This is a genomic window from Halorubrum orientale (genome assembly GCF_059623105.1).
This window is the reverse complement of record NZ_JBSPSR010000003.1, coordinates 55816-112185: the sequence shown is the minus strand read 5'-3', so window position 1 is coordinate 112185 and position 56370 is coordinate 55816. Positions and strand designations below refer to the sequence as shown.

The following is a 56370-nucleotide window of genomic DNA, read 5'->3' as shown; positions in this document are numbered from 1 at the left end:
CGCGACGCCGTGTTGGGTGTCTCGGCTCTCGGTCTCCATACACATCGATACGCAGGCATCGCGGAAAGTCGTGCTGATCTGTACAGTGAGGGTATCCACCGAGGCCATCGGGCTCGGGCTCAGCAAACGGGCTTTGGATTGATCCCGAGTGACTCGAGTTCGTCTGTGTACGACGCGTAGGCGACCTCGAGTGCCCCACTCGCGGCTTCTGCAGCGCGTTCGTACGCTACATCGTCGTCACACACGTCGTCGAGACACGAACGCGCCCGAGCAAGTTGTGCGTCGAGGTCGTCGCCCATCTCGCGAAACAGGCTCGCCGTTTGTGGATCGGCGTTCCCGACGAAGAAGCCGGTTATCTGCGTCTTCGACCCCTCGGCGGCGAGGGTACGACCGATGAACCCCCCGAGTCGTTCGATAGTCTCCTCGCGGTCCCGGAGGTACGACTGTATCGGGGGTACCGGTCCCGGCTCGTGTGCGTCGAGTTCGGCCGTCACGCGCTCGTAGTGGGAGCGCTCCTCTGCCGCCGTGGTGGCGAACGCCTCGGCGACGGTCCCCGTCTCCGTCTCGGCCCACGAGTCGTACGTCGCTGCGGCGTGATACTCGGCGGTCGCCGCAGCGTCGAGGACCGCCGTGGACTCCATTTCCCCGCCGGTGTCGGCGAATAGTGACTTCGAGGAACCCAACCTGGAGAGTTCGGTCTCGTTCATCTCCCGAATCGTCTGTATACACGCGTTTGCGTCCATCGGTAGGTTCTCTTTGGTGTGCTGTCGTACTTGATGATCGGGGTTGTCTACACTCCCGTTCGATTCTCAAGGCCTCGCTCGTCCCTCACTCGGCCTCGCCTGTCTCCACCGGCGCACCAACCAAATTCCCCCACTCGGTCCAGGATCCGTCGTAGTTGACCGTGTCGTCGTAGCCCAACAACTCGTGGAGGGCGAACCACGCGACTGACGACCGCTCGCCGATCCGACAGTACGCAACTGTCGTTTCCTCGCCGTCGATGCCGTACCCCGCGTAGAGCTCACTGAGCTCGTCGGCTGTTTTGAACGTACCATCGTTGTTCGTGACGGCCGCCCACGAGACGTTCTGTGCGCCTGGAATATGTCCGCCGCGCTGTGCGGTCTCGTTGAGTCCCGGCGGAGCGAGTACCTCACCGCGGAACTCCTCCGGCGAGCGGACGTCAACGAGCGGGAGTCCACGGTCGATCGCGTTCTCCACGTCGTCGCGATACGCGCGGATCGACTCGCGCGGACCCGACGCCTCGTACGTGACCGAGGACGGCTCCGGTACCGCTTCGGTGGTCGGGTAGTCGTTGTCCAACCAGTACTCGCGACCGCCGTCGAGCAGCCGGACGTCGTCGTGTCCGTAGTATTTGAACTGCCAGTAGGTGTAGGCCGCAAACCAGTTGGCGTTGTCTCCGTACAATACGACCGTCGAGTCCTCAGTGATGCCGTGTGCGCCGAGCAGCGCCTCGAAATCGGCCTTCGCGAGAACGTCTCGCGTCTGTTGATCTTGGAGGTCAGTCTCCCAGTTGAAGCCGATAGCACCCGGTGCGTGTTCGTCGTCGTACGCCTCGGTGTCGACGTCGACCTCAACGAGCCGATGGTCGGGGTCGTCGCGCTCGAACTCGTCGAGTCGGTCCGCAACCCAGTCGGCGTCGACGAGCACGTCATTCGCGTACTCAGAGTCAGGTTCACTCATGCATCCACGTCTACACCCGGTGACGGTATAACGGCGGTTCTCACGGCACAGTCGGCCGCTCCTCTCTCGTGCCGGCAACATCTGCGTGAGTCGATGAGCAGGGGCGGGCGTTGACGGAACCCGAGTGGACACGACCGGTGCCGTGGTCGTACCGGTATGAACGACCGACTCGTAGCTGTCCACTGGCTCGCGGACCGGCTCGGGGAACCCGACGTCGTCGTGGTCGACGTGCGTGACGCTTGGGAGTACGACGGCATCGGCCACGTTCCAGGGGCGGTCTCCGTCCCGTTCGACTCGTTTCGGGCAGACGAGCCGGCCGCCGGCGAGGCCGGGATGCTCCCCGGCGCGGACACGTTCGCCCGGCTCGCCGACGAGGCTGGTATCGGCCCCGCTGACCACGTCGTCGCGTACGACGACACTCACGGCGTCTTCGCCGCCCGATTCCTCGTCACGGCCGAGTTGTACGGCCACGACCCGTCGCGGCTCCACCTCCTCGACGGCGACTACTCAGTCTGGAGTCGTACCCAGCAGACGACACGGTCGACCACCGCGTCCGACGAGGCGAGTCGCACGTCGAGTGTGACCTACCCCGCGTCGTTTCGTGGAGGCGGTCCGCTCGTCGACCGCGAGATCGTGTCAGCCGCGGTCGACGACCCCGAAACAACCCTCGTCGACACGCGTACACCCGACGAGTACGCAACCGGCCACCTCCCGGGGGCCGTACAGTTGAACTGGCGAGCGCTCGTCGACACCGACTCCCGAACCGTCCGCCCGGTAGCCGAGCTGCGCTCGATCCTCGCCGAACGAGGAATCGACGCGAGTCGACGCGTGATCCTTTACTGTAACACCGCGCGTCGGATAAGTCACACGTACGTGCTGCTCAGAGCCCTTGAGTACGCCGACGTCGGATTCTACGAGGGAAGTCTCACCGAGTGGCGCCGAGCCGGCGGGCCAGTCGCGACGAATGTAGACGCCGAGGAATCACCGAGTGGTGACGCCGCAGACGACCAGCGACCGCCGTGATCGACCGTGGCCATCCCAGCGAGTAAGCGTGAGTATCGGCTCTTCGCGAGTGATCCTTATACTGATCGTATCGCCTTGGATGGTATCGAGTGTTGATACGGAGGTTTCAAATACGTATTTCCACTAATTAAGGACAAGATGTCGAAGATGAACACTTACACCGTTGTTTCCGAACAGAACGATCACAATCACACCGCAGTACGTGCACATCCACGCAACGAGACGTTCCACATCGTCGACTACGCCGACGGCACCGCCCGCGAACGGCTCGGTGCGGTCCCCGCTGGCTGTGTCGTTCAGCTAGAACTCTCACGGGCTGGCCGTCGGAGCAACGTCTGGTGTGCCGAGTCCGTCCACGTCACAGAGACCGAAGGCGTCGACGCGACCGAGGTAGACTCGTCCTCGGCCGCCTAACGCAGCGCGTTACTCGTCTGGAGTGAGTCGCGGGTTCGTCACCGCACCGATCGCAGCCGACGAGAAGTCGCGGGCGTACTTCGCGAAGACCCCGCCCTCGTACTGCGGTGCGGGCGGCTCCCATCCGTCTGCACGGTTCTCGAGTTCCTCGTCGGCGAGGTCGACGAAAAGCTCGCGGTTAGGAATGTCGACCGTGATCTCGTCACCGTCTTCGATGAGCCCGATCGGGCCGCCGACGGCCGCCTCCGGTGCGATGTGTCCGATCATCGGTCCGCGGGTCCCTCCCGAGAACCGCCCGTCGGTGAGCAGCGCGACGTCTTCTTCGTGGCCCGCGCCGACGACGGCCGCGGTCACTCCGAGCATCTCGCGCATGCCAGGCCCGCCGACGGGACCCTCGTTTCGAATGACGATGACGTCCCCGGACTCGATCCGCCCGGACTGTACGTACGCCATCGCATCCTCCTCGTTCTCGAAGACCCGCGCGGGTCCCTCGTGATAGAATGCGTCGTCACCGGTCACCTTCAACACCGCGCCGTCGGGCGCGAGGTTCCCCTCGAGGACCTTGATCGCGCCCTCGTCTTCTTTCGGCTCGTCGACTGCGTACAGGAAGTCGGCCTCGATCGAGTCGTCGTCCGGAAGCACGCCCTGCACTTCGAGCTCTGCGAGCTCTTCCGCCACGGTCCGGCCGGTCACGGTCATCGCGTCGCCGTGGAACAACCCGGCGTCAAGCAGCCGACGGATCACGACCGGGACACCACCGATCTCGTGGAGGTCGTTCATCACCCGGGAGCCACCGGGCTGGAGGTTGGCGATTTTCGGCGTTCGCTTCGAGATCGCATCGAAGTCTTCGATCGCGAGGTCGACGTCCGCCTCAGCCGCCAGCGCGAGCAGGTGTAACACCGCGTTCGTCGATCCGCCCATCGCGGTCTGTGCGGCGATGGCGTTCTCGAAGGACTTCCGTGAGAGAATGTCGGACGGACGCCGGTCGTTCTCGATGCAGTCGAGGACCAACTCGCCGGCGCGTGCAGCGACGTCGTACCGCTCCGGGTCCTCCGCGGGTGCCGACGCAGAGCCGAGCGGGGCGAGCCCGAGCGCCTCGGAGATCGACGCCATCGTGTTGGCCGTGAACATGCCACCGCACGAGCCGGCACCAGGACACGCGTGGCGTTCGAGCTCGTCGAGCTCGTCGCCGCTCATATCGCCTTCGGCGTAGGCGCCGACGCCTTCGAACACCTGCACGATGGTGACGTCTCGTCCCTCGTGGTGGCCGGGCATGATAGAGCCACCGTAGAGGAAGACAGAGGGGAGATCCGTCCGGATAGCCGCCATCATCATCCCTGGTAGGTTCTTATCACAGCCCGCGACCGTAACCAGCGCGTCCATCCGCTCGCCGAAGGAGACGAGCTCGACGGAGTCGGCGATAACCTCACGAGAGACGAGCGAGGCCTTCATTCCCTCCGTCCCCATCGAGATGGCGTCCGAGATAGTGACCGTCCCGAACTCTATCGGCATCCCGCCTGCGGCGTCGATTCCGTCGATCGCGGCGTTCGCGACGTCGTCGAGGTGGACGTTACAAGGAGTGATGTCTGCTGCAGGATTCGGCACACCGACGAGCGGCGAGGAAAGGTCGTCGTCGTCGAACCCCATCGCGCGGAACATCGAGCGGTGTGGCGCCCGGTCTGCGCCCTCGGTCACGTCCCGACTCCGGAGGTCCGAGTCTTTGGTTCCGGCGAATCGGTCGGCGTTTCCACCCCGGCGGTGCCCCGCGTCCGCGTCGGACGACGGTGGCTGCTGCTCACTCATACCCGTACCTGTCGCTCGGGGGTCTTAAGCGACCCCACCGACGCCACGTCGTTGGAACGCCCACCCCAGATGCGACCCTGCTCACGCGACGGTCTTCAGTTCGACTCGATACCCGAACGGGTCACGAACGTAGACGGCTCCTGCGCGACCGGTCGCCCCCACTGGCGCATCGAGCGTGCGCTCGACGTCGGCGTCGGCACGCTCGAGTTCGCGTTCGACCGCCTCGAGAGACTCCTCAACGACGACACAGATGTGGTCGTAGCTCGCGTCGCTCGGCGAGTCGAACGCCGTGGTCGGCCGCAGGTGGACGACCGCGGTCGGTGTTAGCCGGACGTCGAAGAACGGTGTCTCGCCGGCGCGGTAGGATGCGTCTTCGATCGGGAAGCCGAGCGTCTCACCGTAGAACGCCCGTGCCGCATCTTCGCCGTCGTCTGGAATCCGAAGCGTGAGGTGGTCGAGGTGGCGTGCGTTCACAAGGGATCGTTTACGCTGATCGGGCAAAAATCGTCGGCTGCCGTGACGGTCGATCAGTATATATGCGATGACGAGCCCACCATTCAGGTATGGAGGCACTCGAACGACGGGACCTGGTCGTCGCGGCAGTGGGTATCGTCACACTCGTCGTCGGGCTCGTCTCGTTGGTCCTCGTTGGCGTGCCAGCGACCAGCACGATGGAGTCGGCGATGAGCGGGCACGGCGGGATGGGCGGTGGGCCGGTGAGCACGACACCGATGGTTTGGCCCGCGGCGCTCGCACTCGTCGGTGCTGCGGTCGCGTTCGGGTACGTCGGTCGTCGGTGGTGGCACACGGACCGACCGGACCGCGCATCGAGTGAACCACCCGACACCGAAACGGACAGGATCGAAGCGATCCGGTCGGCGTACGCACGAGGTGATCTCACCGAGGCAGCACTCGAATCGGCGCTCGAGCGCGAACTTGGCGGGACTGACGAGGGGTGTGGGCGAGACAGACCGACTGAGACGATCCGGGAGCGTACCGGCGAGGAGGCGGTCGAGCGCGAGTGAGCCCGTTCCGCCCGACTGTTCATCCTACAGAGAAACAAGGAGAGGGTCCACGACGTTGGTCGTGGGAAGAACTCAAGCGAACGCCTTGAGGATCCCGGCGCCGTCGGTACTCCTCGCGACGTCGGGAAGCGTCGCCCGCTCCGGGTGCGGCATAAGCACGGCGACCGTCTCGCGCTCGCCGAGCACACCGGCCACGTTGCCGGTCGACCCGTTCGGGTTCGCCGCGTCTGTGACGGCTCCGTCGGCGTCGCAGTAGCGGAAGAGCACTCGGTCGTCGTCGACGAGATCGTCGTACGCCTCGTCGTCGACCTCGAAGCGACCCTCGCCGTGTGCGATCGGGATCGATATCACGTCACCCGGCTCGTATGCGGCGGTCCACGGGGTGTCCGCGCGTTCGACACGGAGGTGGACCGACTCACACTGAAACCGCGCGGAGGCGTTGGTGGTGAACGCGCCGGGCGTGAGTCCGGATTCACAGCCGACCTGAGCACCGTTACAGACGCCGAGGACGGGGACGCCGTCGGCGGCCGCCGACCGAACAGACTCGAGAATCGGCGCTCGAGCGGCCATCGCGCCTGCCCTAAGGTAGTCGCCGTACGAGAAGCCGCCAGGAAGCACGATCCCGTCGAGGTCGGCGCGGTCCGTCGGGAGCCCCTCTTCGTACCATCGGCGCTCGGCGTCGATACCGAGATACTCGAGCGCGCGGACGGCGTCGCGGTCACAGTTAGATCCCCCAAATTGCACGACGACGACCGTCATCGCTCTGCGACCGCGACCTCGTAGTCGTGGATCGTCGGGTTCGCGAGCAGTCGCTCGGCCATCTCGTCGGCCCGCGACTCGGCGGCCCCGGCGTCTGTCGCCTCAAGGTCGAGTTCGAACCGGTCGGCGACGCGCAGCGCGTCGAGCTCGAACCCGAGCCGCTCGAGCGCCTGCTTCGTCGTCTCGGCCTCCGGGTCGAGCACCCCCCGCTTCAGCCGGACGGTCACGGTCGCAGTGAATTCGGTCATCGTTCGAGCGTGCGGGGTTGTGCCTAAAAACCGTTTTGGAACCGCGTGTTTGTCCACGTTTGTGGATCTATTTTGATCTGTCGCCCGTGTGACCCAGTGTCGAGTGGTGCAGAGACACACGGTCCGGACGGAACGAAAGGGGCAAACCCCTCCGGAGACTGCACACCTCTGTATGCAGACGTTCGAACCTGCGGAGGTGATCGGTGCGTGACCCGCGAACTGACCGAAATTACGGTCATCGGGGGAGACGAGACCGGACTCATCGCGCGGGTCACCTCGCTGTTGTTCGAACGCGGCATCAACATCGAAGGGCTCGATCAGGCGGTTCGCGACGGCGTCTTCCGGATGACAACGCAGGTCGATACGGCCGAGATGACGACGTCCCGCGGTGAACTCCGCAAGGCGCTCGCTGAGCTCGCGCGTGAGCTTGACGTCGACATCCAGGTTCGGTTCCCGAGTGACCGTGACGCCAGTCGGGTCGCGCTGCTCGTCACGAAAGAGACGCACGCGCCCGAAGCGTTGCTCGAGGCCGAAGCAAACGGTGACCTCGCCGCGGACGGCGACGCCGAGATACCAGTCGTGATCGGGAACCGCGGTGACCTCCGATCGCTTGCAGCGCGGTACGACAAGCCGTTCTACGACGTGGGCGACGGCAACGGCAACACCGACGAGACGCGGCTGCTCGACCTGCTGGCGGAGTACGACGTGGACCTGATCGCGCTAGCGCGATACATGCGTATCCTCTCGCCGGAGGTCGTCTTCCGGTACGAAGGTCGAATCATCAACGTCCACCCGTCGTTGTTACCGGCGTTTCCGGGTGCGGAGGCGTACCGCCAGGCAAAAGACGCAGGTGTCCGCATCGCAGGTGTCACTGCCCACTACGTCACGACGGATCTCGACCAAGGGCCAGTCATCGCCCAGCGCGCCTTCGATGTCCCCGATGGGGCAGATGTCGAGGCGATAAAGCGCCGCGGACAGCCACTCGAGGCCGACGTGTTGTTGACGGCCGTACGGCTCCACTTGGCCGACGCGATCGTGGTTCACCGTGGTACGGTCCACGTGCGCGACGAGGCCGACGCCGACGCAACCCTCGGGCTCTCATCGGCGGCAATCGCGGCGAATCCGGACGAACCGGTCGACGGCGAGCCGCTGTCGCGGTCGTCGATCGCCACCTCCGAGTAGCGGAGACCGAGTCGACAACGAGGGATATCGCGTCGTCTCAGTCTTCTACAGTCGTCGCGCTTGCATACATCCTCGATAAGACCTGTTCACCGCTCTCCGGCAACACGCTGTCACTCGTCCGTCTCAATAGCCGTCATAACGCGGTCGTGGAACTCCTGGAGCACGGCCGACTCATCGTCGGCGAGTACGACGTCCGAATCGGCGAGCGTCGCGAGTCCGAACGAGAGCGGACTCGGCGAATCGACCACGTGATGGGCCACGTCGGTCGTCCCGTCGGCGACACCCTCGAGAACGGCATGTATCTCGCTGACCGCGAGGTCGTCTTCAAGCAGCTGCCGGTACGTTTCTTCTATTGGAGCGAAATCTTCGAGGTCGGTTGCAAACGAGAGCAACATCTCTGCAGATACTTGTTGTTGGGCGGCAGACTTCTCGTACCCCTTGTACCGTTTCAGTATCATGAGCGCCCGCTCGGCGTTCACGCGAAAGCCACGTTTCAGGAGGTCGGTCCCTTGAATAGCCGCCCGGAGATCTTCACGAATTGTTGATGGATCGAGATTACCGAGAACGGCCGGGAGGTCGACCTTTCGGTTTAGCGGAAGCGAGAGACTGAATCCGACATCCGCAACCGCAACCGCTACGTTGGCGTCGGTTCGGTCGGCGCAGACGGCCGCGACGAGTCGAGAGAGACCGTCATTAACGCGTCGGCCATAGAGTGTGTGGACGTAGAATCGGCGCCTGTACGAGCCACGGTCGAGCACCTCTTCGACGACGATTCGGTTCGTCGTCGAGACGCCATCGACCCCGACGTACGTGACCTGTTCGTCGTAAATCCGCGTGATTGCCCGTACCGCGTTCTCATCGAGCGGGAGCGACCGGAGCCACTCTCGAGCGGCGGGCGGCCCACCGTCTTCGAGACACTCGAGTACCCGTTCACGGACACCGAGCACTTCACGAGCAAGGTCGACAGAGAGGGGCAGCCGTTCTGCGTACCAACTCGGGACGGTGGCCCGCTCTGCGGTGCGGTCGACGTACACCTTCGAGCCGCGTCGATACCGGAACGCGAATCGCTCTCCGCCCAGCGTGAAGACGTCACCCGACTCGATCGTATCGAGGTACGTCTCATCGAGCGTGCCGACCCACTCGTCGTCGCGGGTGTAGACGTCACAGCTGAACGAGTCGGGGATGGTACCGATATTAGTCATGTAGATGACCCGCGCGAGCCGACCGCGTTTGCCGACCAGCGTCTCCCCGACCGGGAACGACTCGTGGTGGTGCTCGCCATCGGGCGGGTCGTTATCGTCGCGCCACACCTTCGGGTAGACGTTTTTGTCGGTGAGTCCGTCGTAGTCGGCGGTGAGGTAGCGCAGCAACGACTCGTACTTCTTGATGCCAAATTCGCGGTACGGCCAGGCTCGCCGGAGCACCTCGCGTACCTCGCGGTCGGGACGGATCCGCGCGATCGCCATCCCGTACACGTGCTGGGAGGCGACGTCGGCCGCGTTCTCGGGGACGAACACGCGGTCGACGAACCCTGACTCCGCCCGTGCCAGCGTCGCCGCACACTCGAGGAGTTCGTCGCGATCGAGCGCGAACACACGCCCTTCGACGGTCTCACCCGGACTGTGGCCGGCGCGACCGACCCGCTGTAACAGCGCCGCGACCGACTTCGGCGACCCGACCTGGACGACGAGGTCGAGATGGGGCATGTCGATGCCGAGCTCTAGGCTCGTTGAGGTGGTGACGACGTCGAGGTCGCCGGATTTGAGCCCTTCCTCGATGCGAATCCGCTGGCGCTCGCCGAGGCTTCCGTGATGACAGCCCGAGTTCGACTCATCGTAGCCGAACCGCTCTCTAAGTCCCTGTAACACCCGCTCTGCGCCCGACCGAGAGTTCGTGAACACGAGTGTGTTCGTGTGCGTCGAGACGAGCTCGTGAAGCGCGTCGTAGAACCGGTCGGTGACGACAGAGCGGGGCGTCGTTATCAGGTCCGCTGCCGGTGTCCGGAGCTGGAGGTCGAACTCCCGAACGAACCGAGTGTCGACGATCTCGCGGGGACGAACGGCGAGCCCATCGACATCACCCACTGTGCCCGCGACGCGCTCACGGCCGACGAGGAAGTCGGCAATCGTCTCGAGCGGCTCGACGGTCGCCGAACATCCGATCCGCGTCGGGGTGGTGTCTGCGAGGTCGGTGAGCCGTTCGAGCGACACCGAGAGGTGGGTCCCACGTTTGTTCGCTGCGAGCGCGTGAATCTCGTCGACGACGACGTACTCCACGGCACGGAGCTTCTCACGGAACTTTGGGGCGTTTAACAGGATTGCGAGCGTCTCGGGAGTCGTGTTGAGGACGTGCGGCACCTCTTCGAGCATCGCGGCGCGGTCGGCATCACTCGTATCGCCGTGACGAATCGCCTGGCGGACGGTCGGCTTCTCGCCGGTCTGGTCGGCGATCCGTGCTGCGATCCCCTCGAGCGGCGCTTCGAGATTGCGTGTGATATCGTTCGCGAGCGACTTCAGCGGTGAGACGTACAGACAGTACACTGCGTTTTCGAGGTCACCCTGGCGCTCGCGGGCGAAGAGGTCGTCAAGGACAGCCGTGAACGCCGCGAGGGTCTTGCCGCTCCCGGTTGGCGAGGCGACGAGACAGTGTCGGTCGGCGTCGATGGTGGGGATCGCCTCGCGCTGTGGCGGCGTAAAGAAGCCGCCGTTCTCTCGTAGGTGCGCCCCGAAGGTGTCGACCCACCACCGGCGAACCGGCGGTGAGAGCTCCGCTAAGACGTCGGCGTCGTCGATCCGAACGGTCTCCGGATCGAACGCCCAGTCGACGTCGGCCGAGACGAGGAGGTCACGTGCCATCGCCTCGGCGTCCGTTCGGTCGGTCACGGGCGACCACAGGGTAGCCGAAGTCAAAGACATTGTGCACGCCCGATCGAAGGTCCAAGACGTGAGCCGATCCACCTCGACAGACCGAGCTCACTCGGTGAATTCGGAAAGCGACTCCGAGTCGTCATCACGGCCGCGTGGCTGGTCGTCTTCGCCGATCGATTCTGGCTCGTCCCAAGGGTCGTCGGGGTCGGCCGGCGTCACAGCGTGGGCGAGCTCCGCTGGAGTGTACGTCATGTCATCGTCGAGTTCCATGGCAATGCGTTGCCACCTAGCGCTCTGGTCGTCCTCACCGGTCGGACCCACGCGCGCTCCACGCGTCCTGAAAAAGCGGGTGCCGCGGTCGAGTCGGGCGCCCTCGCCGGTGTGCCCGTCGAGGGCGACGTCGAAGGTGCCACCGGGTTCGAGTTCCGCGCCGGGACTCTCGTAAGTTGGCTCCTCGCCACGGTCGGCCGCCTCAACCCGGTGGGCTGCGAGCGCGGAGAAGTACGCGTCCGCGTTGGCTGCCTCACGCGTCGACCGGGCACGGGCGGCCGCGAGGGCAGCGTGGATCGCACACAATCGGCCGCGCCACTCGCTCGGTTCGAAGCGCTCCGTGGCGAGCGTCTCGTAGCGCTCGATGAGCAGAGCGACGTCGTCGCCCGCACGGAGGTCCTCAACGACGTAGAGGTGGAGTCGGTCCCAGAGGTTCCAGGCGTACCCCGACCGCGCCAGCTCCCAGGCGGCCCAGGCGGCGGTCTCCTCGTCAGAGCGACGGACCGCCTTCTGGAGGAGACTGGAGACGGCATAGCGGCTGTACCCGCCGTCGGTCTCGTTTGCCGCCTTTTGCTCGCCGAAGTCGTTCTCACCCACGGCTGCCGGAGTCGTCTCAGTCTCGAGGCTTCCATCGCTTCCGAAGGTCGCCTGCCTGTCGGGGCCCTCGTCGCTCATGGCAACCGCTCTCGGCGCGAGCGACTTAAGCGATGGTTGCCTACTGGTCACCGCAGAACCGCCCGACCGCTCACAAAAGAGAACGCTTAAGAGTCGTCCATCGGCTACGTAGAAGTGGCCGCCCTTAGCTCAGCCTGGTAGAGCAGCCGACTGTAGATCGGCTTGCCCCCCGTTCAAATCGGGGAGGGCGGACTTTCTCACCGAACGATTCGGAGCCGACCAGTCGTACGCGGCGCCCGATCCAACCATGGCCGAGTGACAACACGAGCACCCGTTTTCGAATCCCACACGTGTGCGGTGGCGCGCGCCTCGCGAGCCGCGGCAGCGTGCTCGCGAGCGCGTGCGAGGGATGAAGCGAGTCGCCCGCGAGCGAATCGCGAATCGGCTGGGGAGGGTGTGGCGGTAATTGGTGTCCGGGTGTCGCGGTGTCGTGTTGCTCACGCAGCCACTGTCACATAGGTACGGAATCGGCTGGGGAGGGTGTGGCTGAAAGGGGTGCCCGTGTGTCGCGCAATCGTCCTGCTCACGCAGCCACTGTCACGTATATACGGAATCAGCTGGGGAGGGCGTGGCCAATTGGTGTCCGGCGGTCGTGCCAGTTCCACTACCACCGCCACATGCGTATGAGGGAGGGGTGGCTAATTGGTGTCCGGGAGCCACGCGGTCGTGTTCTTCGAACACTGACCGACGTTGTATACGTACAGAAACGGCCCAGGAGCGTACGACTCGAACCGACGGGTGTGATCACGAAAATCGCCTATACGCTCGATCGCCTCTCACGAAACGCTGAACTCGATGTCGTCCGTCTGCGGGTCGAGCCCGCTGATCCACACCCTGACCGCTCCCATCGGCACGAGGTAGATCACCAGCGCGCTGCGTGTGCCGAACTCGACGCCGAGTCCGACACCCACGATCACCAGCCCGATCGTGACGGGTACGACTACGTACACTACCAGCAGAAACAACTCGGTGAGCGGGACCAACCCAAAGGTGATCGCGTCTATCGGCGACTGCTTCCGATACGACCGGTCTCGAACGAAGTACCGCCACACGCGGGTCAACTCGAACAGGACGATACCCACGACCGCGATCCCGATCGACGTCGTGTGCAACAACTCCGGCCCGTACGCCGAGACGAGTCGCTGTAACAGGATCGGCACGAGCACACCGACGAACGCCACGTACCGGAGGGCGAACCGGGCGTTTCGCAGGTACACCGGCGGAATCTGTGAGATCGGCTGAATCGGGGTCGGCGCCGTGTTCCACCGTTCCTCGTCGAGATCCTCGATCGGCTGGGGCGCGAACAATGCGACGACGAGGTACACCAAGTTGATCACCGCGATCTCGAGGACGTACACCACCGCGATCTCGAGGACGTACACCACCGCGATCTCGAGCAGGCTCCAGCCGAAGACGACGACCGCAACGATGAGGCCAGCGTTGAGCACGAACCCGGGCAGGTACGGACGAGACGCTCGCATGGCCTCGAGAATCGTCTCGCCACGCACCCCCCACCGCGGCATCGATATGGTCGTGTACTCGGCCGACCCACAAAGTCGATTGGGCTGTCAACCGCACTCAAGCACAGCACACGGCCAGCAACGGGAGGATATATACACGCCGAGGCCGTCAGTTCGGTATCGAAGTGATGAGGCCAGCTGCCTATCAGCGACATCCTGTGTGTAGGTACACTGTGAATTCCCGATGAGTTTACAGCAGAAACTACGCGGATTGTTCAAAAGCCAGTCGGAACTCGATCTAACCGACGGACCCATTCCACAGTCGCTATTTTATCTCTCCTTTCCGATTGTCATCACCAATCTCCTGCAGGTTGGCTACAACCTCGCTGACACCTTCTGGCTCGGCCGGTATAGTACCGAGGCGCTGGCGGCGATTAGCCTCGGGTTTCCGCTGGTGTACCTGTTTATCTCGCTCGGGCTGGGATTGACCGTCGCCGGGAGCGTGCTCGTCGCCCAACACACGGGAGCCGACCAGCCCGCACAGGCTGAGTACGCCGCCTCACAGGCGGTCGTGTTCACACTCCTCGCAGGCGTTGGACTCGGTGCCGTCGGCTACAGCTTCGTCGCCGAACTCCTGCAGGTGTTCGGCGCCGAGCCGATCGTGTTGACGCTGGCGACCGAGTACATGGAGGTCATCAGTCTCGGGTTGCCGTTTTTGTTCGGGTTCACGATTTTCATCGCGCTGATGCGGGGTGCCGGCGACACCGTCACACCCATGCTCGTCATGTTCGGGACCGTCGTACTCAACGTCGTTCTCGACCCGCTTCTCATCTTCGGCGTGGGACCACTCCCCGAGTTGGGTGTCGAAGGCGCTGCCGTCGCCACGGTCTTCGCTCGTGGGTCGGCGATGGTCGTCGGCATGTGGCTCATGCTCCGTGGCGCACACGGCATCCAGATCCACCTCCGCCAAATGGTTCCCGACCTCGGCTACAGCCGAACGCTGCTCCGAATCGGGATCCCCGCGTCGATCGAGAACACGGGGCGGGCCATCTCGGTCAACGCCGTGTTGGTGATCGTGACGCTCTTTTCGACGTCGGTCGTCGCGGCGTTCGGCGTCGGCATCCGCGTGTTCTCGATGATATTCATGCCAGCCATCGCCATCGACCGCGGGGTCGAAGCGATGACGGGCCAGAACATCGGCGCCGGACGAGACGATCGGGTGGTCGCGACGAATCGCTTCGCCGCGAAGGCATCGTTCGTGCTGTTTTCGATTCTCGGCGTGATCACGTTCGTTACCGCCCCACTGATCATCGGCGTCTTCGACGACTCGCCGGCGGTGGTGGCCGAAGGCGCGAGCTTCCTCCGGTGGATCGCGCTCACCTTCGGATTCGTGGGTGTGCTTCGAGCGTACAGCGGGGGCTTCCGCGGCGCCGGGAAGACACTCACCGCAGCAACCATCGCCGTCGTGCTCTTCGGATTCATCAGACTCCCAATTGCGTACGTCGCCTCTCAGGGGCTCGTTCCGATCGACCGGTGGTTCTTCACGTCGCCGTCTCCGACGGGAATCTGGTTCGCGTTCGCCGTCTCGAGCGTCATCGCCGCCGTGTTCGCAGCGGGCTGGTTCGAGCGGGGCGGCTGGCGTGGTGGAGACCTCACGTCGGAGGAGCCGGACCCCCCAACGACGGACGCCGCGGAGACGGTGTCGGCAGGGACAGGAGTGGCTGAGGACGGAAACCGACCGCCTGGGGCTGCCAGCGACGAGTAGTCGACATCGACGCCGCCGGATCTAGACGATCGCCTCCACCACCGGTGGACCTATCAGATCACAGACCCCAGAATAGCACGATTCCTGCGGTAACGACGACGGTGAGGAGCGCCTGTAGCGGCGCGCCAACCCGAACGAAATCGACGAACCGATAGCCGCCAGGACCGACGACCATCAGATTCGTCTGATACCCAATCGGCGTCATAAACGACGTGCTCGCCGCGAACGTGACCGCGAGGACGAACGAGAACGGGTCGGCGCCGATCTGTGAGGCTGTGTCGACGGCGACCGGGATCATGAAGACGACGCTCACCGCGTTGCTCACGGCGTTCGTGAGCGCGACCGTGAGCAGATAACAGCCCGCCAAGACGACCGGTGACGGGAGTCCGGCTGACATCTCAGCGACGAGCGAGGCGAGGAAGGCGGCCCCTCCGCTCGCGTCCAGTGCGAGCCCGAGCGGAAACATCCCAGCGAGAAGAAACACTACCTGCCAGTCGACCGCCGCGTACCCTTCACGGGGCGTCACGACGCCTGTGGCGACGGCCACAACGACACCCGCGAGCGCCGCGACGACCAACGGCACCACGCCGGTTGCCGCGGCGACGAGGACCGCAGCGAGTATTCCGAGAGCGACTGGCGTCTTGTCGCCGCGGTACAGGTCGGCTTCTGCGTCCGATACAGCGAGTCCATCGCCGTCGGCTGTCCCGAGTAACACCAACTCGTCGGTCGCCCGCCAGAACGTGATCGTCTCCGGCGGGGCGTACACGAGCACTGTGTCGCCGGCTTCGAACGAACACGGTTCGAGTCCCTCACGCAAGAGCGTCCCGTCCGCGCGGCGGATCGCGAGTACGCTCGTTGCGTAGCGGGCGCGAATGCGGGTCGTTGCCAGCGCGGTCCCGACGAGCGACGATTCCGGCGGGACGAGGACCGACGCCAGTGTGCCGTGACCACGAGGGAGTGTTCGCTCCGTCGCCCCGCCGCGTCGTACCGGTCGCAATGCGGCCGCCTCGGCAAACGCGTCCCGCGCTCGTTCGCTCGCACGGACGGTGAGGACATCCCCGGCGCGGAGCGTCTGGTCGGGCCGCGGGGCAACGACGAGGCCATCGCCGCGGGAGAGTTGGAGGATGTCGACGTCGAACGGGCCGCCTTCGATCGCTGTCTGGATGCTCTCGCCTGCGATCGGTGACGTGTCGGTGACGACGAGCCGTGTGAGGTACGCGTCGAGTTCGAACGATCGGACGAGGTCGACGGCCGGTGGCACACGCGCGGGGAGGAGTCGGCGACCGACAATAAAGAGGTACACACAACCGACAGCAAGCACGAGCAACCCGAGCCCCGTGAACTCGAACAGTCCGATCGAGCGACCGATGAGGGCACTCGAAAGCTCACTCGCGAGGAGGTTCGAGGAGGTCCCAACGAGTGTAACCGTTCCGCCTAACATCGCGACGTACGACAGCGGGATGAGAAGCTTCGATGGGGAGATATCGTGTCGATTCGCGAGGTCTGTCACGAGCGGGACGAGTACCGCCACGAGTGGTGTATTGTTGATGAGGCCAGCCGGAAGGCCACCGAGTCCGAGCACCGCGAGAAACAGTCGTCGCACATCCCCGCCGGTGAACCGGACGACGGCGACACTGAGCCGACGGATAACACCGGTTCGCCGGACCCCTTCGGTCAGCACGAACATCGCGAGAACGGTGAGCGTAGCCGGATTGGCGAACCCTGAGAGCCCGCTGGCCAGGCCGACGCCCGTCCACGGCTCCAAGGCCACGAGCGTGACCGCGACACCGATGGCGACCGTATCGGGCGGGAGGACCTCGGTAACGAGCAGCGCGAGCGCCGCCCCGGTGATCACGAAGACGGCGAACATCGAGGGGGTCGCGAGCACCATCGAGGAACGACGTGGAGGTCGCCGCGGGTCGGCTTCAGTAGGGGGGACCAACTGGGACTCAGCCACCCAGTGGCGTTGACATCCTCCCCGCGCTGAAGCGCGAGGCTTGCTCCTCGATTCTCCGTAAGAGCGCCCTACGAGAACGTCCGGGCAGAACGGCCGGTAGCCGTGGCATAACAAATTTTCCGGACGGGGATCCCAAACACGTGAAACTCGCGCTCATCGGTCTAGGCAATGCCGGCGGAAAGATCGTCGACGAACTACTTCGGCACGAAGCCGAGCTGAGCCGGTCTGTCGTCGAGTCGGCGGTGGCGATCAACACTGCCCGTGTGGACTTGGCGCGCCTTGAGCAGCTGCCCCCGGAGAGCCGCTTTCTCGTGGGACAAACACACGAACGAGTGAAAGGCCACGGCGCGGGCGGGGACCCAGACCTCGGGGCGAGTGTTATCCGAAGCGATCAAGCGGAGATCGACCGCGCCCTGGATCGGGTGCCGCCGTACGCGGTCGATGCGTTCTGGATCGTCGCCGGACTCGGTGGCGGCACCGGTAGCGGCGGAGCGCCAGTCGTCGCCAAGCAGGTCGCCGCCCGATACGATCCGCCGGTCTACGGGCTCGGCGTACTCCCGAGCGAGTCGGAAGGCGGTCGCGCAGCGCTAAACGCGGCTCGGTCACTCCGGTCGTTCGCCGACGCGGCCGACAACCTCGTCCTCTTCGACAACGCCGCCTGGCAGGCGAACGACGACTCATTGGAGGCCGGATACGCGCGGGCCAATAGAGAGGTCTCGACGCGCATCATGCGGCTGCTCTCGGCGGGGACCGTCGATGGCTCGACGCTCTCGGAGAACGCGATGGACGCCAGCGACATCAACCGCACACTGTCGAGTGGGGGCGTGAGTACGATTGCGTACGCCGAGACGGCAGATCCATCGGCCGGGGGGCGCGGCCTGCTCTCGCGGCTCGCTGGCGACAGCGATACCGACACAGACGACGACGCCGACCCCGCAACGGTCGTCTCCGGACTGATACGTGAGGCCGTCAACTCCCGCTTGACGTGTCCGGCAGCCGTCGACACCGCCGAGCGGGCACTCATCGTCCTCTCCGGGTCACCGTCGTCGCTGTCACGAAAGGGATTGGAGGCCGGACGTCGGTGGGTCGAGTCGGAGATCGAGAGCGCGGAGGTGCTCGCCGGCGACGATCCACGTGAGAACGCCGACGTGCTCTCTGCGGTCGTGTTGCTCTCGACGGTCACCGACGTCCCTCGAGTCGAGGCGCTTCAGGCCCAAGCCGTCGACGCCAAAGAGACGATAGCGGAGCAAGCGTCCCTACGGGAGTCGGCAACGAACGACCTGATAATCGACGACGACGACCAGCTAGATCCGGTGTGACTCACTCGACGTCGCGTATCGAGTCGCCGCGCCGGACCGCACGGCGGAGGCCGACCTCCGCGATGTCGGTACCGCTCGCTGCGGTCCGACGGAGTCCGCGCGACACACGGCGGAGTGCTGCGGCGTCACCCGTCGCGTCGTCTAGCGTTCGGTCGAAGTCGTCGAGACGACCTCGAATCCGTCTGAGGTCGGCGACGATACGCCTGGCGTCGGTGACGTCCGCGTCGCCGAGGACGGCGTCGACGCCGTCGGCGTGGCTGCCCGCGGCGCGCACGGACAGCCCCGAAGAGAGACGTTCTGTTGTCGAATTTCTGATATACTCTCACCGGCGTATCGACCACCAGCGTATTTAGGTCGGGATCACCTCCGTCCGGACATGACGCTGGTCGTGGTACCGGTTCGGTACCCACTCACGGCACACTCGGCGGCGACGCTCCGAGAGGGAGTGCGCGTCGCCGAGGAGCGCGACGCCGACCTGCGGGTGCTCCACGTCGACCTCTTTCAGCAGGGCGGCGGCGTCTCACGACGGGACCTCAAGCGGGCGGTCGAACAGCGGCTCGGCAGTCTCGATCGGGCCCGGTATGCGGTTCGGCGGGGATTCCTCGTCGAGGAGACGATCTTAGAGGAGGCTGTCGCCGAGGACGCGGACGTGGTCGTCATCGGGTCGAAACAGGCCGGGCGCTGGCGCCGGATGGTCCAGACGCTCCTCTCAGATCCCGACATCGACGCGTACCTGCGCGACCAACTCGACTGCACGGTAATCACAGTGGATGCGACCGCCGACGCGGCCGAGTGAGCCCGCGGACGGTCACTCAGGGGACGCAACCGCATGTCGAGGCTCGTACTCGATGACGGTCGCGACGCGGTCGGCGATCGCCTCGCCGAAGGCGGTCTCGACGACGTACAACGCGAGGTCGATCCCCGAGGTGACACCGCCGGCCGTGAGCAGGTCGCCGTCGTCGACGACACGGGCGTCGACGACCTGGGCGCCAGATGCGCGAAGCTCATCGATAGCTGCCGCGTGGGTAACGGCGCGGCGACCGTCGGTCACGCCCGCTTCGGCCAACAGCATCGACCCGGTACAGACGCTCGCAATTCGTGTGTCGGCGGCGTGATAGGCCGCTAACGCGTCTGGAACGTCGCCTCGCTGTGCCTCCGCCCACGCGCTCGCTTCCTCGTCGCGGCCGTTCCACCCACCACCGGGCACCACGAGGAGGTCCGGCGCGTCGTCGCTGTCGGGCCCCGGGAGGGTCCCATCGACACCGACCTGGGTTCCGTGACTCGCCGTCACGGTCTCGCGTGTGTCGAGCGTGACGTACCGCACGCGGCCGGCGGTGTCGGCACCACCAGCGGTGGCCGCTTCGGCCGCGTCGCTGGCGGCAACCTCCTCGGCCGCGTCGCCGCCGGCTTCCTCGCCAGCGTACATCAATGCGTAGTCGAACACCTCGTACGGACCGATTCCATCGAGCTCGTCGAATCCGTCGTACACCAGCACGTCTACGTTCATACCGGCTAGTGGACCGGAGCCTACATCTCGGTTGTCCCTGCGGCAGCCCCCGAACGGGCGAGTCCGCTGGGATGTCACGAGCGCACGGACATCGCGAGCGACGGTCGCCCGCGAGGTACCGCAAGAGACTCCCTACGATGACTCGGAGAAGGCAGCGACGACGGTCTCGAGGTCACCCGTGACGCGATCTCGGTCGATCTGTTCGCCGCGGTAGGCGCGCTCTACGACTCCGTCGGGGTTCACGAGCAGTGTCACCACCGCGTGGGTGAAGTCGTATCCCTCGAGCCGGTCGCTCTGGGTGGTCCGCTGGAAGCCGATGCCGAGCCGCTCTTCGACAACCGTCTTCGCCTCGGCGGGCGTCTCCGGCAGCAGGTAGTGCCAGTTCCCGGCCGACAAGTCGATCCCAAGCGTCTCGGCGTTCGCCCGAAACGCCGCGGCGTCGTCGCGCTCGGGGTCGAACGAGATCGGGAGAAACACCACCTTGTCGGTCATCCCTACCCCGGCGATCCGCCGCTGTACGCCGGCGAGTCGATAGAGCAGGATGCCGCACTCGGCCGGACACGAGGTGAATATTGCGGTCACGATCGCCGTCCGATCGAGTGTCGTGCTGTCGATCGTTGTGCCCGCGAGCGGTGCGGCGAGTTCGAACGCCGGCAGCGGCTGGCCGTAGGCGGGGTACGAGAGATCCTCGCTGTCGGCGAGTTGGTCCTCCTGGGGACCGAGCACCATCCCATCTGTGTCGGTCCCGAACAGCCGGCTCGTGCAGCCGGCGAGTCCCCCTGTCGCCGCTGCGCCCATCCCACCGAGTACCGTCCGCCTGTGCATGGTCGTCCGGTGGCGTGGGCCACAGATAACCCGTCTGGTGTGTGCGTCGAACGGCTAGAACGGTGAGTAGTACGGGATCGGCGGGTGCGGGAGCGGGACACCGAGCACCGCGAGTCCGTGCTGGAGTGGCACGTACCCGAGTGCGACGAAGGCGACACCGAGCACCCGGTGAAGCTGCAGTCGCCGCTCCGTGCTCACCGATCCGAAGAGCGTGCCGAACAGGAACATCGCCGGGATGGTCCCGACGCCGAGCGCGCCGAGGGTGACCGCGCCGCCGGCGACGCTCCCCTGTACGAACGCGTAGAGGAACGCCGGGTACAACAACGGACACGGCAACAGGCCGTGAGCGGCCCCCAGTCCGAGTATCCGCCAGTCGCCGACCCACGTGTCGATCCGTGGGACGAGCCGGGCCGTGACCGTCCGGAACAGGCGGTCGAGTCCGGGGACGGATATCGCGTGAAACTCGAGCCGCAGCGCGTAGCGAATCCCGGTCGCGACGATAACGGTCCCGACGAGGATGCCGGTGACCGCGTGGACATCGTCCGCGACGGTCGTGACCGTCCGACCGGTGACGAACGCGAGGCTCCCGGCGAGCCCGAACAACGCACCGATGGCCGCGTAGCTCCCCGCGCGTCCGAGGTTGAACAGCGCGTGTTGGCGCACCTGCTCGACAGTGAGCGCTGCAGGCTGCCCCACAGTTCGGCCGCCGTCGGTCGATCGGTCGTCTTCACGCATCCGGTCGGCATACGTTGAGACGAGTGGCCCACACATTCCGAGACAGTGTGCGCCGCCGAACAGCCCGATCAACACGAAGACGCCGAGTCCGAGCGGCTCGCTCGTGTAGATGGTTCCGGTCGGCTCACACGTCGCCTGCGCGAGCACAGTCGAGAGCGCAGACGAGTGATAACCGACACCCGACGAGGCCGAAACGCTCCACGACGACAGCGAGGATAGCTCCCACGATACGACGCCGGCGAGCGCGGACATACACGACCGTGGCTGTGAACACTCCTAACGCGTCTGGTGCGATCGTCGAACGGAGCCGGTCAGATCACTCGAAGAGCTGGTCGACCGTCCGGGTGAATCGGTCGAGCAGCCGGTCATGCAGCGAGGGCGAGACTGTCTCGAGGAGTGTCGCCGTCCGCTCTGGTGCCGCGAGCCGGAGCGTCATCGGCCGCGAGTCGGACTTTTCGAGCACCCCGGCGTCGGCGAGCGTCGAGACGTGCCAGGCGACGGTGCTGCGGGCGAGACCCAGCTCCTCGGCGAGGTCGGCCGGTCGGACCGGGCCCTCGGCGTACAGTCGAACGATGAGCTCTCTCGCGGTCTCGCGGCGCAAGAACGCGATCGTCCGTCGCTCCCACGGGTCGAACGCGGGATCGAAGTAGTGGGTACGGCCCGCGACGCGCTCAACCGCGAGTTCGTCGTCGCGGACGAGCCGGCGCAGGTGATACTGTGCCTGGCCGGTGGCGACGTCGAGCTCGCGCCCGAGCCGGTTGAAGTGGACGCCCGGGGTGTCGAGCACGTGCCGACGGATGCGGGCTCTGGTGGTCGACATGCAGATAGCCGACCTAGCGTCGGTGCGGATAAAAGCCGCTCGTGTCGTCTCCGCGGTCGGGAACCGACCCGTCGGCGGACAGGTGCAGTATTCATATCCGTGGCGCGTCGATCGACGGTATCGATGACCGACGTGGGGACACCACTGGCGGCGGGTGGCTGGGGAGTCGAGGGGTCGGTTCCACTCCTCGTCGTCGTCGCCGTCGCGGGGCTCGGGACCGGCGTCCTCTTTCTCGTGAGTCTGCTGGCGTACCGCCGGCGCCGTAGCCGGCAGTATCGTCTCGTCTGCGTGGCTGTCGGGGTGCTTCTCGCACGATCGGTTGTGGGCGCCGGCACGGTGCTCGGGTACGTTCCGATGCCGGTCCACCACTTTCTCGAACACAGCCTCGACTTTCTGATCGCTGCGATCGTCTTGTACGCGGTGTACGCCCACGCACCGGGGACGCCCGGGGAGTCGACACCGTAGGGAGTCGCTCGCGCGAGCGGTCGCAGGTGTGTCGGTGATCACTCGCGTCGTGACGCGCGAAGCCCTTCGAGGAACGCGTCGAGCTGTCGTCCGTACGCTAGTGCGGCCGCCGAGACAGCCGTCGGGACGACGGTCCACGCCGCTACCGACGCGAGCGCTCGACCGGTCGCGACGAAGCCGCCCTCGGGGGCGAACGCGACGCCGACGACGTGTTCGAACACCAGTCCGCGAAAAGCCCCGTTCGGCGTGCGCACGAGGAGCCCCGAGATCGCCTCGGGGGAGGTCCCGCCCGCCAGCGAGCCGACGGCCGCGAGATCGCCCCCGAGGACGCCGAGGACCACGGCGAGCACACCGAGTGCGATTGCGGCTCGGCGCGAGGCGGCGACCGCGGAGACGGCCGTCGCCAACGCCAGGTACGTCGCCGCAAACGGAATGATAAACGCGAAAAAACGGACGTACAGCCACGGGGAGTCGACACCAGAGTGTGTGGCGAAGATTCCGGTGTCCGGCGCGGCGGTGAGCCAGATCCCCGCACCGACGAGGACGTACGGAACACCCACGACGACGAGCAGTCCGACCATCCGCGCGAGCAACACGCCGAGGACGTACCCGCCGACGCCGACCGGGTACGTTCGGAGTACAGCGAACTCGCCGCTTTTGGTGTCGGTGAGCAGCGCTCGGTAGCCGAGCACGAACGCAACGAGCGGGACGACGACTTCGGTCGGCAAGAGGAGGTCGACGACCGCCGGCACGAACCCAGTCGCACCGCCGCCGCCGACAGCGACGATGCCGGACAATAGCACGAGCAGCCCGACGGCGAGCACGCCGTACCCGGGCGTTCTGAAGACCGTCGCGAGTTCGCGTCTGAAGATCGTAGAGAGGCCTGCAAGCGATCCGGTCATCGGTCCGACACCCCTGTCACGTGGACGGCCGGCGACTCATCGGTCGCGATCGACCCGCCGACGACGGCCCGGTACAGTTCGCCGACAGACGCGACATCGTAGTCGTCGAGCAGGTCACTACGAGAGCCCGCAGCGGCCACCTGGCCGCCCGCAAGGAGGACGACGCTGTCCGCGTGGTCGTCGACGAGCTCGAGGTCGTGTGAGCTGAGGACGACGGCAGTCCCGTCCGTTGCGACCCCGGTGGCCGTCCGAAACGCGCGCTCACGCATTCCCGGGTCGAGACCGCTCGTCGGCTCGTCGAGGACGACGAGCGGGGGGGAACCGACTGTCGCCTGCGCGATACCGAGCAGCCGCCGCATCCCTCCGGAGAGCGCCTCGACCGGACGGTTAGCGGCATCGGCGAGCCCCACCTGTTCGAGCGCCGCGTCCGGGTCGGCGTCGACGAGTCGGGCGTACACGGCGAGCGTCTCGCGGGCGGTGAAGCCGTCACGAAACGGCACGTGTTGGGGCAGGTATCCGACCGGCTTCGGCCCGGACGACTCGGTCACTACCACCGTTCCCGTCGTCGGCTCGACCGCACCGGCGAGGAGTCTGAGCATGGTCGACTTTCCGGATCCGTTGGGACCGACCACGGCCGTCACGCCGGGACTGACGTCGAGCGTGACCGAGTCAAGCACGGTGATCCCGCCGTAGGTTCGTGAGACCCCCGACAGCGAGGCGACCGTGTCGTCGCTCATCGGCGTCCCTCCGTAGTGGGTGAGAAAGCGGCGGCCCTCGTCGCTGGCTCGACGGACGAGTTGGCGCCAGCCGACGCGATCGCCGCCCGCCAGTCGGCGTGGACCGCACCACCGTCTGGCGACCGCGCCGCAGCGACGCGGGCCGGAGCGAACGGTTCTGTCGCCGGGTCCGGGTCGACGATGCTTCCGGAGCGCGCACCGGGCACCGTCCCGTAGAGCCCGTCTAGGAGCGCCACGGCCGGTGACTCGCGCAGCGCGGCTGCTGCGACCTCTCGATGGAGCGCGGCATCAACAGCGGACGTCGGCCGGTACGCACGGCTGCCTGGCTCGTGGAGGCCAACAGTCGCTCCCTCCCAGTAGTTGCCGCGACCTTCCGCGGCCCAGACGCGAAGCGCTCCCGGCCCCGCGATCGCGTGGCGATCGTTGGCGACGAAGTCGTTCGCGACGACACGGCTCGAGGGAACGACCGTCGTCGCATGGGCGCCCTCCTCGTTGCCGACGACGACGTTGTGTTCGTACAGGGATCCCCGGGAGCTGGTCGAGAAGCCGAGCCCGTTGTGTGCAAGCGTGTTGTACGCCACGTACGCCCGCGTGCCTGACGCCTGTATCCCGGCACCCGATCGCCGCACGTCGTTGCCGACGATCGCGTTGCCTGACGGTCGCGTCATCACGGTGATCCCGCCAAACCGCGCGTCGCGGAACGTGTTGTCCGCGATCAACGCGTCGCCGGTGTACATGAGGTGCGTGCCGTACCGGTTGCCCCGGAACGTCGATTTCCGGACGATCGACCCGTCGGCGCGGTGCGCGTAGATCCCGTCGCGGCCCCCATCGAAGACGGAGTCCGTGACAGTCACCTGCGATTCCATCGCCGTGATCCCCATGAAGCCGTCACGCCAGTCGTCGCTCCCGTCGACCCGAAGCGCACGGACGACGGCGTCAGACCCCGCGCGGAGGAGGATCCCGCTCGCGTTCGTCTCGACGGTCACGTCGTCGACGAACAAGCCCGGCGCGTCTATCGCGCGAATCCCGGCGTCGCCGTAGCCGTAGCCGAGCTGGATGTTCGTATCCCAGCTTCCGTCGTCGCGGGCCTGTCGTCGCGCTGCCTCGGGGTCTCTCGTCTGATTACCGGCACCTGCAACGTGGAGCCCGGAGAGCGCCACGTTCGGCGCGCGAACCGTGATCACCGAGCCGGTCCCGTTCCCGCGAACGGCCGCGTCGCGGCCGGCGATCGTGATCGAGCGGTTCACCACAACCTGCTCTGTGTACGTCCCTGGCGGGACGGCGACGGTCGTGTTCGGCGGAGCCGCTTCGACCGCCGCAGAAATCGTCGGCTGGTCCTCGCCGACCACGACGGAGACGGGACGATCGGTGACCCGCGTCGCGGCCGCGACCCGCTCGTCGGCCGTCTCCCACCGCGCCGGGGCGACCGACCGAACAGATGCCGCGGAGTCGACGTCGAACGACGACCGGCGAACGGTCTCCCAGTCGGTGACGCGCCCACCGTGGTCTGCCGCAAACGCGGTCGCCGTCTGTCGGCTCGCAAACGGCACGACCGTCTCACCTGCTGGACTCCGGGCATCACTGCCGACGACGTACGCTGCGTCGCCTGCCGGGACCCACTCGGTCGCCCGCTCGGCCGTGAAGTAGCCCTCTCCGGTGACATCTGGGTTCCCGCCGTCGAATGTCTCGACGTAGACGACGAGCGGATAGCCGAACTGCGTTTCCGTGCGCCCGTCGTCGATCGTCGCGACGAACGACTCGACCCCGTTGTAGCCGACCACGTACTGCAGCTGCGAGTAGAACACCTGGACCCGAGGGATCCGGGCGTCACCCCGCATCAACACGTCCGTCTCCGAGGAGAGCCCGAGTTCGACCGTGTCGTCGTACGCCACCGGCTCGGGTGCTGCCGCGGCTGGGTCGACGGCGAACGCACCGACCGTCGTGACACCTGCGAGCGCCCCGATGACGACGAGCGCGGCGAGCACGCGACGCGAGCGCTCGCCGAACGGGTCGAATACTGCCACGCGAGAAATCCGGCTTCCTGACGTATAGCCGGCGTGGTTCGTTTCTCGAATTAGGGACCGGATCTGGTCCGAGCGACTATGCCCTCCAAGCGCGAACAACGAGCTATGTCACCGCCACCACAATCGGCGCTCACCCGACGCCGGGCACTCGCCGGCGTCGCAATCGCGCTTCCGATCTCGGTCGCTGGCTGTCTCGGAGGCGACTCCACAGCGTCAATCGAGCCCATTGCACTCGACGGACAGCGCGCCTGTGACGAGTGCGGGATGATAATCGAGGACCACCCGGGGCCAGTCGGGCAAGTCCACTTCGAAGACGACGAGCCGGAGGGCGGCCGGCCGGCACAGTTCTGCAGCAGCGTCTGTGCGTACACGTACCGATTCGATGCCGAAGACGCCGGCCGACAGCCGATAGTGACGTTTCTCACCGACTACTCGCGAGTCGACGAGGAGGTGTTTCGCGCCGGGGGCGACGTGCTCTTTTCGTCACACGTCGAGGCTGCGGCGTTCGCACCGACGACCGAGCTGACCGTGGTCGTTGGCAGCGAGGTGTCGGGAGCGATGGGCCCGGCCATCGTTCCGTTCGGCGACGAAGCCGACGTTGAGTCGTTCCTCGCCGAGTATGGCGGCCAGTCGATGGACGCGGACGCCGTCGACCGCGGCACGCTCGAAGCGCTCTGAACGGTCCCGGCCGTTACTCCTCGGGGTCCTCGCCGCGGGCGCGCTTGTACATCGCCAGCGCGTCCTCGCGCCGCGAGGCGTGACCGACGATCGGTGCTGGGTACGCCGGAGCCGCGTTTGCGCGGTCGGTCGGTGAACACTCGTGCCAGCTGTGGACGACGTCGGGGTCGACACCGCGAAGCTCGGGCACGTACTCCTGGATGTACGCGGCGTCGGGGTCGTACCGCTCGCCCTGTGTCATCGGATTGAAGATGCGGAAGTACGGCTGTGCGTCGGTCCCCGTCGAGGCGGCCCACTGCCAGCCCCCGTTGTTGTTCGCGGTGTCGTGGTCGGCGAGTCGGTCCCGGAAGTGGGCGTAGCCGTGCCGCCAGTCGGCGAGCAGGTCCTTCGTGAGAAACGAGGCGACGATCATCCGCACGCGGTTGTGCATATACGCCTCCTGCCGCAGCTGGCGCATCCCCGCGTCGACGATGGGATAACCGGTCTCACCGCGCTTCCACGCGGCTATTTCGTCGGGGTCGTCTCGCCACTCGATTCCCTCCTCGTACGTCTTGTAGTTCTCCGTGACGACCTCGGGGTTGTGGTACAACACCTGCGTGTAGAACTCGCGCCAGGCGAGCTGCTGTTGAAACGCCTCAACGCTCTCATCGGCGTCGTCTTCGGGGCGGTCAGCCGCGGTCGCCATCGCCTCCTCGGTGGCGGCGTATACCTCTCGAACCCCGATCTCGCCGTACGCCAGGAACGCCGAGAGCCGCGAGTTGCCGTCGCGAGCGGGGTAATCACGGTCCGTCTCGTAGCGGAACACGGCGTCTTCGAGGAACGTCGAAAGCCGGTCTCGTGCGGCCGCGGTCCCTGCGGGGCCGACGTCGGCCGCCGGATCGTCGAATCCGAGCGACGACGCGGTCGGAAGATCACCAACCGCAACGTCGTCGATGGCCGCGGTGCCGCCATCCGCCCGCATTGCGGGATCGGCCGCCGCGCGTAGCGTCTCCGGGTCGGCGAGGTCGGCCGCGTCGGGCGTCGGAACCGGCGTGTCCTTCTCGCGGTCGGTCCACTTCTTCCAGTAGTACGAGTACACCGAGTATGGATCTCCGGCGTTCGTCCGGATCGAATCGGGGGTGTGTAAGACGGCGTCGTGGTGTGCCTCCCGCGCGACGTCCACGTCTGCGAGCGCCCGTCGAACCGCCGCGTCGCGCTCGCGGGCCAGCCCGGAGTACCCGCGGTTCCAGCGGACGCGGTCAGCATCGAGGGCGTCGGCGAGGGCTGGGAGCACGGCCTCGGGGCGGCCGTGTGCGACGATCAGGTCGCTCTCGTGGTCGCGGTACGCCGCAGCGAGCGCGGTGAGTCCGTCGAGCAGCCGTCGAACACGGACGTCGCTCCCGTGTTCGAGCACAGCCGGGTCGAAGACGAAGACGGGCGCGACGGCGCCGCGGTCGGACGCGGCCGCGAGGCCGACGTTGTCGGCGACGCGAAGATCGCGTCGGTGCCAGAATAACTCCATATCTGCGTAACGAGTCGGACGCTCCTGAACCCTCCGCCGAAACCGAAGCGATCGGCAAAAAAGAGCGAGTGCAACTCGACCACCGTGACGACTGGTGCTGTTCAGCCGTCAGTCGAGGCGTCGGTGCCGGTCAGTTGTTCCAGCAGATGGACCGCCGGCGCCTTCGCGAGCGGATCGTTGGCGTTGCCACAATGGGGCGACTGAACGCAGGCAGGACAGCCGTCCGCACAGTCACAACCCGCGATGAGTCGGGCCGTCCGCGTGAACAACTCCTCGGCGCGCTGGTGACCACGCTTCGTCAGCCCGACGCCGCCCGGATGGCCGTCGTAGACGAACACCGCAGGTCCGCCGACGTGGGGGTGGTGTGGCGTCGAAATACCGCCGATGTCGGCGCGATCACACAACAGGTGAAACGGGAACAACGAGATGATACCGTGTTCGGCGGCGTGGATCCCACCGTTGAACGCGTGTTCGCCGCCGGGGGCGTCGCCCGCGTCATCGCCACCCATAGTCCGCATCTCGGCTTCGACGTCGCGTGGGACGGGGAAATAGAGCGCCTTCGTCTGCAGGGTCGTCTCCGGCAGGTCGAGCGGTGTGTCGCCCAGCGACTCGCCGGTGGTCGCGTCCTTACGGACGAACCCGGTGACCTGTTCGGAGACGGTCACCGACGCGAACCGCACGGGTACGTCGGGCCGGGCGTCGAGTCGTCGCTCGTCGAGATCCGCGTTTACCATGATGTCTTTGTCGGTAAGCGGTTGGGTGTAGTAGTCCGCCCACGACGACTGCAACTCGGCGACGTTGCGATCGAGGTCGAGCTCAACGACCTCGTAGGTGCGTCCTTGCTGGTGGTAGATCGCGCCTGGGTGGGCGTCGCGGAGCGCGTCAGCGAAGCCCAACGAGGCGATCGACTCACCACTCGACCGGTCGATGAGCTCGATCGACCGGTCCGTGGCCGTCCGGAGGTTCATCGCGTGCTGTGGACTCTCGTCGCCCGCGTACGTCCACCGGGTGCCGTCAGCGACGTCGCGGCGCGCGAGCGTCCCCGCATCAGTGAGACCGCCGACTGTGTCCGGAAACGCGTCACCGAAGACGGCCTCGTCACCCGGCGAGAGCCACGACTCGTCAGCCGCACAGGCGACGTGTTGTGAGAGCAGCTGCTCGTTTGCTGGGTCACAGATCGCGTCCTCCGGTGGGGCCTCGAAGAAGTCGGCCGGGTGTGTCAACAGGTACTGGTCGAGCTGGTCTTCGCCGCCGACCATCACCACGAGCGCCGGGTCGTCTCCCCGGCCAGCGCGACCGGCCTGCTGGTACGCCGACATCCGGGTCCCAGGGTACCCGTCGAGGATCACCGCGTCTAAGCCGCCGATATCGACGCCGAGTTCGAGCGCATTCGTCGACCAAACGCCACGGAGGGCACCGCTGTGGAGGTCGGTCTCAAGCTCTCTGCGTCGGTCGTCTGTAAGCGCGGCTTGGTACGCGCCCACCTTCGCAGCGAGGTCGTGGTCGCCGCGGCTTCGCAGCTCACTCGCGCTGTCGGTCGCGTACTGCTCTGCGGTCTGGCGCGCACGGGTGAACGTCAGCGTCTGTCGACCGCTCTGGACGAGGTCGACGAACAGGCGTTTGCTCTCCGTGTGGCTCGACCGGCGGCGGCCGTGTCCCCGGTCGGCCCACTCGTCGTCGTACGTCGGTGGGTTCCACAACACCCAATCACGCGGTCCGCGCCCAGAGGTGTCCTCGTCGACAAGGGTGATTCCGTCCGGGTCGCGTCCGGTGACTCGGGCCGCGTGTTCGACCGGGTTGCCGATCGTCGCCGAACAACAGACGAACGTCGGGTCGGTCCCGAATCGGGCACACGTCCGCGCGAGCCGGCGCATCGTAAGCGCCACACCCGTGCCGAACACCCCGCGGTAGCCGTGTACCTCGTCGATCACGACGTACTCGAGCGAGGAGAAGAACCACTCCCAGAGCCGACCGGCGTACGGGAGCAGCGCGTAGTGAAGCATGTCCGGATTCGAGAGCAGCACGGTCGGGCGAGCGTCGCGGACGTCACGCTTTTTCGACCGCGAGAGCCGGCCGGTGTACGACTTGACCGAGACACGGCTCCCGAAGCCGAGGCCGTGTGCAAGCGACGAGAGCGACGCCTCCTGGTCGGCAACGAGCGCGTTTTGGGGGCCGATGTACAGCGTCCGACCGCCGTGGTCCATCGCAGCCTCAAACGCCGGAACGGTATACGCAAGCGACTTCCCGCTCGCGGTTTCGGTGGCGATGACGACGTCGTCGCCGTCGCGGATCGCGGTGATCGCCTTTGCTTGGTGTTGGTAGAGCCGATCGACACCGTCGTCGGCAAGCGTGTTCTCGAGCCGGGACTCGAGTTCGACGTCGGCATACGTCGGTTCGCACGCCGGAAGCCGGCGGTGCTCGGCGATTTGTCCCGCGTAGTAGGGGCGATTCTGGAGCCACTCGATGGCGTCTGCCACGGTATCCGTTTTCCGGGCTCTGCGGGCCTAATCGTTGTGGTCGACGCGGTCGACGTTGAGTGCCCATCCACGCGCGCCACGCAGTGTCACCGCGGAGGCTTTAGGCGGTGGTCACCTCCCGACGAAACGACTATGTCGACGCGCGACGCCCTGTGGCGCTACCGTGACGAGTTTGGCGACGCCTTCGGGCGGACGTACTTCAGACGGTTCGGCCCTGGCGTGGCCTCAAGCGTTGGGCTCGGTACGTACCGCGGCGCGGCGACAGCAGCCGTCGACGACGCCTCACGTGAAGTCCTCCAGCTTGGACTCGAATCCGGGGTGAACCATATCGACACCGCGGTGAACTACCGGTGCGGGCGCGCCGAACGCGTCGTCGGTGCGGCGCTACGCGACGCAGATGTCGACCGTGAGGCGGTCATCATCGCCAGCAAAGGCGGATTCCTTCCGTTCGCGAGCGAGCGGCCGACAGACCCCGCAGCGTACATCCGCGAGCGCTTCGTCGACACCGGGCTCGTCGAGCCCGCCGACCTCGCTGGCGCTCACACCCTCGCGCCGCGCGCCATCGAGTGGTCACTAGACCGCTCGCTCGAGCGACTCGGGGTCGAGACGATCGACACGTACTATGTGGACGCTCCCGAGACGCAGCTTCGCGTCCGGGACCGCGAGGCGGTGTACAACCGGCTCGAAGCCGTCTTTGAGACGCTCGAGCGCCGACGGCTGGCCGGCGACATCGGACAGTACGGGGTGGCGACGTGGGACGCGTTCCGGGTCGATCACACTGCAGACGCATACCTCTCGCTTCGGGAGCTCCTGGCGCGCGCCGTCAACGCGGGCAGGACGGTCGGTCCCGACGATGACCACGGGTTCAGCGTCCTCCAGCTGCCGTTCACCGTCACCATGGCCGACGCGTTCACGCGAGCGTCACAGCGGCTGCCGGACGACATAGACGAAGAGCCGACGTCGACGCTGCAATTCGCCCACGAAGCGGACCTCTCGGTCGTAACGAGCGCGAGCCTTGGCGGGGGAGACCTGACGACAGCCGGGTCGATTCCCGCAGGCGTCGACGCGACGCTGGCGGGCGACACGTCGGCACAGCGGGCACTTAATTTCGCCAGAAGCGCACCCGCGGTGCGCTGTTCGCTCGTCGGGACGACCGACACAGATCACCTGCGAGAGAACGTCGCGGCCGGCACGTTCGACCCGTTAGGCGCGGCGGCCTTCGACGCCGTGTTCGCGTGAAGAGAAGACTCGTTAACGCAGCTCTTTGTAGCGTTCACCGCACTCTGGACAGATCCGCACTGCGTACACTTTGTCGGGGTCGTTCCGCTTTTTCAATACCTGCTCGCAGGTCGCACAGGTGAGCCGCTCGTAGGTGTCTTTGTAAAGGTCTCCGTCTCGTAGCGCCTTACGGGTCGATTTCATACCTCGGAGTTCGTCGTGCCAGGGCATAAAAACCCCGCCCGACGGCGAGACGATCGTCACCGGACGAGCAGCCTCACTCGTCGAGCCGGTCGAATGGGTTCGCGAGCTCGACCGTCGCCGCCCGGTCCGGTCCGACACCGATCGCGTACAGGTTAGCGTCGATCGCTTCTGCGACGAACGCAACGTAGGTCTGGGCAGCCTCGGGGAGCGCGTCGTAGCCCGCATCAGCCACGGCAGCCCCGTCGAATTCGTCCCAGGTGTCGAACTCGCGGTAGACCGGCGTACAGCGCTCCCAGCGGCCGGTCGTCGTTGGGACGGTGTCGATCTCATCGCCGTCGAGTTCGTAGCCGACACAGACGTTGAGCTCCGAGAGGCCAGCAAGGACGTCGACGTGGTTGATCGCGACGCCAGTGAACCCGGAGACGCGGGACGCGTGGCGGAGCATCGGGAGGTCAAGCCAGCCAATCCGTCGCGGGCGACCGGTGACCGTGCCGAACTCGCCCCCGCGCTCTCGGATGTCGTCGGCGAGCGCCGCTTCGTGGTCGTTCCCGTCGAGCTCGGTCGGAAGCGGCCCTGACCCGACCCGCGAGAGGTACGCCTTCACGATGCCGACGACCTCGCCACTGCCAACGGCCGTGACGCCGACACCAGACCCGACCGCGGCGCCGCCGGCCGTCGGATTCGACGACGTCACGAACGGGTAGTTCCCGTGGTCGACGTCGATCGAGGTGCCCTGTGCGCCCTCGAACAGTACGCGGTCGCCGGCCTGTCGGCGCCGATGAAGAAAGTCACTACAGTTGACCGTCATCTCGTCGGCGAGGAGTCGCTCGCGGACCGCGAGCAGGTCCTCGTAGAGCGTGTCGACGTCGAAGGCATCCGCGTGCTCAGAGTCGTCGACGTCAAGACCGTACACCCCGGTGGCGACGGCACGGTTGTGTGAGACCGCGTACGACAGCCGCTCGCGCAACACGTCGCGGTCGAGTACGTCACCGACGCGAATTCCGCGTCGACCGGCCTTGTCCTCGTACGTGGGCCCGATTCCACGGCCGGTGGTCCCGACTTCGACACCGTCGTCGTCGTCGGCCTTGCCGGCTTCCTCGATGCTGTCGAGGACCCGATGATACGGGAGGATGAGGTGTGCACGGCGGGCGACCCGGACGTCGGGATCGAGCCCGCGGTCGCGGAGGGCGTCGATCTCCGACAGCAGGGTGTTCGGGTTCACCACACAGCCGTTCCCTAAGACACCGATCGTTCCGCGAACCGCTCCGCTTGGAACTAACGAGAGTTTGTACTCCGTGCCGTCTTCGACGACGGTGTGGCCGGCGTTGTCGCCGCCCTGATAACGGACTACGACGTCCGCGTCCCCTCCCCACCGATCGACGAGCGCGCCTTTGCCCTCGTCGCCGAGTTGGGAGCCGACGATGGTGACAGTCATACCGCTCGTCCGTTCCGAGCGGGTGGTAAAACCGATTACGGTCCGTCGCCGATTCCCACCGGATCGATACCCATGAACGATCGTTGTAGGCACCGATAACGGAGGGGCTAATCCGAACCGTTAACTACTCGCATGCTGTTCCACCGAATATCCGCCGTTGCTCGCCCCGACAGCAACGTTTAAAAAGGCGAAAGACGAGTTAACACATGGCATGATAGATCGACTCGAGAAAGAAGTGGACATGCTCGAACGGCACCTCCAGGTATTACGAATGGTCATCGAAAACGAACCGATTGGGATCGTCAAGATGTCGAACGAGACCGGGTACCCACATCATAAGGTCCGGTACTCGCTGCGGGTCCTCGAAGAGGAGAATCTGATCGAGCCGTCCAGCCAAGGGGCGATAACGACCGACCGAACACACGAGTTCGTCGACGAGTTGGACGACAAGCTGGACGATACAGTCGAGAAGCTCGGGTCGATGCGGATCGACGACGCCGCAGAGATCGAAAGCTAAGCCGAGAGACGCGAGGAGCAACCGGAACAGACGAGAACAGTACCGCGACGGCGACTGGTACGACGACTACGCCCGATCCGTCATGATAGCCGATTTCTGCGGCGACTAGAGGTTCGGGAGCGTCAGATGGAACTCACCATCGCGTGATTCGACGAGACAAAGATGATAGCCACGCTTGCGTGAGAGTTTCACGAGGCCTTTCTGACTCGATCGGCTGAGCAGCCCGCCACCGACGGCATCGCCAGCGACCTCAAGCGCGTCCGGTTCGAAGAAGCTCGCCGTAACCGCGAAGGCGCCAGCGAACGAGTCGTTCGACGCGGCGAGTGCTCCACCGTTCGCCACGAGCGATTCGAGACTGCCACCGCCGGTCGGCGAACGCGAATCGTTCAACTCGGCGACGAACAGCGGGTTGCCCATGCGGTCACGGAACACAAGGTCAAATGACCGCTCTTCGTGCACCTCCTCGCCGTTTTCGCGGTGGACGACCGATACTGACCCACCGAGCTCCGCTCGGTCAAGTTCGGGGAGCGCGTCGTAGAGGTCACGGAGTGCGCCGGCATTCCCGGTCGCCGCGATCTCAAAGAGCAGGTCTTCGGTGAGCCATCGGGTAAACCGGTACGCTATCGTCCCGTGGAGAAACGACTCGAAGGACTCGCCGTCGACAGTGAGCCCGTCGGTCTCGAAGCTGGTGTGGTGTTCGATCCGGAGGTTCGCCTGGAGTTCGGACCGATCGCGTTCACCGTCGTGTGCCGCCTCCAGCGTCGCGCCGGTCCGGGACCCATACCTTATAAACAGGTTCGTCCCATCGAGCGCCGCCGCCGGTGACAACTGCTCGTCGCTGTCGGGGAGTTGATCACGCGCCGCGGCAAGCTCCTCGCGCAGGCGTGTGACATCCGACCGAAGTTCGTCGACGGTCTCACGCAGCTCCTCACGTTCTTCGACGAGTTCGTCGCGCTCGTTGGCTATCTGCTCGTACCGCGTGCGGAACGCATCGCGTCGGGCAATGGCGTCATCCCGCTCTGACGTGACTGACGCGAGCGCCGACCGGAGCTCACGAAGTCGGTCCTCAGGGGGCGACTCACCGACCGCCGGGCCGTTCGCGGACGGCTCCGCGGTCGTAGTCGGCTCATCGTCCGCTGAGACAGGGACACTTGCAGAACCGCTCGCGGTCTCACTGCGACCGTGTGCTGGCTCATCGAATTCGTCGGCAGTCTCCATTGCATCGCTCTCGTCGGAGACCGAATCACGGGCGTCCGTTGCGGTCGGTGATGCCGCTTCATCGCCGACCTCCGGCGCTCGCGCCGGGTCACCCGCCTCGGTTCCGGAGTTGCTGTCGGCCGCAGTCGACTCCAGTGTGGGAGTCGAAGCCGCCTCACGCCAGGTGGCTTCCTCTGAGAAGACGTCGTCCTCGTCGTCTGAACGAGGCGTCTCCGAGTCGGTGTCGCCGCCCTCGGTGGTGGTATCCGTGGCCGGCTCGTTTCTGTCATCCAAATCCACATCGTCCGAGTCAGCGGGCTCGGTGCCGGCAGTGGGCTCGGCGGCATCACCACGGTCGTCGCTCGGGTCGGCTTCGCTCTCCGGCTCGTCAGGCTCGCTTTGGTCCACTGACTCGTGTGGCTCCGCTGTGTCTTCGACACGCTTCGGGTCCGCCACCGCGTCCGGGTCTGTCGTCCAGTCGGCATCTAAGGGGATGTCGTATCGATTCGACTCGGTCTCTGCGGCTTCAGTCGCCACAGCAGACCCCTCGTCTTCGGCCTGATTGGAGCTGTCGTCTGTCTCCGCGGTGTCGGTGACGGCGGCAGCGGTGAACGTGTCGGTGGTATCGGCTTCCTGTGCTGCAGTACGCTCCGAGGGGTTCGGCGTTGGTGTCTCGTCGGCGGGCGACGGGTCGCTCACGACGTCGTCCGTCGGGCAGTTATCATCTCCCGTAGCGGGTTCGTTGTCTCCCGCGGCAGGCTCGTCGTCTTCAGTGGCGAACTCGTCCGCGCCTGTGGTTGCTGTCGAGGACTCATCACTCGTCGTCTCCGCTGGTCGTGGAATTTCCTGAACGTCGAGATCGACCTCGTAGACGGTGTAGATCCCGACTTCGTCGTCGGCGAGCGCGAAGGCGTCGTCACCCGTCTCAAGCCGCCGAGCGTTCCCGACGAAGGCGGCCGCCATCGACTCGCCGGCGGCATAGACAACGTAGTAGTCGCCAGACAGCACGTGCTCAGAGAGCTCGATGTAGCCGGTGAACCCACCGTCAGAGAGCGTCCGGTCGGCGTCAGCGAGCGGGGTGTCTTCGGTGTAATACTGCGCCCGTTTACGCCCGCCGCGCTCGCGCATCGCGAACAACGCCGGAAGCGACCGGTCCGGTGCCTCGTACACCGTACCGTCGGCGTCGGCGAACGAGTCAAGGTCCGTGTCGACAGTCCCGACGACGCGCCCGTCGAAAAGAAAGAGCCAGCCGCTACCGTCGGTGACCGCGCCGGAGACGCCACGGTCGGCGAACCGGCGGAGTCCGGCAAAGCCGTCAGTGAACTCCCGTGCCGACCACTCGGTAATGGCCTCTCGTCGCTGTGCGTCCATGATGCCGGTAGTTCTCCAGCAGCGACTCAAATAGCTTCCGGAGCGTCAGACGCCGCGGGTACCATCGTCTGCGATCTCACTCACGCGCGCTATCGCCTCTCGACCCAGTGTGACGACGTCCGTATCGAAGGGCCCGGCGGCGAGTTCCGCTGGCGTATACCACGTCCACGCATCGCCGTCCGCTTCGTCGCGGCCGAGTGGGTCAATTCGTCGACTCGGCACGCTGGCGTAGTATAGGTGATCGATGTGTTGGTGACCGACCGAGCCGTCCGGGTGGACGTCTATGTCGTGGAGCATCTGATGTGCCGGTTCGGGGAGCGGCCGGCCGTTCGGCGCGTCCACGTCGGCGCGATCCGCGACGAGCGTCGCCTCTAGGCCGGTCTCCTCGCGGACCTCGCGGAGAGCGGCCTCGTGTGGGAGTTCGTCTCGTTCGATGTGGCCGCCCGGCGGCAGGTGGATGCCGAGCCGTTCGTGCTCGTGTAAGGCCGTCGCGCCGTCGTTAACCACGTAAACTGTCGCGGTAAAGTGGCGAGTCGTCTCCATGAAGGGTCCTCACGCCGGAACGGCTAGTGCGTTCGGAGTCGACCTCACCGGGATAGACTACGCTAGGACGGACCGAGCCCGATCGTGCCTACCACGCCCTCAGTTCACCGCGATGCCGTCTTCGGCTTCGAGCAGCTCGTGGTAGCGGTTGCGAATGGTGACCTCCGAGATGTTAGCGACCTCGCTCACCTCGCTCTGGGTGACCTTCTCATTGGTGAGCAGCGAGGCAGCGTAGACGGCGGCGGCAGCGAGTCCGACGGGTGACTTCCCCGAGTGGATCCCCTGTGATTTGGCGGTCGCGAGCAGCTCACGGGCGCGTCGCTCCGACTCATCAGAGAGTTCAAGATCGGAGGCAAACCGCGGGACGTAGCTCTCGGGGTCAGCCGGCTGGATCTCGAGTTTGAGCTCCCGGACGACGTACCGGTACGTGCGAGCAATCTCGTCTTTTTCCACCCTGGATACGCCAGCGATTTCATCGAGGCTGCGTGGGGTCCCCGCCTGGCGGGCGGCCGCATACAGCGCCGCAGTCGAGACGCCTTCGATAGATCGTCCTGGCAACAGATCCTCGTCGAGCGCGCGGCGGTATATCACGGAGGCGGTTTCACGGACGTTGTCCGGCAGGCCGAGCGCGCTCGCCATGCGGTCTATCTCACCGAGCGCCTGCTTTAGATTGCGCTCTTTGGAATCGCGCGTTCGGAAGCGCTCGTTCCACGTGCGCAGCCGCTGCATCTTCTCGCGCTGCCGGCTCGACAGTGACTTACCGTAGGCGTCTTTATCCTGCCAGCCGATGTTCGTCGAGAGCCCCTTATCATGCATCATGTTCGTTGTCGGGGCGCCGACGCGCGATTTCTGGTCTTTCTCACGGGAGTCGAACGCGCGCCACTCCGGCCCGCGATCGATCTCGTCGGATTCGACGACTAGGCCGCAGTCGACACAGACTGTCTCACCGTGTTCGGTGTCCGTCGCGAGTTGACCGCTGCACTCGGGACAGGTTAGTTCCTCATCCGCCGACGACTCGGTTTCCTGCTCGTCGTCGACGTGCTCCGTCGTGTACGTTCGAACGTTGTTGCTCATTGTGTAACTCGGGTGGAGAGACGCGGGTCCGAGAGATGGATCTCGGTTTGAGGTTCCTCACTAATGCAAAGGGTTCGAATACACATAAATCTATTGCTACCGCACTGCTCGGTAAATCGTTTGTTGCTCGGGTTGATGGGCCGATTTCGTCGTATCTGTTCAACCGACGGCCCACCGACACAATCCGGATCGATCGTGTACGGAGTCGCACCGTCACGACTATTTATACGTTACGTGGACGGAAGACCGCCAACCGAGTCGCGCTCGTCGACGACAGCCGCGAGGACAATCCCTTTGCTCGTCGGGCCGACGATGTTAGTATGGACCGCACACGACTCGAGGCAGCGCTCGACTCGCTCGAAGCGGACGGCTTCCTGATCGACGCCGCGTCCGACGACGCGAACCAGCTGTACCTCTCCGGATTCACGGGTCCCGACCCGTTTCTCACGCTGTACGCAGACGGCGAGATACACACGCTCGTCTCGGGGCTCGAGTACGGCCGTGCGAGACGTGAGGCGGCCGCAGATACCGTCGAGCGCCACGCCGATTACGACTACGAGTATGGCGGCCGCGAGGACCGGTACGACATGTACACCGCGTTCGTCGCCGACAAGGACGTCGAGTCGGTTGCTGTGCCGCCGCGGGGTCCGGTTGGAACCGCGGACGCGCTCCGAGCGCGTGGGATCGAGGTCCACGTCGACGATGCTGACACGCTCCAAGACATCCGGGCAGTGAAAACACATGACGAGATCGACGCCATCCGGAAAGCACAGCGGGCGAACGAAGCAGCGATGCAGACGGCAGCGGCGCTGTTTGCGGCTGCGACACCGGCTGGTGCAGATGGTACAGACGGCCCTCTCGGCTCGGATGGCGAGCCGCTTCCGCCCGAGACGCTCGTGTACGAAGACGAGCCACTCACCAGCGAGCGGGTCGCCACCGCGATCGAGACCACGCTGATCGAGCACGGCTGCGCGCTCGACGAGACGATCGTTGCGGGCGGTGTGCAGGCGGCAGACCCCCACGACCGCGGATCGGGACCGCTGCGGGCGAACGAGCCGATCATCGTCGACATCTTTCCGCGCTCGAAAGAGACGCACTACCACGCCGATATGACACGGACGTTCTGTGTAGGCGACCCCGAGCCGGCCGCCAGCGAGTGGTACGACCTGACCGTGGAGGCCCTCGATGCGGCCGTCGAGACCGTCGAGCCTGGGGCCACCGGCGAGGACGTACACGCCGCCGCCTGTGCAGTGTACGAGGATGCCGGCGAGCCAACGTTCCGAACCGACCCGGAGACCGAGACCGGCTTCATCCACTCGACCGGCCACGGGATCGGCCTCGACGTCCACGAACTCCCCCGGCTGGCGAGCGGCGGTCCTGAACTCGAGCCTGGAAACGTCATCACCGTCGAGCCCGGGCTCTACGATCCCGCCATCGGCGGCGTGCGGCTCGAAGACCTCGTCGTCGTCACCGAAGACGGTGCCGAGACTCTCACCGACTATCCGCTCTCGTTCCAGGTGGCGTGACCACCGGACGCGGGCGCGTTCAGACACCAGCATCCGCACCGTCCCCGCGACCGTCGCCGGACCAGTGACCGTCGTCGAACCGGCGACCACCGCCGAGATCGGAACCCGCTTTGACCCCGGTCGGATACGACGCCCGTGAACTGGCGGTACGCCCACACCGCGCTCGCGCTCTGTACGCTCGCGTTCACCGCGACGATGGTCGCCCGACTAGCCATCAGTCCGCTCGTGCCGGAGATCACGGCGACGTTCGAGGTGAGTAACGCCACAGTTGGACTCGCGCTCTCTGGAATGTGGCTCGCGTACGCGCTGTCGCAGTTTCCCTCGGGCATCCTCGGCGACCGCTACGGCGAGCGAACCGTGATCCTGGTCGCGGTCGGGTCAACGGCGATCGCCTCGGTGTTCATCGCCGTCTCACCGTCGATCCTCGGATTCGCCGCGTTCACCGTCCTCCTCGGGGCGGGCGCCGGCCTCCACTACTCCGTCGCGACGACGTTTCTGACCCGGCAGTTCGACGACATCGGCCGGGCGATCGGCGTCCACGTCGCCGGCGGACCGATTGCCGGACTCGCTGCGCCACCGATCGCCGCACTGATCGGAGCACGCTATGGCTGGCGGGTCGGCATCCTCCTCGGGACGATCGTCGCCGTCCCAGTGTTCGCGCTATTCGCCCGGAACATTCGGCCGACTGCGCCGATGCGTCCCGACCAGTCGATGCGGGAGCGAGTCGCATTCGGTCCCCTGGGCGCGCTGCTCTCGCGTCCATCGATCCTCTACACGACCGCCTTGGCGACGCTCGGGGCGTTCACGTGGCAGGCGACCGCCTCGTTTCTCCCGACATTCTTAGAGCTTGGACACGGACTCTCGAGTACACTGTCTGCACTGTTGTTCTCGCTGTACTTCGTCGTCCACGGGGGAACCCAGCCAGTGACGGGGTCGCTTTCGGACCGTATCGGACGCGATGAAACGGTCATGATCACGATGGCGGCCGGCGTCGTCGGGTATGGGTCACTGGTTGCCGTTGCTCGTGGGGGCCTCGGGCTCGTCCCCACCGCCGGTGCCGTGCTCCTCGTCGGCGTAGCGATGTCTTGGGGCGCACCGGTCCAGTCGCGATTCATGGATCTGCTGTCAGATGCCGAACGAGGCGCCGGCTTCGGACTCGTCCGAACCGTCTACATGGTGTTCGGCGCCTCGGGTAGTGTCGTCGTCGGCGCAATCTCCGACGTGGCAGGGTGGGGAGTCGCGTTCGGGCTCCTCGCTGGCGTGATGGCGCTCGGGCTCACGATCGTCGTCGCGAACCGAACGCTACGGCTCGGATACTAACTCGATATCGTCAACGGGGGGCTGGAACCGCGCTATAACCGGTCGTCCTCCAAGCTTCCGGGATCTTGTGCGGTGTCGAACATGTTGTTCTCCGCGCCGTCGAGCATCTCGTCGCGTGGGTCGTCGTCGACGATCGAGACGTTGTACGCCTCGATCCCAGAGGCGATCAGCTCCTCGATGGCCTGCTCTTCGGTGACGAATTCGGTGTCCGCGAGCTGCTGAAACTCGGCGTACACGTCGTCCGAGAGATTGAGTTCGAAGGTCGGCATACCTCGTCTTTTGGGCCAAGTGTTTTAAACCCGGTGGCAGCGGCGGACGGATCGACAAACTGACCGCGGTCGTCCATCGCGGATCTCGAGAGACGACGAACGAATACTCAGAGCCCTCGCCACGCACCAAGAAATCGCTGGAGTGCGGTAAAATGACCAACGAGGGCGAACAACCCGAGCAGCAGCTCAACGACGCCGACACCGGCGAAAAGCGGCCCGGTGACGACTGCGGCGACGACCGCCACGATCCCCATCAGCGCCAGTCGGTCGGCACGCCCGAGGAGCCCGCCGTACTCGCGGCCGATCCCCACCGCCTGAATCTGGGTCCCGAGGTACGACGTCATCAAGACGCCCGTCACCGCGAGGAAGCCGAGCCCGTACGCGTCGACGCCGGCGGTGAATCCGGCGATAAGCGCGAGATCGGCATACCGGTCGAACACGTGATCGAGGAGGTCCCCAGCGGCCGACGATGCTCCTTGCTCGCGGGCGAGCGCGCCGTCGACGAGGTCCAACCAGCCGTTAAGAAAGACGAGTACGCCGCCGAGCACGTACAGCGCTGGAGTCGCAACAGCAAAGGCACCGGCAGCGACGACCGCGGCGCCGAACGCGACAAGACTCACCTGGTCCGGGCTGAGCCCGAGGCGGACGGCGGCAGCCACCCACGGGCCAAGTAGCCGGTCTGCGACCGGTCGAAGGCGATCGAGCGTCACCGGCTGTCACCTCGAGACGTCTGTCGGCCCTCATCCGTCACTGGGGTGGCACCTCGAATCATAAGAACGCGGTGAAGTCGACCGTCCCGACCTGTGGCGTCGCCTCGTCGAGAGCAATCGACCGGAGCTCCTCGGCGACCGCTTCGGGTGACAGGCCCGTCGTGTCGACCTCGTAGACTCGATTTGTGCCGTGTTCGGCGACGGCCTCCGAGAGGATCACGTCGAGCACCTCGGCCTCGGCGTTCTCGTCGATGGACGCCGGCGACTCTCCACGAGTCTGAAGCCGCGTCGTAAGCGTCTCGGGGTGACACCGCAGCACGGCAACGCGGTCGGCCGCGAAGTGGTGTGCGAGGTGTGACTCGAGTAGTCCCGACCAGTCGCCGAGTTGCTCACGGATGGATTCGAGGTCGGCGGTGAGCGTGTCGCGTGTCGCATCACGGTCGGTCCAGAGTGTGGGGTCACCCTTGATCAACTCGTTGAGGTGGATCACGTCGAATGTGTCCGCGAGCAACGCCGTCGCCGTCGACTTGCCGGTGCCGGGCGTGCCAGTGACGGCGATGCGGTCCGTCGTCCCCGTCACGCCTCTACTCCTCGGTCGAGCGTGGCGAGTACCTCGTTCAGCCGGGTGACGGCCTCACGGGTCTCCTCGCGGGTTCCCGTCGAGACTCGGACACAATCTGGGAGCCCGAACGAGGTGCAGTCGCGGATGATAACGCCGCGCTCTTGGGCGGCCTCTGCGACGGCCGTTCCGTCGCCGACCTGGGCGAGCACGAAGTTGCCAGCTGAGTCGAACGTCGGGGCGTCGAGCGCCGTCTCAATGTGGTCTCTGGCCCACGCAGCCGTCTCGACCGTCTTGCGGACGTGTTCCTCATCGTCGATCGCCGCGAGCGCGGCCCGACAGGCCAGCTCGTTTGCCGCAAACGGGGTATTGATTCGGGCGTACGCCCCTCCCCACGGCTCGGGAACGACCCCGTATCCGATCCGGAGTCCCGCGAGCCCGTACGCCTTCGAGAAGGTCCGTAACACGGCGACGTCATCGCGCCCATCGAGCAGGCCGATCGCGCTATCGACCGGCGAGAACTCGCCGTACGCCTCGTCGACGACGACAAGCGTCTCCTCGTCGGTGCCGTCTGCGATCGCCTCGACGGTGTCGAGCGGCACCACGGAGCCGGACGGGTTGTGCGGCGAGGTGAGGTACACCACACGCTCGCCGTCGTAGGCGTCGAGGACCGTCTCGGCCGTCTGCTCGAATTGGTCAGCCGGTGAGAGCGTGTATGTCTCGACGCCAGCGTGGTGGTACCGCGCCGACATCTCGTAGTACGCGAATCCCGGATCGGGGACGAGGACCCGGTCGCCCGGCTCGAGTGCGGCACGAGAGAAGTAATCGATCGAGCCGTCCGCGCCGGGCGAAACCCACACCTGCGTCGGGGAGACGTCCCACAGCTCGGCGATCCGCTCCGTGAGATCCGCGTGTGAGGACTTCGGGTAGACGTTCACGTTCGAGGCGTGCTCGCGGATCGTCTCCACCGCAGCCGGACTTGGGCCGTGTGGGTTCTCGTTCGAAGAGAGTTTGATGAGCGACGACCGGTCAATCCCGAGATCGCGGGCGACCTCCTCGACGCCCCGGCCAGGGACGTACGGGGAGTGTTCAGAGAGGTCCCGTGGTTCCATACCATGTTGTCCGGCGGCGCCGGCCTTAATACTGACCGAACTAGCCCACCGGGGCCCACAGCACGACGGGCAGTAGCGGGCGACAGTCGAGATGTGGTCAGGCTCGGTAACCGGCTCACTGCTTCAAGCGACGAACCGCGGCCGCGACCGATTCCGGTCGACCGGCGAGTGAGACGTCGATCCCGTCCTCGCCGTACGACACATCGGTTACGAGGGTGCGATCGTACGCCCATGAAATCGCCGCCTGCGTGTCGTCACCGTACGCTACAGTCAGGGTCTCCGTCGCTGTCGGAAGGGCGTCGACGACCGCCGAGACGACCGCGTCGAGTCCGACTCCGTAGCGCGCATCAAGTGGGATCGGGTCGCACTGTGGCTCAAGCCCTGACGCGGAGAGTTCATCGACAATCACGGCAGTACGAGACGCGACGGCGGTGGCGGTGTCGGCCTCGGTCGCGACGAAGTCGGTCGTATGGGTCAGCTCAGTCGACTCGTCGACACCGCGCTGCGACACCAGCCTGTCGACGTGTGTTACGATCGGGATCACGTCGTGATGGTCGTCGTCAAGACGCTTGACGACGGCCGTGAGCCGACGCTTGAGCTCCGACGGATGCTTGTTGGCGTCAACCACCAGCAGCGTGACGGTCGCCTCGCGGACTGCCACACGCGTTTGATCGAAGACCCCGAGCGCCTCCGCCGGGAGCCCAGCGACGATGCCGGTCGTGTCTGTCAGTCGAAGCCGACGACCGGCCAGCGTGGTCGTTGTCGTCAACGTCCCGACAGTGGCGAGCGGCTGGTCCGTGACCGTGTCCAGTTCGGTCCCGTCGTGGTTGTCGGTTCCAGTCGTGGTTGCCGGATCCTCGGTTCGAGTCGTGGCCGGCTTCGCTTCCGTCCACGCGTCGAGTCGGTGATAGAGAAGCGACTTCCCCGCGTTGGCGTATCCGACGATGGCGACGTGGCTTGGACCGGAGCCACCGCCGGGCGCATCTGTTTGCCCATCGCCAGTCGTCTCTGCGGGGGACACACACGCCTCAAGTTCGGTCTCCAGACGCTCGACTTGGCGCTCGAGATCCCGCACCCGACCGGCACCTTCCGGTCGGAGTCGTCTCGCGTGACCGTCTCGCCCGACGACCTCTCTGAGACGGGGGAGTTCGTATCGGCGGATCGCGAGCTCAAACCGGAGCGTCGCCGCCCGGGAGTCGCTCGCCGCTGCGATCTGCCCGAGCACGAGCCGCGGTCGGTCGACTACAGCAACCCCGGCAGGCAGCAGGTCACCGAGAGAAAACGTTTGGCCCGGCGATAGCGACCCGTCGTAGACGATCGCATCGGCGTCGATGGCCGTCACGCGTCGCGCCACTGTCTCGGCCGTCCCGCGGCCGACACCGTACGTCGGATCCTCTCGCCGGCGCTGGGTGATCGCCTCAACCACGTCGTATCCGGCGGCGGTCGCGAGGGCGCGAATCTCGGTCGTGTCCGGGTCGCGGTCCGCAGCCCGCGCGACGAGGACGGTTTGCGGGGCCTGGCCGTCGCGGCCCTGGGGAGTGGCAGGCGTCACGAGCGTCTCAGTGGGATCGTCGTTTTCGAGCGGTGAAACCGCATCGGTTCACCGGAAACGTGGTGTGGTACCTGGCAGCATCCCAGCGGGGTGGACGAGGGTATCGGTCGTCAGGCTACGGCACGCGCACATCGTGTTCGAGTGTGCCGACGCCCTCGACGGAGACGGCGACAGTGTTGCCGTCGGAAAGCGGCCCCACACCGTCCGGCGTCCCCGTCGCGATCACATCACCCGCCTCAAGCGTGAGGTACGTAGTGATCTCTTCGATCAGTGTCGGGACGTCGAACATGAGCTGGGACCGATTCCCCGACTGTTTCGTCTCACCGTCGACACGGAGCTCAACGGCCGCGTCGGCCGGCACCTCGTCGGGCGTCGCGATGACCGGGCCGAGTGGGGCTGCGTTATCGAAGGCCTTCCCTCGCACCCAGTTCTGCTCGCGGTTCTGGTCATCACGATTTGAGATGTCGTTCATACAGGTGAATCCCGCGACGACGTCCATCGCGTCCGCGGCGTCAACGTGCTTGCACGACTCGCGTACCACGACCGCGAGCTCTGCCTCCCAGTCGACGCGGTCTTTGCCAGCCGGCACGGTGACGGTGTCGCTGTGGCCGGCAAGCGTGTTCGGGGGTTTCAAAAACAGTAGCGGGCGATCTGGGACTTCGTTGTCCATCTCTGCGGCGTGATCGGCGTAATTGCGGCCGACACAGACGATCTTCGAGGGCTCCGTCGGCGGGAGCACGTCGATGGCCGGGTCGTCGAACGCGTACTCCTCACCGCCGAATGCAACCGTCTCCGTCTCAGAATCGTACTGCCCCTCGCGGACTGAACCAGCCGGGTCACGGAACCGTGCGTAGTGCATACGGGCCGATCGAAGAGGGAGTATAAATGACCGCCGGCTGAGGCAGTCTCCGACCGGCCGGGAGGCGCGACTGGACTCAGTTGGACGGGGGTTTTTCACCCGCGCTACAAACGTGATCGATATGTCACAGAAACGTGGTGCTGGACTCCTTTCGGCGGCTGCCGCGATCGGCGTCGCGGGTACCGCCTTGGCGACGATCACCCCGCTTGTCGGCGGTGCGCCGCAGGCGTTCGTCGGCAGCGTCGTCACGAGTGGACTCGTCGGACTCGTCTTCGCGGGGGAGAACGCACTCGCGTATCTGCGCCACGATGCGGTGAGCCTGCCGGCGGCGACGCTGACGACGATCTTCGGCGGGTGGTTCATGGCCGCGCCGCTCGTGTACGATGTCGGCTTCATTGCGACCGCAGGGACGCAGCTTGCCGGACTGCTCGTGGCCGCGTTCGCGCTCTACATGGTCGTCGCCGACCTCGCAGGCGAGGTGTGAGCGCGTGTTGTGCCGGCTGGCACATCGCCCATAGTGGCAGATAGCAGTGTCGTCGCGCCGACGACATTTATTACGCTTCGCGGTGACGTATCGGCCGTACCATGGAGCTCACCTGGCACGGCCACTCCACGTGGCACGTCGTTGTCGGCGACACCGAGCTGCTCATCGACCCGTTCTTTGACAACCCGAAGACCGACGTCGACCCCGAATCGCTCAATCCCGACTATCTGTTGTTGACACACGGCCACGCCGATCACATCGGCGATGCCGATCACTTTCAGGACGCGGTCGTGGTCGCCACGCCCGAGCTGGCATCGTACGTACAAGATCACATCGGCCACGAGGCGGCCGTCGGTGGCATGGGAATGAACATCGGTGGGACCGTCAAGTGTGGGGACGCCTGGGTGACGATGGTCCGGGCCGACCACTCGAGCGGAATCGAGACGGGGTACGAACACTCAGCCGGCATGCCGACGGGCTTCGTTGTAGGCGATGCGAAGCCGACACAGGCGTCGAACCCCGACTGCACCGCGTTCTATCACGCGGGTGATACCGGACTGATGTCCGAAATGGTCGACGTGATTGCCCCGTATCTCGAGCCGACTGCCGCTGCCCTCCCCACGGGTGACCACTTCACCATGGGCCCGGCCGGCGCGGGTATCGCTGCCGACTGGGTCGGCGCCGAGGTGGTGTTCCCGATGCACTACGATACGTTCCCACCGATCGAAATCGACACGGAAGAGTTCGTCGACGAGGTCAAAGCAGCCGGCGCGGCCGCCGAACCCGTCGTCCTCGAGGGCGACGAGACCTACACGATAGGCGAGTGAGCCCGCGGCGTGACGACGGCGCGACGGTTCGTGACGCCCGACGGGAGAAGTAGGAAGATTTACCCACAAACGACTCATCCTTCGAGTCGTCATGTCCGACATCGAGACCTCAACGCTGTGTGAATCGGGCTATGCGTGTACGAGTCAGGTCGGCGATTTCGATCTCCAGATCGACGCGACCGACGAGACCGGCCCCAACCCGAATGCGACACTCGTCGCGACGTACGCCTCTTGTTTCATTCCCGCGTTCCGCGTCGGCGCCAGTCAGGCGGGCGAGGACGACCTCGGTCAGCTCCAGATCGACGCAAGCGCGAGCCTCGACGACGAGGACGACCTCTCATCGGTCGCGTTCGACCTCTTCGTCGAGGCCGACCTCGACGACGAGGTCGCCGACGATCTCGTCGAGCGTGCCGAGGGGATCTGTCACGTCCACGCCGCACTCAAAGACGACCTCCAGGCGGCCGTCACGGTCCACGCCGACGCCTTCTAGATCGCACACCACGCGACCGAGATCGAGTACATTTCACCGGCAACCCGGTGTCGCCGTAGGCTACTGGGCACCGGCGCGTTCCGGTCGAGAATGAACGCGCTCCAGCGAGTATGAGCGCAGTTCGGCCTTGAGGAAGCGGTCAGAGCCCGACGATACGCGGACCACGTCCCCAGAACGATTTTGCCTGCGGCCGCAGTACGGTACGATATGGTCCTGACAGAGTCCGACTCCGAGCTCGACCGCGGTGACGTCGCTCCATCGTTCGATCTTCCGGGTGTCGACGGCGACCTCGCGCTCGCAGACGTCGACGCCGAGGCGTTACTCGTCGTGTTCACCTGTAATCACTGCCCGTACGCGAAAGGGAAGTTCGACCTCCTCAACGACCTCGCCGTGGCGTACGACGACCTCGCCATCGTCGGGATCAATCCTAACGATGCAGCAGCGTACCCGGAGGACTCCCTCGAAGCGATGCGCGAACGCGTCGCTGAGGGGACTATTGCGTACGACGCGTACCTCCGCGATGAGACTGGCGCGGTCGCTGCGGCCTACGGCGCAGTGTGTACGCCCGACCCATTCTTATTCGGCCGGACAGACGGCGAGTGGCGGCTCCGATACCACGGTCGACTCGACGACGCCTTGGGACCCGACGAGGAGCCAACGACGAACTACGCACGTGATGCTGTCGAGTCCGTCCTCGCCGGTGAACCCGTCTCGATTCCGGACCGCCCCTCGCGCGGCTGTTCGATCAAGTGGCCGGACGAGTGAGGGGAGTGTCCCTACGGGCGGCCGCAAGAGTTCGTGTGCATCCAGTGCCGGAGACCGCACACGGGGGTTGAAATGGATCCCACACGACGTATCCGTATGGACATGAAAGCCGTCGGCGACCCCGAGCTCCACGAGGTCGACCGGTTCAACCACGGTGTGGGCTGGATCACGTATCCGAACGAGGCGATGGAGCGAGCGAGTCACGCGGTCGCGGTCCCGCCCGAAGACGACGCAGACCCTGAGGCGTCACCCAACGTGTGGGTGCTTGACCCGGTCGATGCCCCCGGGCTTGACGACCTACTCGGCGAACTCGGCACCGTTGTTGGCGTCGTCGTCGCATTGGACCGACACAAACGGGACGCGGCCGCCGTGGCAACCCGTCACGATGTCCCGGTCTACGTCCCATCCTGGATGACGGGCGTGGCTGACGCGCTCGGAGCACCTGTTCGCCGTTTCGATCGAGCGCTCGCCGACAGCGAGTTCGAAGCGATCCGAATTCGTGACTCAACAGTGCCGCCGTGGCAGGAGGTCGGACTCTTCGATGGGTCGACGCTCTACGTTCCCGAGTCGCTCGGGACAGCGTCGTACTTCCGGGGGCGTCGTGAGCGACTCGGCGTCCATCCAATGTTACGGTTCACGCCGCCTCGAGAGGCACTCGGCGGCCTTGACCCGGACCGCGTCCTCGTTGGCCACGGCGTCGGCGTCCACGACAACGCGGGCGCCGCCATCGCCGACGCGCTCGCAAACGCGCGCCGGAAGGCTCCCGGTCTCTACGCGAAGACGCTCCGCGACGCGATCAGTGTCTGAAACGACTGTGTCGCCCGTGTACTTCACCAGCGACCTGCTGACGGTGTTGCTCGAAGACGCCGACGAGCGCGACCCGACCGCGACCAACCGCCGGCTCTCAACGACGCCCGCAGGCGACTTTGACGACGCCGTCGATCTCCCGCCCGAGGTTCCAGTGTTTACCCACTACACGCTCGGTGCGGCCGGCGGGTCGGTGAACGCCGTGTTCGGCGTTGACCTCGGAACGCCGGTCCAGGGCGGGCGAGGACGGTTCCTCTCACACCCGACAGGCCGGCTGACGCTGTCGAAGACTGACGACCTCGCCGCCGTCGTCGTGATCGCCGTGCCGCCGTACGGCCGGGACAACGTGGCCGCGTTCGATCGGGCCGGCCGCGAGCTTGAACTCGTCGCCGTAGACGCGGTTCCGCCAGAAGGATCAGTCCCGCGGTAGCGACGGACGTCGTCCTGACAAAACCCGAAATTAAAGACGGCGGGGTGGTAATGTGAGAGCGATGGCAGCACGGCCACCTGGTGGCGGCGAGTCCACAGAACCGGAGGCGATTGAGTTCGGCATCGCTACGTTGAGCGCGCGGCTCGACGAGTCGGACCTCTCGTATCCGGCGACGAGCCAGGAGGTGCTCCACGCACTCGAGGAGCCGGCAATCCCGTACGATTCGAAGGGTCGAACCATAGAGCTGGCGTCAGCATTGGAGACAGTTCCGAAGTCGCGGTTCGAGACCGAGACCGAACTCCTCGAGACGCTGTACCCGGTGTTCGACGACGCGAGACGACGCCGTGGTGGGTTCTTCGACGGTCTCCGCGACGCGCTCCCATTCTGATCGCTACGGCGCGTCACGCGGGTGACTAAAACGTCGCCCGAGAGACGGCTATGTCGTCAGAGAGACGCTCACGCCGCCTGGCCGTCGGTGTCGCCCTCAGCGTCTGCGTCGTCGGTCTCAAGTCGCTCGATGACGTCTGTCACGAGCACGACGTCCCCGACAGCCCGAACCCAGCGGTACGGGACGATGACCCCTGTCGACCGGTCGACGCGGCCGGCAAAGAGCTCGTGGTTCAACTCGGCAAGGGCGAGGCCCGTTACCGACTGTGCGTCCAAATCGAGACGGACGTCTTCGATTTCGCCGACGAAGACGCCGTTTTTTGAGTACACCTCTCGGCCGACCAGTGACGTGATCTCCTCCGGTGTCGGGGGCATGTTCCGTACGGTCACGAGCACGCGTATTAAGGATTCGTTGTCGATGCCGACCGTCGGACGTCAACGTGGCGTGTCGACCCACGATCGCCTCACCCCCCGCGGAGAAGACTGGTTACGCCGGCGGTCTCGGCGACGACCCAAGCCACGAACAACGCGTACGCACCAGCGAGGGCGTACGACTCGACGGCCGTCAGCGTCAGGTCGGTTCGAAGCAGCCCGAACAAGAGGACCGTCGAGAGCGTGAGGACGGCGAGCATCGGCACGGCCACGGAGAAGTTCACCGGCACGGCCCCGACGAGGAGCACGCCGACGGGAATGACCACGAGGAGGTCGAACGTATTCGATCCAAAGACGTTGCCGAGGCTGGTCGCGCTGTTGTCCTCGCGTGCCGACCGCACGCTCACGAGCGTATCCGGCAGACTCGTCGCCGCGGCGATGATCGTCATGCCAGCGAGGAACTCGGAGATGCCGACCGTACCCGCGAGCGACTCAATCGCACTGACAAGTAGCTCCACGCCCACGAGAATGACTGCGAGGCCGGCGATGAGTGTCGCCCACTCTCTGCCGATCGGGATCGACCCGGGTACCGACTCGGTCACGTGATCACCGGTGTCTTGCCACTGGATAAACAGATAGAGGCCGTACACCGCAAGTGGGACGATCGCGAGGGGTCGGGTGATGGTGCCCGTGAGCGCCGGCTCGGCGGGTACCGGCTCGTATATTACGGCGAGGGCGAACGTTATCACGAGAACGGAAACCGCGAGCATATAGAACTGCGCCTCCTTGTACACGAGCGCGCGGCTCGCGTCGAGCTCGTCGTCTGGGGCGGCGAGTCCGGCGGCCGCGGGCACCACGAGGACGTTGAACACAGCCGACCCGACGATCGCACCGACGCCGATGTCGAAGACGCCGGCACGGGCGGCGATGACGACGCTGGCGAACTCGGGAAAGCTCGAGCCGATCGCGACGACGAGTGTGCCCTGAACTATCGGCGGCAGGCCGTAGTGGGTCGCAATCGATGCTGCAGACTCCTCGAGCCAGCCGCTGCCGAGCCAGACGAGCCCGCTGGCGATGAGGATCACAAGCACGTCCGCCGCGACGGTGTCGGGAAGCGGCACACCGAATCCCATCGGTGTGATGTACTCACACCCAGCACAAGAAGACTCCGTCGTGGCGGTCGATCCTGGCAACGCAACTCGTGGCACGCTGGCGCCACGTGGTGAGCGCTCGATGTCAGCGTGTGGTCGACCGGGTCACTGCCGCCCCGCAGCATCCCCGGGGGACTTTTATCATCAGGAACATCATACTCGATCATGGCAACTGACTCGAGCGGGTCGGGGGTCGACCCGCGCGATGGGGGGGACTTCGAGTACACTGGTGGAGACGTTGAGCGGCCCGAACTCGTGGCCGCGCTGCGCGAACGCGTATCCGGTGACGTCCGGTTCGACGACTACTCGAGACGGCTGTACGCGACCGACGCCTCGGCGTACGAGGTGACCCCGATCGGCGTAGTGCTGCCGGAGTCGACAGCCGACGTCGCGGCCGTCCACGAGTACTGTTTCGCGGAAGGGATACCCGTGCTGCCGCGCGGCGGCGGTACCTCGCTCGCCGGGCAATCGGTCAACGAGGCGGTCGTTATCGATCTGACGGGATCGATGGACGCGATCCACGAGGTCGACCCGGAGACGGCTACGGCCCGCGTCGATGCCGGGGCGTACATCGGTGACCTCAATGCAGCCGCAGAGCCGGCCGGGCTGAAGTTCGCGCCCGACCCGGCGTGGCGCGACAAGTCGGCGGTCGGCGGTGCCATCGGAAACAACTCGACTGGCGCCCACTCGCTGAAGTACGGGAAGACCGACCACTACATCGAGGAGCTCGAGGTGGTGCTTGCGGACGGGACGGTCACCACTCTCGGTCCGGTCGACGTCGAGACACTGCGTGACTCAGCAGACCCGGAGGCAGACGCGCTGCTCCCCAGAATCCGCGCCGAGGTGGTCCGCATCCTTGAGGAGGAAGCCGAGGAGGTCGACGACCGCTTCCCCGAGCTGAAACGAAACGTTTCGGGGTACAACCTCGACCGGCTCGTCGCGGAGTACCGCGGTGAGTACGGCGAGCCAGGCGTTGTCAACCTCGGTCGCCTGCTCGCCGGCAGCGAGGGGACGCTTGCGACAGTAACGGCGGCGACCGTGTCACTCGTCGATATTCCGGCGACCAAAGCCGTCGCGCTGCTCACCTACGACGACCTCCTCGACGCGATGGAGGACGTCGCGCCGATCCTCGAACACGACCCGGCGGCGGTCGAGGTGATGGACGACGTCTTACTCGAGCTGGCGGCCGACACCGCGGAGTTCTCGGACGTTGTCGGAGAGCTCCCGCCGGAGACGAACTCTGTGTTGTTAGTCGAATTCTACGCGGACTCCAACGACGAAGGTCGACAGCAGGTCGCCGACCTCGTCGCCGACCGAGTCGGGAGTGTTGATACCGCGGCCGAGCCGTCGCCGTCTGCTGTAGACACCACGACCCAGCCCACTCGGGCGGTCGCTGCGATGGAGGCACACGACACAGACGAGCGCGCACGCTTCTGGAAGATGCGGAAGTCAGGACTGCCGATTCTGCTGTCGCGCACCTCCGATGCGAAACACATCTCGTTTATCGAAGACTGTGCAATCCCGCCGGAGCACCTGCCGGAGTACACCCGCGAGTTCCAGTCGATCCTCGACGACAACGACACGTTCGCCTCGTTCTACGCACACGCCGGCCCAGGTGTGCTTCACATTCGGCCCCTCATCGACACGAAAAACGTCGAAGACGTCGACGCGATGGTAGACATCGCAGACCGTGTCACCGACGCCGTCGTCCGGCTGGGTGGGTCCGTCTCCGGCGAGCACGGTGATGGTCGTGCTCGGACGGAGTGGAACGAGAAGCTGTACGGCGAGTCGCTCTTCGAGTCGTTCCAGTCGCTCAAGACGGCGTTCGACCCCGAATGGCTGTTGAACCCCGGAAACGTGTGTGGTGAGGTCGATATGCGCGAGAACCTGCGATTTGACGACGACTACACGTTCGATCCTGGGTTCGACGCAGCGCTCGAGTGGGACATCGAAAACGGCATGCAGGGAATGGTCGAGCTCTGTCATGGCTGTGGCGGCTGTCGCGGGCCTCAAGAGACGACCGGCGGCGTCATGTGCCCGACCTACCGCGCGGCCGACGAGGAAATTCAGTCGACGCGTGGCCGTGCGAACATGCTTCGTGGCGCGATAAACGGCGAGCTCCCTGCAGATCCCACCGACGATGAGTTCGTCACCGAGGTCATGGACCTCTGTGTTGGGTGTAAGGGGTGTGCGAAGAACTGTCCCAGTGGCGTCGACATGGCGAAGCTCAAAGCTGAGGTCGAACACGCCCATCACGCGGAACACGGTGCCAGCCTCCGAACACGACTTCTCGGTGCCTTCGAGTCACTCGCACCGATTGGTTCGGCGCTCGCCCCGCTGTCGAACCTCCCCGGAAAGCTCCCCGGTGCCGGTATACTCCTCGAGAAGACCCTCGGCATCGCGCGCGAACGCGACCTCCCGGCGTTCGCTTCGGAGAGTCTCACGGACTGGTTCGACGCCCGCGACGGTGCGGCGGTCCCGCGTGCGGAGGCCGACCGTGAGGTGTTGTTGTTCCCAGACGTCTACACGACGTACACCAATCCAACCGCTGGGAAGGCCGCAGTACGCGTGCTCGAGGCGGCGAACTGCCACGTGCAGATACCGGACGTGACGGGCAGTGGCCGCCCGCCACACTCGAAGGGACTGCTCGACGAGTCACGGGCGACGGCCCGGGATACCGTCGAGACGCTTTCCCCAGACGTCGAAGCAGGGTGGGACGTCGTCGTCGTCGAGCCGACCGACGCGGTGATGCTCCAATCCGACTACGCGGATCTGCTCTGTGGGGACGCCAGCGACGTCCCTGACGCCGACGTCGAGGCGGTAGGCACACACACCTATGGCGTGATGGAGTACCTCGACGTCCACCGACTCGACGAAGGGCTGTCGTTCGACGCACCGACCGAGCGACTCACCTACCACGGCCACTGTCACCAGAAGGCGACAAAGAAAGACCACCACGCGGTCGGCGTGCTCCGGCGTGCCGGCTACGGCGTCGACCCGCTGGACTCGACGTGTTGTGGGATGGCCGGCTCGTTCGGCTACGAGGCCGAACACTACTCGATGAGCCAGGCTATCGGCGAGATCCTCTACGAGCAGGTCAACGAGAGCGACGGCGACGTCGTCGTCGCCCCCGGCGCCTCCTGTAGCACACAGCTGAAAGACCGCGGCATCGATGCCGAGGAGCCGCCACACCCGATCGAAAAGCTGGCGTCTGCACTCGTATAGTCGGCCGATTCTGCGGCACCAACGACTATGGCGTGTGGTCGACACTGCGGCGTCGAACACGGTCCCGACGTCGGTCAAGGACCGCTTGGATCCCTTTTCCGGGCCCGCCTTCGATTGGCCATCCTTTCGTCCGCCATGGCGGCGGCTCCGGCGAGAACGACGGACACGACCCTGAACACTCGCGTGCAGTTGGCAGTCGATCCTTCACAGCACAGTGTGGAACGAGCGCGCGACCCGCACCGTGAACTTCGAAGTGTCGACAGTCCGGGCGCATGGTGTCGTGGTACGACCGCCACCCCTTGCCGTAGGCGCGCTCGGCGAGCGCAAGCCGGGTCGCGATTGTCTCCGCGTCACGTTCGCGAGTACCCGTGGGCGCGAGGTCGCTCGGCAGCCAGTCGACGACGGCCGCGTCGGCATCGACTACTGGCCCGCCCGTGGTGTCGTCGGTCGCTGCCGCACCGAAGCGTGTCGTGAGGATCCCTGCTTCGACGGGCATCGAGCGCAACAGCGCGGGCTCGATGTCCTCGCCGGTCGCCTCGGTCGCGAGCCACACCTCGTCGGCGAGGGCGGTCTCGACGTCGTGAGCAAGTTGGTCGGCAAGTGCGTCGGCGGCCGACCGGTCGAGGTCCGGCTTGTTCTCGACGGCAACGATCCGGTGGACCCAGTCAGGGTACGGTCGAACACGCCGGATCTCGATCCGATTGCTTCGACGCCGGGTCTCGACGAGGTCGCGGGCCGCGGCCCGGTGAACCGCCTCACGGACGTATCGCCAGGGATACCCCGGGTCGGGGAGCGCGTCCCGGTACCACGTCCAGGTGGCCGGGGCG

General features: G+C 65.8%; 56 protein-coding genes and 1 tRNA gene (2 of these 57 cut by a window edge). 22 read left to right on the top strand and 35 right to left on the bottom strand.

From position 1 onward, the window contains the following. The 3 genes from ACWUI7_RS03385 to ACWUI7_RS03375 form a co-directional block, all read right to left on the bottom strand. Positions 1-39: the 5' portion of an NYN domain-containing protein gene (locus tag ACWUI7_RS03385; protein WP_496640782.1), read on the bottom strand. The gene continues 531 nt to the left of window position 1, outside the view; 39 of the gene's 570 nt are visible here — the first part of the coding sequence; it begins with the start codon at positions 37-39; its stop codon lies beyond the left edge, outside the window. 80 nt (positions 40-119) lie between these two features. Continuing rightward, entirely contained in the window at positions 120-743 is a 624-nt protein-coding gene (locus ACWUI7_RS03380) for a rubrerythrin family protein (RefSeq protein WP_496640781.1), read from the bottom strand. Positions 744-828: 85 nt separating this feature from the next. After that, positions 829-1701, bottom strand: a complete 873-nt coding sequence (locus ACWUI7_RS03375; RefSeq protein WP_496640780.1) for a sulfurtransferase — start codon at positions 1699-1701, stop codon at positions 829-831. A 156-nt stretch (positions 1702-1857) separates the two neighbouring features. On the opposite strand from ACWUI7_RS03375, the gene ACWUI7_RS03370 reads away from it, so the two are divergent. Next, positions 1858-2724: a sulfurtransferase gene (locus ACWUI7_RS03370; protein WP_496640779.1), complete on the top strand. Its 867-nt coding sequence runs from the start codon at positions 1858-1860 to the stop codon at positions 2722-2724. 138 nt (positions 2725-2862) lie between these two features. Further along, complete coding sequence (locus tag ACWUI7_RS03365; RefSeq protein ID WP_496640778.1) at positions 2863-3138, top strand: DUF7999 family protein; 276 nt, start codon at positions 2863-2865, stop codon at positions 3136-3138. Between the two features lie 9 nt (positions 3139-3147). On the opposite strand, the gene ilvD is transcribed toward ACWUI7_RS03365, so the two are convergent. Then, positions 3148-4941 carry a dihydroxy-acid dehydratase gene (gene ilvD, locus ACWUI7_RS03360; RefSeq protein ID WP_496640777.1) on the bottom strand — a complete coding sequence of 598 codons (1794 nt, stop codon included), beginning with the start codon at positions 4939-4941 and terminating at the stop codon, positions 3148-3150. 81 nt (positions 4942-5022) lie between these two features. Beyond that, positions 5023-5415: a VOC family protein gene (locus ACWUI7_RS03355; protein ID WP_496640776.1), complete on the bottom strand. Its 393-nt coding sequence runs from the start codon at positions 5413-5415 to the stop codon at positions 5023-5025. An 89-nt stretch (positions 5416-5504) separates the two neighbouring features. On the opposite strand from ACWUI7_RS03355, the gene ACWUI7_RS03350 reads away from it, so the two are divergent. Then, positions 5505-5966, top strand: a complete 462-nt coding sequence (locus ACWUI7_RS03350) for a hypothetical protein (protein ID WP_496640775.1) — start codon at positions 5505-5507, stop codon at positions 5964-5966. A 72-nt stretch (positions 5967-6038) separates the two neighbouring features. On the opposite strand, the gene purQ is transcribed toward ACWUI7_RS03350, so the two are convergent. Together purQ and purS are read right to left on the bottom strand one after the other, a co-directional pair. Continuing rightward, positions 6039-6725 carry a phosphoribosylformylglycinamidine synthase I gene (purQ, locus tag ACWUI7_RS03345; protein ID WP_496640774.1) on the bottom strand — a complete coding sequence of 229 codons (687 nt, stop codon included), beginning with the start codon at positions 6723-6725 and terminating at the stop codon, positions 6039-6041. Next, entirely contained in the window at positions 6722-6973 is a 252-nt protein-coding gene (gene purS / locus ACWUI7_RS03340) for a phosphoribosylformylglycinamidine synthase subunit PurS (protein ID WP_435159987.1), read from the bottom strand. Before purS ends, purQ begins: the two co-directional genes overlap by 4 nt. A gap of 207 nt (positions 6974-7180) precedes the next feature. On the opposite strand from purS, the gene ACWUI7_RS03335 reads away from it, so the two are divergent. Beyond that, positions 7181-8155, top strand: coding sequence for a formyltetrahydrofolate deformylase (locus ACWUI7_RS03335; protein WP_496640772.1), 975 nt, complete (start codon positions 7181-7183; stop codon positions 8153-8155). 110 nt (positions 8156-8265) lie between these two features. Here the strand turns inward: ACWUI7_RS03335 and ACWUI7_RS03330 are convergent, their stop codons facing one another. Together ACWUI7_RS03330 and ACWUI7_RS03325 are read right to left on the bottom strand one after the other, a co-directional pair. Beyond that, positions 8266-11010 carry an ATP-dependent helicase gene (locus ACWUI7_RS03330; RefSeq protein WP_496641096.1) on the bottom strand — a complete coding sequence of 915 codons (2745 nt, stop codon included), beginning with the start codon at positions 11008-11010 and terminating at the stop codon, positions 8266-8268. A 117-nt stretch (positions 11011-11127) separates the two neighbouring features. Then, entirely contained in the window at positions 11128-11967 is an 840-nt protein-coding gene (locus ACWUI7_RS03325) for a hypothetical protein (RefSeq protein WP_496640771.1), read from the bottom strand. 118 nt (positions 11968-12085) lie between these two features. Here ACWUI7_RS03325 and ACWUI7_RS03320 point away from each other — a divergent pair. Next, positions 12086-12159, top strand: a tRNA-Tyr gene (locus ACWUI7_RS03320). 584 nt (positions 12160-12743) lie between these two features. Here ACWUI7_RS03320 and ACWUI7_RS03315 read toward each other — a convergent pair. After that, positions 12744-13490, bottom strand: coding sequence for a hypothetical protein (locus tag ACWUI7_RS03315; protein ID WP_496640770.1), 747 nt, complete (start codon positions 13488-13490; stop codon positions 12744-12746). A 181-nt stretch (positions 13491-13671) separates the two neighbouring features. Here ACWUI7_RS03315 and ACWUI7_RS03310 point away from each other — a divergent pair, with 181 nt between their 5' ends. Continuing rightward, positions 13672-15192 (top strand): MATE family efflux transporter, encoded by a 1521-nt coding sequence (locus ACWUI7_RS03310; RefSeq protein WP_496640769.1) that lies wholly within the window; start codon positions 13672-13674, stop codon positions 15190-15192. A gap of 58 nt (positions 15193-15250) precedes the next feature. Here ACWUI7_RS03310 and ACWUI7_RS03305 read toward each other — a convergent pair whose 3' ends face one another. After that, the gene (locus ACWUI7_RS03305) at positions 15251-17083 is read right to left on the bottom strand and encodes an SLC13 family permease (protein WP_496640768.1); all 1833 of its coding nucleotides are present in this window, start codon (positions 17081-17083) and stop codon (positions 15251-15253) included. Between the two features lie 206 nt (positions 17084-17289). Between ACWUI7_RS03305 and ACWUI7_RS03300 the strand changes: the two genes are divergently transcribed. Next, the gene (locus tag ACWUI7_RS03300) at positions 17290-18468 is read left to right on the top strand and encodes a tubulin/FtsZ family protein (protein WP_496640767.1); all 1179 of its coding nucleotides are present in this window, start codon (positions 17290-17292) and stop codon (positions 18466-18468) included. A gap of 1 nt (position 18469) precedes the next feature. Here the strand turns inward: ACWUI7_RS03300 and ACWUI7_RS03295 are convergent, their stop codons facing one another. Further along, positions 18470-18742, bottom strand: coding sequence for a hypothetical protein (locus tag ACWUI7_RS03295; protein ID WP_496640766.1), 273 nt, complete (start codon positions 18740-18742; stop codon positions 18470-18472). A 102-nt stretch (positions 18743-18844) separates the two neighbouring features. Here ACWUI7_RS03295 and ACWUI7_RS03290 point away from each other — a divergent pair, with 102 nt between their 5' ends. Next, complete coding sequence (locus tag ACWUI7_RS03290; protein WP_496640765.1) at positions 18845-19264, top strand: universal stress protein; 420 nt, start codon at positions 18845-18847, stop codon at positions 19262-19264. A gap of 12 nt (positions 19265-19276) precedes the next feature. On the opposite strand, the gene ACWUI7_RS03285 is transcribed toward ACWUI7_RS03290, so the two are convergent. The 4 genes from ACWUI7_RS03285 to ACWUI7_RS03270 form a co-directional block, all read right to left on the bottom strand. After that, positions 19277-19975 carry a DJ-1/PfpI family protein gene (locus ACWUI7_RS03285; RefSeq protein WP_496640764.1) on the bottom strand — a complete coding sequence of 233 codons (699 nt, stop codon included), beginning with the start codon at positions 19973-19975 and terminating at the stop codon, positions 19277-19279. Between the two features lie 132 nt (positions 19976-20107). Continuing rightward, entirely contained in the window at positions 20108-20800 is a 693-nt protein-coding gene (locus tag ACWUI7_RS03280) for an SCO family protein (protein ID WP_496640763.1), read from the bottom strand. 54 nt (positions 20801-20854) lie between these two features. Continuing rightward, the gene (locus ACWUI7_RS03275; RefSeq protein ID WP_496640762.1) at positions 20855-21787 is read right to left on the bottom strand and encodes a sulfite exporter TauE/SafE family protein; all 933 of its coding nucleotides are present in this window, start codon (positions 21785-21787) and stop codon (positions 20855-20857) included. 64 nt (positions 21788-21851) lie between these two features. Then, positions 21852-22355, bottom strand: a complete 504-nt coding sequence (locus ACWUI7_RS03270) for a winged helix-turn-helix transcriptional regulator (protein WP_496640760.1) — start codon at positions 22353-22355, stop codon at positions 21852-21854. 123 nt (positions 22356-22478) lie between these two features. Here ACWUI7_RS03270 and ACWUI7_RS03265 point away from each other — a divergent pair, with 123 nt between their 5' ends. After that, positions 22479-22820, top strand: coding sequence for a DUF7471 family protein (locus ACWUI7_RS03265; protein WP_496640759.1), 342 nt, complete (start codon positions 22479-22481; stop codon positions 22818-22820). A gap of 38 nt (positions 22821-22858) precedes the next feature. On the opposite strand, the gene ACWUI7_RS03260 is transcribed toward ACWUI7_RS03265, so the two are convergent. Genes ACWUI7_RS03260 through ACWUI7_RS03250 form a run of 3 tightly spaced genes read right to left on the bottom strand, consistent with a single transcriptional unit; the run spans position 22859 to position 26483 of the window. Beyond that, positions 22859-23722 carry an ABC transporter permease subunit gene (locus ACWUI7_RS03260; RefSeq protein WP_496640758.1) on the bottom strand — a complete coding sequence of 288 codons (864 nt, stop codon included), beginning with the start codon at positions 23720-23722 and terminating at the stop codon, positions 22859-22861. Then, complete coding sequence (locus ACWUI7_RS03255; protein WP_496640757.1) at positions 23719-24459, bottom strand: ABC transporter ATP-binding protein; 741 nt, start codon at positions 24457-24459, stop codon at positions 23719-23721. Before ACWUI7_RS03255 ends, ACWUI7_RS03260 begins: the two co-directional genes overlap by 4 nt. Further along, positions 24456-26483 (bottom strand): NosD domain-containing protein, encoded by a 2028-nt coding sequence (locus tag ACWUI7_RS03250; protein WP_496640756.1) that lies wholly within the window; start codon positions 26481-26483, stop codon positions 24456-24458. The genes ACWUI7_RS03255 and ACWUI7_RS03250 overlap by 4 nt, the downstream gene beginning before the upstream one ends. 105 nt (positions 26484-26588) lie before the next feature. Here ACWUI7_RS03250 and ACWUI7_RS03245 point away from each other — a divergent pair, with 105 nt between their 5' ends. Further along, positions 26589-27161: a nitrous oxide reductase accessory protein NosL gene (locus ACWUI7_RS03245; protein ID WP_496640755.1), complete on the top strand. Its 573-nt coding sequence runs from the start codon at positions 26589-26591 to the stop codon at positions 27159-27161. A 13-nt stretch (positions 27162-27174) separates the two neighbouring features. Here the strand turns inward: ACWUI7_RS03245 and ACWUI7_RS03240 are convergent, their stop codons facing one another. Beyond that, positions 27175-28662, bottom strand: a complete 1488-nt coding sequence (locus ACWUI7_RS03240; RefSeq protein WP_496640754.1) for a cryptochrome/photolyase family protein — start codon at positions 28660-28662, stop codon at positions 27175-27177. Positions 28663-28763: 101 nt separating this feature from the next. Then, a complete protein-coding gene (locus ACWUI7_RS03235; RefSeq protein WP_496640753.1) occupies positions 28764-31139 on the bottom strand; it encodes a DEAD/DEAH box helicase in 2376 nt (791 codons plus the stop codon). Positions 31140-31271: 132 nt separating this feature from the next. Here ACWUI7_RS03235 and ACWUI7_RS03230 point away from each other — a divergent pair, with 132 nt between their 5' ends. After that, on the top strand, positions 31272-32378 hold the full coding sequence (locus tag ACWUI7_RS03230) for an aldo/keto reductase (RefSeq protein ID WP_496640752.1): 1107 nt from the start codon (positions 31272-31274) through the stop codon (positions 32376-32378). 12 nt (positions 32379-32390) lie between these two features. Here the strand turns inward: ACWUI7_RS03230 and ACWUI7_RS03225 are convergent, their stop codons facing one another. Further along, a complete protein-coding gene (locus ACWUI7_RS03225) occupies positions 32391-32561 on the bottom strand; it encodes an HVO_0758 family zinc finger protein (protein ID WP_496640751.1) in 171 nt (56 codons plus the stop codon). Between the two features lie 73 nt (positions 32562-32634). Then, positions 32635-33996 carry an adenylosuccinate synthase gene (locus ACWUI7_RS03220; protein WP_496640750.1) on the bottom strand — a complete coding sequence of 454 codons (1362 nt, stop codon included), beginning with the start codon at positions 33994-33996 and terminating at the stop codon, positions 32635-32637. A 211-nt stretch (positions 33997-34207) separates the two neighbouring features. Here ACWUI7_RS03220 and ACWUI7_RS03215 point away from each other — a divergent pair, with 211 nt between their 5' ends. After that, a complete protein-coding gene (locus ACWUI7_RS03215) occupies positions 34208-34513 on the top strand; it encodes a hypothetical protein (protein WP_496640749.1) in 306 nt (101 codons plus the stop codon). A gap of 105 nt (positions 34514-34618) precedes the next feature. Here ACWUI7_RS03215 and ACWUI7_RS03210 read toward each other — a convergent pair whose 3' ends face one another. The 3 genes from ACWUI7_RS03210 to ACWUI7_RS03200 all read right to left on the bottom strand — a co-directional run bounded on the left by ACWUI7_RS03210 (position 34619) and on the right by ACWUI7_RS03200 (position 38698). Continuing rightward, positions 34619-37081: a DUF7527 domain-containing protein gene (locus tag ACWUI7_RS03210; protein WP_496640748.1), complete on the bottom strand. Its 2463-nt coding sequence runs from the start codon at positions 37079-37081 to the stop codon at positions 34619-34621. Between the two features lie 45 nt (positions 37082-37126). Further along, complete coding sequence (locus ACWUI7_RS03205) at positions 37127-37624, bottom strand: NUDIX hydrolase (protein WP_496640747.1); 498 nt, start codon at positions 37622-37624, stop codon at positions 37127-37129. Positions 37625-37723: 99 nt separating this feature from the next. Further along, a complete protein-coding gene (locus tag ACWUI7_RS03200) occupies positions 37724-38698 on the bottom strand; it encodes a transcription initiation factor IIB (RefSeq protein WP_496640746.1) in 975 nt (324 codons plus the stop codon). A gap of 320 nt (positions 38699-39018) precedes the next feature. Between ACWUI7_RS03200 and ACWUI7_RS03195 the strand changes: the two genes are divergently transcribed. Both ACWUI7_RS03195 and ACWUI7_RS03190 read left to right on the top strand, forming a co-directional pair. After that, complete coding sequence (locus ACWUI7_RS03195) at positions 39019-40224, top strand: M24 family metallopeptidase (RefSeq protein ID WP_496640745.1); 1206 nt, start codon at positions 39019-39021, stop codon at positions 40222-40224. A gap of 135 nt (positions 40225-40359) precedes the next feature. Then, positions 40360-41544 carry an MFS transporter gene (locus ACWUI7_RS03190; protein WP_496640744.1) on the top strand — a complete coding sequence of 395 codons (1185 nt, stop codon included), beginning with the start codon at positions 40360-40362 and terminating at the stop codon, positions 41542-41544. A gap of 32 nt (positions 41545-41576) precedes the next feature. Here the strand turns inward: ACWUI7_RS03190 and ACWUI7_RS03185 are convergent, their stop codons facing one another. From ACWUI7_RS03185 to ACWUI7_RS03160, 6 genes are all read right to left on the bottom strand, one after another. After that, positions 41577-41813 (bottom strand): DUF7120 family protein, encoded by a 237-nt coding sequence (locus ACWUI7_RS03185; protein ID WP_496640743.1) that lies wholly within the window; start codon positions 41811-41813, stop codon positions 41577-41579. A gap of 107 nt (positions 41814-41920) precedes the next feature. Beyond that, complete coding sequence (locus tag ACWUI7_RS03180; protein WP_496640742.1) at positions 41921-42523, bottom strand: CDP-alcohol phosphatidyltransferase family protein; 603 nt, start codon at positions 42521-42523, stop codon at positions 41921-41923. Positions 42524-42581: 58 nt separating this feature from the next. Then, positions 42582-43103, bottom strand: a complete 522-nt coding sequence (locus ACWUI7_RS03175) for an adenylate kinase family protein (RefSeq protein WP_496640741.1) — start codon at positions 43101-43103, stop codon at positions 42582-42584. Beyond that, entirely contained in the window at positions 43100-44194 is a 1095-nt protein-coding gene (gene hisC / locus ACWUI7_RS03170; RefSeq protein WP_496640740.1) for a histidinol-phosphate transaminase, read from the bottom strand. The genes ACWUI7_RS03175 and hisC overlap by 4 nt, the downstream gene beginning before the upstream one ends. Positions 44195-44309: 115 nt before the next feature. After that, entirely contained in the window at positions 44310-45746 is a 1437-nt protein-coding gene (locus tag ACWUI7_RS03165) for an HflX-like GTP-binding protein (protein ID WP_496640739.1), read from the bottom strand. Positions 45747-45861: 115 nt separating this feature from the next. Continuing rightward, complete coding sequence (locus tag ACWUI7_RS03160; protein WP_496640738.1) at positions 45862-46605, bottom strand: fumarylacetoacetate hydrolase family protein; 744 nt, start codon at positions 46603-46605, stop codon at positions 45862-45864. A 121-nt stretch (positions 46606-46726) separates the two neighbouring features. On the opposite strand from ACWUI7_RS03160, the gene ACWUI7_RS03155 reads away from it, so the two are divergent. The 7 genes from ACWUI7_RS03155 (at position 46727) to ACWUI7_RS03125 (ending at position 50796) form a co-directional block, all read left to right on the top strand. Further along, positions 46727-47089 carry a hypothetical protein gene (locus ACWUI7_RS03155; protein WP_496640737.1) on the top strand — a complete coding sequence of 121 codons (363 nt, stop codon included), beginning with the start codon at positions 46727-46729 and terminating at the stop codon, positions 47087-47089. Positions 47090-47190: 101 nt separating this feature from the next. Next, positions 47191-47916: a metal-dependent hydrolase gene (locus tag ACWUI7_RS03150; RefSeq protein ID WP_496640736.1), complete on the top strand. Its 726-nt coding sequence runs from the start codon at positions 47191-47193 to the stop codon at positions 47914-47916. 91 nt (positions 47917-48007) lie between these two features. Continuing rightward, positions 48008-48406 carry an OsmC family protein gene (locus ACWUI7_RS03145; RefSeq protein WP_496640735.1) on the top strand — a complete coding sequence of 133 codons (399 nt, stop codon included), beginning with the start codon at positions 48008-48010 and terminating at the stop codon, positions 48404-48406. A gap of 207 nt (positions 48407-48613) precedes the next feature. Beyond that, the gene (locus tag ACWUI7_RS03140; RefSeq protein ID WP_496640734.1) at positions 48614-49171 is read left to right on the top strand and encodes a thioredoxin family protein; all 558 of its coding nucleotides are present in this window, start codon (positions 48614-48616) and stop codon (positions 49169-49171) included. A 102-nt stretch (positions 49172-49273) separates the two neighbouring features. Beyond that, positions 49274-49978 carry a hypothetical protein gene (locus ACWUI7_RS03135; RefSeq protein ID WP_496641095.1) on the top strand — a complete coding sequence of 235 codons (705 nt, stop codon included), beginning with the start codon at positions 49274-49276 and terminating at the stop codon, positions 49976-49978. Continuing rightward, on the top strand, positions 49971-50408 hold the full coding sequence (locus ACWUI7_RS03130; protein ID WP_496640733.1) for a JAB/MPN domain protein-containing protein: 438 nt from the start codon (positions 49971-49973) through the stop codon (positions 50406-50408). Before ACWUI7_RS03135 ends, ACWUI7_RS03130 begins: the two co-directional genes overlap by 8 nt. 61 nt (positions 50409-50469) lie before the next feature. Continuing rightward, on the top strand, positions 50470-50796 hold the full coding sequence (locus ACWUI7_RS03125; RefSeq protein ID WP_496640732.1) for a hypothetical protein: 327 nt from the start codon (positions 50470-50472) through the stop codon (positions 50794-50796). A 68-nt stretch (positions 50797-50864) separates the two neighbouring features. On the opposite strand, the gene ACWUI7_RS03120 is transcribed toward ACWUI7_RS03125, so the two are convergent. Continuing rightward, entirely contained in the window at positions 50865-51170 is a 306-nt protein-coding gene (locus tag ACWUI7_RS03120) for a PRC-barrel domain-containing protein (protein ID WP_496640731.1), read from the bottom strand. 89 nt (positions 51171-51259) lie between these two features. Further along, positions 51260-52300 carry a sodium:calcium antiporter gene (locus tag ACWUI7_RS03115; protein WP_496640730.1) on the bottom strand — a complete coding sequence of 347 codons (1041 nt, stop codon included), beginning with the start codon at positions 52298-52300 and terminating at the stop codon, positions 51260-51262. 183 nt (positions 52301-52483) lie between these two features. On the opposite strand from ACWUI7_RS03115, the gene ACWUI7_RS03110 reads away from it, so the two are divergent. Then, positions 52484-55543, top strand: a complete 3060-nt coding sequence (locus ACWUI7_RS03110) for an FAD-binding and (Fe-S)-binding domain-containing protein (protein WP_496640729.1) — start codon at positions 52484-52486, stop codon at positions 55541-55543. Positions 55544-55568: 25 nt separating this feature from the next. On the opposite strand, the gene ACWUI7_RS03105 is transcribed toward ACWUI7_RS03110, so the two are convergent. Beyond that, positions 55569-56370, bottom strand: partial view of a DUF5787 family protein gene (locus ACWUI7_RS03105; protein ID WP_496640728.1) — the 3' portion only. Its footprint extends 227 nt past the window's final position; only the last 802 of its 1029 coding nucleotides appear in the window; its start codon lies beyond the right edge, outside the window; it ends in the stop codon at positions 55569-55571.

Coding starts and splice junctions, on each gene's coding strand:
- ACWUI7_RS03245 (WP_496640755.1), top strand. CDS start 26,589: ATGTCACCGCCACCACAATCGGCGCTCACCCGACGCCGGGCACTCGCC.
- ACWUI7_RS03315 (WP_496640770.1), bottom strand. CDS start 13,490: ATGCCGCGGTGGGGGGTGCGTGGCGAGACGATTCTCGAGGCCATGCGA.
- ACWUI7_RS03160 (WP_496640738.1), bottom strand. CDS start 46,605: ATGCACTACGCACGGTTCCGTGACCCGGCTGGTTCAGTCCGCGAGGGG.
- ACWUI7_RS03255 (WP_496640757.1), bottom strand. CDS start 24,459: ATGAGCGACGACACGGTCGCCTCGCTGTCGGGGGTCTCACGAACCTAC.
- ACWUI7_RS03120 (WP_496640731.1), bottom strand. CDS start 51,170: ATGCCCCCGACACCGGAGGAGATCACGTCACTGGTCGGCCGAGAGGTG.
- ACWUI7_RS03115 (WP_496640730.1), bottom strand. CDS start 52,300: ATGGGATTCGGTGTGCCGCTTCCCGACACCGTCGCGGCGGACGTGCTT.
- ACWUI7_RS03265 (WP_496640759.1), top strand. CDS start 22,479: ATGACCGACGTGGGGACACCACTGGCGGCGGGTGGCTGGGGAGTCGAG.
- ACWUI7_RS03155 (WP_496640737.1), top strand. CDS start 46,727: ATGTCACAGAAACGTGGTGCTGGACTCCTTTCGGCGGCTGCCGCGATC.
- ACWUI7_RS03240 (WP_496640754.1), bottom strand. CDS start 28,662: ATGGAGTTATTCTGGCACCGACGCGATCTTCGCGTCGCCGACAACGTC.
- ACWUI7_RS03220 (WP_496640750.1), bottom strand. CDS start 33,996: ATGACTGTCACCATCGTCGGCTCCCAACTCGGCGACGAGGGCAAAGGC.
- ACWUI7_RS03230 (WP_496640752.1), top strand. CDS start 31,272: ATGTCGACGCGCGACGCCCTGTGGCGCTACCGTGACGAGTTTGGCGAC.
- hisC (WP_496640740.1), bottom strand. CDS start 44,194: ATGGAACCACGGGACCTCTCTGAACACTCCCCGTACGTCCCTGGCCGG.
- ACWUI7_RS03325 (WP_496640771.1), bottom strand. CDS start 11,967: ATGAGCGACGAGGGCCCCGACAGGCAGGCGACCTTCGGAAGCGATGGA.
- ACWUI7_RS03225 (WP_496640751.1), bottom strand. CDS start 32,561: ATGAAATCGACCCGTAAGGCGCTACGAGACGGAGACCTTTACAAAGAC.
- ACWUI7_RS03270 (WP_496640760.1), bottom strand. CDS start 22,355: ATGTCGACCACCAGAGCCCGCATCCGTCGGCACGTGCTCGACACCCCG.
- ACWUI7_RS03370 (WP_496640779.1), top strand. CDS start 1,858: ATGAACGACCGACTCGTAGCTGTCCACTGGCTCGCGGACCGGCTCGGG.
- ACWUI7_RS03260 (WP_496640758.1), bottom strand. CDS start 23,722: ATGACCGGATCGCTTGCAGGCCTCTCTACGATCTTCAGACGCGAACTC.
- ACWUI7_RS03145 (WP_496640735.1), top strand. CDS start 48,008: ATGTCCGACATCGAGACCTCAACGCTGTGTGAATCGGGCTATGCGTGT.
- ACWUI7_RS03375 (WP_496640780.1), bottom strand. CDS start 1,701: ATGAGTGAACCTGACTCTGAGTACGCGAATGACGTGCTCGTCGACGCC.
- ilvD (WP_496640777.1), bottom strand. CDS start 4,941: ATGAGTGAGCAGCAGCCACCGTCGTCCGACGCGGACGCGGGGCACCGC.
- ACWUI7_RS03290 (WP_496640765.1), top strand. CDS start 18,845: ATGACGCTGGTCGTGGTACCGGTTCGGTACCCACTCACGGCACACTCG.
- ACWUI7_RS03310 (WP_496640769.1), top strand. CDS start 13,672: ATGAGTTTACAGCAGAAACTACGCGGATTGTTCAAAAGCCAGTCGGAA.
- ACWUI7_RS03200 (WP_496640746.1), bottom strand. CDS start 38,698: ATGAGCAACAACGTTCGAACGTACACGACGGAGCACGTCGACGACGAG.
- ACWUI7_RS03285 (WP_496640764.1), bottom strand. CDS start 19,975: ATGAACGTAGACGTGCTGGTGTACGACGGATTCGACGAGCTCGATGGA.
- ACWUI7_RS03380 (WP_496640781.1), bottom strand. CDS start 743: ATGGACGCAAACGCGTGTATACAGACGATTCGGGAGATGAACGAGACC.
- ACWUI7_RS03135 (WP_496641095.1), top strand. CDS start 49,274: ATGAAAGCCGTCGGCGACCCCGAGCTCCACGAGGTCGACCGGTTCAAC.
- purQ (WP_496640774.1), bottom strand. CDS start 6,725: ATGACGGTCGTCGTCGTGCAATTTGGGGGATCTAACTGTGACCGCGAC.
- ACWUI7_RS03210 (WP_496640748.1), bottom strand. CDS start 37,081: ATGGACGCACAGCGACGAGAGGCCATTACCGAGTGGTCGGCACGGGAG.
- ACWUI7_RS03305 (WP_496640768.1), bottom strand. CDS start 17,083: ATGGTGCTCGCGACCCCCTCGATGTTCGCCGTCTTCGTGATCACCGGG.
- ACWUI7_RS03350 (WP_496640775.1), top strand. CDS start 5,505: ATGGAGGCACTCGAACGACGGGACCTGGTCGTCGCGGCAGTGGGTATC.
- purS (WP_435159987.1), bottom strand. CDS start 6,973: ATGACCGAATTCACTGCGACCGTGACCGTCCGGCTGAAGCGGGGGGTG.
- ACWUI7_RS03140 (WP_496640734.1), top strand. CDS start 48,614: ATGGTCCTGACAGAGTCCGACTCCGAGCTCGACCGCGGTGACGTCGCT.
- ACWUI7_RS03280 (WP_496640763.1), bottom strand. CDS start 20,800: ATGCACAGGCGGACGGTACTCGGTGGGATGGGCGCAGCGGCGACAGGG.
- ACWUI7_RS03110 (WP_496640729.1), top strand. CDS start 52,484: ATGGCAACTGACTCGAGCGGGTCGGGGGTCGACCCGCGCGATGGGGGG.
- ACWUI7_RS03215 (WP_496640749.1), top strand. CDS start 34,208: ATGATAGATCGACTCGAGAAAGAAGTGGACATGCTCGAACGGCACCTC.
- ACWUI7_RS03150 (WP_496640736.1), top strand. CDS start 47,191: ATGGAGCTCACCTGGCACGGCCACTCCACGTGGCACGTCGTTGTCGGC.
- ACWUI7_RS03275 (WP_496640762.1), bottom strand. CDS start 21,787: ATGTCCGCGCTCGCCGGCGTCGTATCGTGGGAGCTATCCTCGCTGTCG.
- ACWUI7_RS03185 (WP_496640743.1), bottom strand. CDS start 41,813: ATGCCGACCTTCGAACTCAATCTCTCGGACGACGTGTACGCCGAGTTT.
- ACWUI7_RS03330 (WP_496641096.1), bottom strand. CDS start 11,010: ATGGCACGTGACCTCCTCGTCTCGGCCGACGTCGACTGGGCGTTCGAT.
- ACWUI7_RS03125 (WP_496640732.1), top strand. CDS start 50,470: ATGGCAGCACGGCCACCTGGTGGCGGCGAGTCCACAGAACCGGAGGCG.
- ACWUI7_RS03205 (WP_496640747.1), bottom strand. CDS start 37,624: ATGGAGACGACTCGCCACTTTACCGCGACAGTTTACGTGGTTAACGAC.
- ACWUI7_RS03195 (WP_496640745.1), top strand. CDS start 39,019: ATGGACCGCACACGACTCGAGGCAGCGCTCGACTCGCTCGAAGCGGAC.
- ACWUI7_RS03365 (WP_496640778.1), top strand. CDS start 2,863: ATGTCGAAGATGAACACTTACACCGTTGTTTCCGAACAGAACGATCAC.